Source organism: Shewanella vaxholmensis (assembly GCF_031932135.1).
In the GTDB taxonomy this organism is placed as follows: domain Bacteria; phylum Pseudomonadota; class Gammaproteobacteria; order Enterobacterales; family Shewanellaceae; genus Shewanella; species Shewanella hafniensis.
On the sequence record NZ_JAUOEV010000009.1, the window covers coordinates 115,343 to 168,279 of the forward strand.

At 47.1% G+C, this 52,937-nt stretch carries 35 protein-coding genes and 1 pseudogene (1 of these 36 cut by a window edge); 25 read left to right on the forward strand and 11 right to left on the reverse strand.

Translation table 11 applies throughout. The annotated features are described in order from the left end of the window. The 8 genes from rsxA to gloA all read left to right on the forward strand — a co-directional run. Nucleotides 1–550 carry the 3' portion of an electron transport complex subunit RsxA gene (gene rsxA, locus Q4Q46_RS10190; protein ID WP_006081543.1) on the forward strand. The gene continues 29 nt to the left of window position 1, outside the view, so 550 of the gene's 579 nt are visible here — the last part of the coding sequence; its start codon lies off the left edge, out of view; the stop codon is at nt 548–550. Between the two features lies 1 nt (nt 551). After that, nucleotides 552–1,166, forward strand: coding sequence for an electron transport complex subunit RsxB (gene rsxB / locus Q4Q46_RS10195; RefSeq protein ID WP_311905885.1), 615 nt, complete (start codon nt 552–554; stop codon nt 1,164–1,166). After that, nucleotides 1,160–3,778 carry an electron transport complex subunit RsxC gene (gene rsxC, locus Q4Q46_RS10200; RefSeq protein WP_311905886.1) on the forward strand — a complete coding sequence of 873 codons (2,619 nt, stop codon included), beginning with the start codon at nt 1,160–1,162 and terminating at the stop codon, nt 3,776–3,778. Before rsxB ends, rsxC begins: the two co-directional genes overlap by 7 nt. Nucleotides 3,779–3,804: 26 nt before the next feature. Continuing rightward, nucleotides 3,805–4,854: an electron transport complex subunit RsxD gene (rsxD, locus tag Q4Q46_RS10205; protein WP_311891058.1), complete on the forward strand. Its 1,050-nt coding sequence runs from the start codon at nt 3,805–3,807 to the stop codon at nt 4,852–4,854. A gap of 56 nt (nt 4,855–4,910) precedes the next feature. Continuing rightward, nucleotides 4,911–5,549: an electron transport complex subunit RsxG gene (rsxG, locus tag Q4Q46_RS10210; protein WP_226058516.1), complete on the forward strand. Its 639-nt coding sequence runs from the start codon at nt 4,911–4,913 to the stop codon at nt 5,547–5,549. Further along, complete coding sequence (locus tag Q4Q46_RS10215) at nt 5,542–6,240, forward strand: electron transport complex subunit E (protein WP_006081538.1); 699 nt, start codon at nt 5,542–5,544, stop codon at nt 6,238–6,240. The genes rsxG and Q4Q46_RS10215 overlap by 8 nt, the downstream gene beginning before the upstream one ends. A 237-nt stretch (nt 6,241–6,477) precedes the next feature. Then, on the forward strand, nt 6,478–7,119 hold the full coding sequence (gene nth / locus Q4Q46_RS10220; protein ID WP_311905887.1) for an endonuclease III: 642 nt from the start codon (nt 6,478–6,480) through the stop codon (nt 7,117–7,119). Between the two features lie 494 nt (nt 7,120–7,613). Beyond that, the gene (gene gloA / locus Q4Q46_RS10225) at nt 7,614–8,024 is read left to right on the forward strand and encodes a lactoylglutathione lyase (RefSeq protein WP_006087315.1); all 411 of its coding nucleotides are present in this window, start codon (nt 7,614–7,616) and stop codon (nt 8,022–8,024) included. Nucleotides 8,025–8,205: 181 nt separating this feature from the next. On the opposite strand, the gene msrQ is transcribed toward gloA, so the two are convergent. Continuing rightward, nucleotides 8,206–8,871 carry a protein-methionine-sulfoxide reductase heme-binding subunit MsrQ gene (msrQ, locus tag Q4Q46_RS10230; RefSeq protein WP_311905888.1) on the reverse strand — a complete coding sequence of 222 codons (666 nt, stop codon included), beginning with the start codon at nt 8,869–8,871 and terminating at the stop codon, nt 8,206–8,208. A gap of 43 nt (nt 8,872–8,914) precedes the next feature. Next, complete coding sequence (msrP, locus tag Q4Q46_RS10235) at nt 8,915–9,949, reverse strand: protein-methionine-sulfoxide reductase catalytic subunit MsrP (protein WP_126492015.1); 1,035 nt, start codon at nt 9,947–9,949, stop codon at nt 8,915–8,917. 264 nt (nt 9,950–10,213) lie between these two features. Between msrP and rmuC the strand changes: the two genes are divergently transcribed. The 9 genes from rmuC (at nt 10,214) to recD (ending at nt 29,259) form a co-directional block, all read left to right on the forward strand. Beyond that, entirely contained in the window at nt 10,214–11,770 is a 1,557-nt protein-coding gene (rmuC, locus tag Q4Q46_RS10240; protein WP_220592899.1) for a DNA recombination protein RmuC, read from the forward strand. A 146-nt stretch (nt 11,771–11,916) separates the two neighbouring features. Next, nucleotides 11,917–13,842: a transglycosylase SLT domain-containing protein gene (locus Q4Q46_RS10245; RefSeq protein WP_311905901.1), complete on the forward strand. Its 1,926-nt coding sequence runs from the start codon at nt 11,917–11,919 to the stop codon at nt 13,840–13,842. A 239-nt stretch (nt 13,843–14,081) separates the two neighbouring features. Next, nucleotides 14,082–14,786 carry an EAL domain-containing protein gene (locus Q4Q46_RS10250; protein ID WP_006087311.1) on the forward strand — a complete coding sequence of 235 codons (705 nt, stop codon included), beginning with the start codon at nt 14,082–14,084 and terminating at the stop codon, nt 14,784–14,786. Nucleotides 14,787–14,971: 185 nt separating this feature from the next. Continuing rightward, a complete protein-coding gene (locus Q4Q46_RS10255; RefSeq protein ID WP_006087310.1) occupies nt 14,972–15,883 on the forward strand; it encodes an AAA family ATPase in 912 nt (303 codons plus the stop codon). A 99-nt stretch (nt 15,884–15,982) separates the two neighbouring features. Next, nucleotides 15,983–17,080, forward strand: a complete 1,098-nt coding sequence (locus Q4Q46_RS10260) for a DUF58 domain-containing protein (protein WP_311905889.1) — start codon at nt 15,983–15,985, stop codon at nt 17,078–17,080. Further along, entirely contained in the window at nt 17,077–19,281 is a 2,205-nt protein-coding gene (locus tag Q4Q46_RS10265) for a transglutaminase TgpA family protein (RefSeq protein WP_311905890.1), read from the forward strand. The genes Q4Q46_RS10260 and Q4Q46_RS10265 overlap by 4 nt, the downstream gene beginning before the upstream one ends. Before the next feature lie 155 nt (nt 19,282–19,436). Next, complete coding sequence (gene recC, locus Q4Q46_RS10270) at nt 19,437–23,210, forward strand: exodeoxyribonuclease V subunit gamma (RefSeq protein ID WP_311905891.1); 3,774 nt, start codon at nt 19,437–19,439, stop codon at nt 23,208–23,210. After that, complete coding sequence (gene recB, locus Q4Q46_RS10275) at nt 23,207–27,028, forward strand: exodeoxyribonuclease V subunit beta (protein WP_311905892.1); 3,822 nt, start codon at nt 23,207–23,209, stop codon at nt 27,026–27,028. The genes recC and recB overlap by 4 nt, the downstream gene beginning before the upstream one ends. Further along, the gene (gene recD, locus Q4Q46_RS10280) at nt 27,025–29,259 is read left to right on the forward strand and encodes an exodeoxyribonuclease V subunit alpha (protein WP_311905893.1); all 2,235 of its coding nucleotides are present in this window, start codon (nt 27,025–27,027) and stop codon (nt 29,257–29,259) included. The genes recB and recD overlap by 4 nt, the downstream gene beginning before the upstream one ends. An 11-nt stretch (nt 29,260–29,270) precedes the next feature. Here the strand turns inward: recD and Q4Q46_RS10285 are convergent. After that, nucleotides 29,271–29,730 (reverse strand): annotated as a pseudogene (locus tag Q4Q46_RS10285) (GNAT family N-acetyltransferase). Between the two features lie 377 nt (nt 29,731–30,107). Between Q4Q46_RS10285 and Q4Q46_RS10290 the strand changes: the two are divergent. Next, entirely contained in the window at nt 30,108–31,121 is a 1,014-nt protein-coding gene (locus tag Q4Q46_RS10290) for a D-alanine--D-alanine ligase (protein WP_311905894.1), read from the forward strand. A gap of 222 nt (nt 31,122–31,343) precedes the next feature. Here Q4Q46_RS10290 and Q4Q46_RS10295 read toward each other — a convergent pair whose 3' ends face one another. From Q4Q46_RS10295 to Q4Q46_RS10310, 4 genes are all read right to left on the reverse strand, one after another. Then, complete coding sequence (locus Q4Q46_RS10295; RefSeq protein ID WP_311905895.1) at nt 31,344–33,593, reverse strand: sensor domain-containing phosphodiesterase; 2,250 nt, start codon at nt 33,591–33,593, stop codon at nt 31,344–31,346. A 150-nt stretch (nt 33,594–33,743) separates the two neighbouring features. Beyond that, nucleotides 33,744–34,958 (reverse strand): RsmB/NOP family class I SAM-dependent RNA methyltransferase, encoded by a 1,215-nt coding sequence (locus tag Q4Q46_RS10300; protein WP_311905896.1) that lies wholly within the window; start codon nt 34,956–34,958, stop codon nt 33,744–33,746. Nucleotides 34,959–35,102: 144 nt separating this feature from the next. Then, nucleotides 35,103–36,374, reverse strand: a complete 1,272-nt coding sequence (locus Q4Q46_RS10305) for a sugar MFS transporter (RefSeq protein ID WP_006087299.1) — start codon at nt 36,372–36,374, stop codon at nt 35,103–35,105. A gap of 133 nt (nt 36,375–36,507) precedes the next feature. Beyond that, complete coding sequence (locus Q4Q46_RS10310; protein ID WP_107947407.1) at nt 36,508–38,130, reverse strand: alpha-glucosidase; 1,623 nt, start codon at nt 38,128–38,130, stop codon at nt 36,508–36,510. Between the two features lie 495 nt (nt 38,131–38,625). Here Q4Q46_RS10310 and Q4Q46_RS10315 point away from each other — a divergent pair, with 495 nt between their 5' ends. The 5 genes from Q4Q46_RS10315 to Q4Q46_RS10335 all read left to right on the forward strand — a co-directional run bounded on the left by Q4Q46_RS10315 (nt 38,626) and on the right by Q4Q46_RS10335 (nt 46,980). Further along, on the forward strand, nt 38,626–41,448 hold the full coding sequence (locus Q4Q46_RS10315; protein WP_311905897.1) for a TonB-dependent receptor: 2,823 nt from the start codon (nt 38,626–38,628) through the stop codon (nt 41,446–41,448). Between the two features lie 120 nt (nt 41,449–41,568). Then, nucleotides 41,569–43,863, forward strand: coding sequence for a glycoside hydrolase family 13 protein (locus tag Q4Q46_RS10320; protein ID WP_311905898.1), 2,295 nt, complete (start codon nt 41,569–41,571; stop codon nt 43,861–43,863). Continuing rightward, the gene (locus Q4Q46_RS10325; RefSeq protein WP_311905899.1) at nt 43,860–46,082 is read left to right on the forward strand and encodes an alpha-amylase family protein; all 2,223 of its coding nucleotides are present in this window, start codon (nt 43,860–43,862) and stop codon (nt 46,080–46,082) included. Before Q4Q46_RS10320 ends, Q4Q46_RS10325 begins: the two co-directional genes overlap by 4 nt. A gap of 142 nt (nt 46,083–46,224) precedes the next feature. Then, nucleotides 46,225–46,608, forward strand: a complete 384-nt coding sequence (gene gloA2, locus Q4Q46_RS10330; RefSeq protein ID WP_259522744.1) for an SMU1112c/YaeR family gloxylase I-like metalloprotein — start codon at nt 46,225–46,227, stop codon at nt 46,606–46,608. Between the two features lie 162 nt (nt 46,609–46,770). Next, nucleotides 46,771–46,980: a hypothetical protein gene (locus Q4Q46_RS10335; RefSeq protein WP_220592880.1), complete on the forward strand. Its 210-nt coding sequence runs from the start codon at nt 46,771–46,773 to the stop codon at nt 46,978–46,980. Nucleotides 46,981–47,292: 312 nt separating this feature from the next. On the opposite strand, the gene Q4Q46_RS10340 is transcribed toward Q4Q46_RS10335, so the two are convergent. The 4 genes from Q4Q46_RS10340 to def form a co-directional block, all read right to left on the reverse strand. Next, nucleotides 47,293–48,270 carry a transposase gene (locus Q4Q46_RS10340; protein ID WP_311905902.1) on the reverse strand — a complete coding sequence of 326 codons (978 nt, stop codon included), beginning with the start codon at nt 48,268–48,270 and terminating at the stop codon, nt 47,293–47,295. A gap of 117 nt (nt 48,271–48,387) precedes the next feature. Next, nucleotides 48,388–49,014: a LysE family translocator gene (locus Q4Q46_RS10345; protein ID WP_311905900.1), complete on the reverse strand. Its 627-nt coding sequence runs from the start codon at nt 49,012–49,014 to the stop codon at nt 48,388–48,390. A gap of 229 nt (nt 49,015–49,243) precedes the next feature. Then, the gene (gene rhlP / locus Q4Q46_RS10350; protein WP_259563583.1) at nt 49,244–50,089 is read right to left on the reverse strand and encodes a rhombotarget lipoprotein; all 846 of its coding nucleotides are present in this window, start codon (nt 50,087–50,089) and stop codon (nt 49,244–49,246) included. Between the two features lie 264 nt (nt 50,090–50,353). Then, complete coding sequence (gene def / locus Q4Q46_RS10355) at nt 50,354–50,845, reverse strand: peptide deformylase (protein WP_006081499.1); 492 nt, start codon at nt 50,843–50,845, stop codon at nt 50,354–50,356. A gap of 295 nt (nt 50,846–51,140) precedes the next feature. Between def and Q4Q46_RS10360 the strand changes: the two genes are divergently transcribed. Together Q4Q46_RS10360 and Q4Q46_RS10365 are read left to right on the forward strand one after the other, a co-directional pair. After that, nucleotides 51,141–51,578 carry an MGMT family protein gene (locus Q4Q46_RS10360; protein WP_259484118.1) on the forward strand — a complete coding sequence of 146 codons (438 nt, stop codon included), beginning with the start codon at nt 51,141–51,143 and terminating at the stop codon, nt 51,576–51,578. Nucleotides 51,579–51,794: 216 nt separating this feature from the next. Further along, complete coding sequence (locus Q4Q46_RS10365; RefSeq protein ID WP_086012237.1) at nt 51,795–52,586, forward strand: DUF3108 domain-containing protein; 792 nt, start codon at nt 51,795–51,797, stop codon at nt 52,584–52,586. The last annotated feature ends 351 nt before the right edge of the window (nt 52,587–52,937 follow it).

Consider the following 52,937-nt stretch of genomic DNA (forward strand, 5'->3'; position numbering starts at 1 on the left):
TACAGTGCTGGTCAACAATTTCGTTTTAGTGAAATTCTTAGGCCTGTGCCCTTTTATGGGGGTCTCCAGCAAATTGGAGTCCGCTATTGGCATGTCTATGGCGACCACTTTTGTGCTGACGTTAGCCTCAATTCTCAGTTATCTCGTCAACCAGTATCTGTTATTACCCTTTGATCTGAGTTACCTGCGAACCATGAGCTTTATTTTAGTGATTGCCGTTGTGGTGCAATTTACTGAAATGGTGGTGCAAAAAACCAGTGCCGCTCTGCACCGTGCCTTAGGGATTTACTTGCCGTTAATCACGACTAACTGCGCGGTATTGGGCGTTGCCTTATTAAACGTGAACGAGAAGCACGATTTTATCCAGTCGGCTATCTATGGCTTTGGTGCTGCGTTAGGCTTCTCATTAGTGTTAATTCTCTTCTCGGCGATGCGCGAGCGTTTAGCGGCCGCCGATGTCCCCTTGCCTTTCAAAGGCGGTGCGATTGCGATGATCACCGCAGGTCTTATGTCCCTCGCCTTTATGGGATTCACAGGATTGGTTAAGTAAGATGTCCGGAATTTTAATTGCAGTCGTATTGTTGACCCTATTGGCATTAGTCTTTGGGGTGTTACTCGGTTTTGCCGCCCTTAAATTCAAGGTTGAAGGCAACCCGATTGTCGATGAGCTCGAAGCTATTCTGCCACAAACCCAATGCGGTCAATGCGGTTACCCAGGTTGTCGCCCTTATGCAGAAGCCATTGCCAATGGCGATAAAGTCAATAAATGCCCCCCAGGTGGCACAGCCACCATGGAAAAGCTGGCGACTCTAATGGGCGTTGAGCCAGAGCCGCTGAATGCCGAGGCACAATCTCAGGTCAAGAAAGTCGCCTATATTCGCGAAGATGAATGTATTGGCTGCACTAAATGTATTCAAGCCTGCCCTGTGGATGCGATTATCGGTGCAGGCAAGCTGATGCATACCGTGCTCACAACCGACTGCACTGGTTGCGATCTTTGTGTTGAGCCTTGTCCCGTCGATTGTATCGATATGATCCCTGTTACCCAGAATCTTAAAAATTGGAACTGGCGCTTAAATGCCATCCCAGTGACGCTCATCCAAGAGACTCTCAGCAAAGAGATTCAGAGCAAAGATCCACAGTTAGAAGAGGAAAAGCGGTGTTAACTTTATTAGATCAATTAGATAAAGGAACCCTTTGGCGCTCACCCGGTGGTATACATCCTCCTGAAGTCAAATTTCTCTCCAACGCGACGCCGATTGGCCAATTGCCATTAGCCTCGACGTACTTAGTACCAGTGCCACAAGTCGGTGAAAACTGTACGCTTGCGGTGAAGGTTGGCGATAAGGTGCTAAAAGGCACGCCGTTAACGCAAGGTACTTCCATTTGGCATTTACCTGTACATGCACCAACATCAGGCACAGTTGTTGCTATTGAGCCAAGGGCCAGTAACCACGCCTCTGCACTGCCGGTTAACACTTGCGTTATTGCTGCCGATGGCAAGGACACCTGGTGCGAGTTAGTACCCAATCAACTTGATGACTTAAGCCATCAGCAAATCGTCGATATAATTCGCTCAGCGGGTATTGCGGGTATGGGCGGCGCAGCGTTTCCGGCTCATATTAAGCTAAATCCGGTCAGTGAAATCGACTTAGTCATCATCAACGGCGTCGAGTGCGAGCCTTATATCAGCGCCGATGACAGATTAATGCGCGAATACAGCCAAGATATCCTCGCAGGTATTGGCATAATCCATCGATTATTAGCACCAAAACGCATTGTTATCGCCATTGAAGACAATAAACCTGAAGCGGCCAAAGCCATGCAAGCTGCAGTCAACCAATGCGGACTCCCTGCAGGCAGCATTCGGGTGACGGTTATCCCGACAAAGTACCCTTCGGGCGGTGAAAAGCAGTTAATTCAAATCATTACTGGCCGCGAAGTCCCGTCAGGGTCGATCCCCGCCAAACTCGGTATTGTAGTGCACAACGTCGGCACTGCCTTTGCCATTCATCAAGCCGTGACCCAAGGTAAGCCTTTGGTTGAACGCGTAGTGACTGTGACAGGCAAAAATGTCGGCAAACCGGGAAATTACTGGTTACCGATAGGCACGCCCGTTGATCACATACTGACGGCAACTGAATTCACGCCAGAAGCTGAACAAAAGGTGATTATTGGCGGGCCTATGATGGGCCATGCGTTAGCCAATATCCAAGTGCCAATTTTAAAAGGCACTAACTGTATTCTGGTACCCAGCAGCCAAGAAATTGGTAGCGCGCCAGAAGAAAAAGCCTGTATCCGCTGCGGCGAATGTGCCACTGCCTGCCCTGCACTCTTGTTGCCACAGCAACTTTTTTGGCACGCCAAGGCCGAAGAATATGACAAAGCCGCCAGTTACAATCTAAAGGATTGTATTGAATGCGGTTGTTGTAGTTACGTTTGCCCGAGTGATATTCCTTTAGTCGAGTATTACCGCATTGCCAAATCGGCACTTAAACAAGCCGCCGATGAGAAGCAACAAGCAGAGCGCGCTAAACAACGCTTCGATGCCCGCTTAGCGCGTCTCGAAGAAGAAAAACTGGCCCGTGAAGCTAAAGCGAAAGAAGCTGCAGAGCGCCGACAAGCGACGATGACAGGCACAGATAAAAATGCCGTTGCTGAGGCTATGGCACGCATCGCCGCGAAAAAAGCCGCAGCGGCACAAGCAGCCACAGGTGGAGCAACAATAGAACAACCAGCAACTGCAGAATTAAACGCCACAGCGACTGACACTACAGAAGCACCAAAGGGTAAGGCCGCCGTTGCCGCTGCCATCGCCCGTGCGAAGGCGAAAAAAGCCGCTCAAGCAAATACCGAGAGTACTAAAACACATGGTGTGGACACAGATAGCGCTCAAATAGACAGTTCGGCGAATGTTGATGCGACTGAATCAGCCACTGATGTGATAGCGCAGGAAGCGCCTTTATCCCAGAAAGACAAAGTCGCTGCGGCGATTGCGCGCGCCAAGGCCAAAAAAGCCGCACAGCAAACCGATACCGCGCCGCTTGAACCTGCAGAAACCGCTGACAGCACATCAGAGCTCAGCGCTGCCGATGATAAAAAGGCGAAAGTAGCAGCAGCCGTTGCTCGTGCCAAGGCCAAGAAAGCGGCGCAGCAAGTAGAAACCGCCGCTAGTGATATTGAAGTTAGCAATACTGAAATTATCGTTAGTGACGTTAATGACGCTGAAGCGATTAAAAAGGCCAAAGTGGCCGCCGCAGTTGCTCGCGCTAAAGCGAAAAAAGCCGCCCAACAAGCAGAGGTAAATACTGAGAGCGATTTAATCCAGACCGCGACTCCAGCAGTTGATTCCACAGCTAACGTTCAAGCAGATGTGAATGATGATACAGATACAGCCACTACTGACGTTAACGACGCTGAAGCGATTAAAAAGGCCAAAGTGGCCGCCGCTGTTGCTCGTGCTAAAGCTAAGAAAATAGCAGCTGCATCAGCGGAGTCTAAAACTGAGTCTGAAATAGAGTCCGTTGACGAGATCCAAACTGAAGCTAACGTCGCATCGCCCTCGATAGCAGCAACGCTTGAGGCTGCAACAACTGGAGCCGAAACCGTTTTGCCATCGGTAGAATCTGCTGCAGAGCCCATTGAAACGGCGCCGTTATCCAGTGATGAACTGAAAAAAGCGCGGATTGCTGCGACCATCGCCAAGGCAAAAGCCAAAAAAGCGGCACTCGCCCAAGAAGCCAACGCTTCGAGCGACTCAAGTGTGACTAATGATTAAGAACAGAATGATTAAAAGGGAACACAATGGCGTTTAAAATAGCCTCATCACCCCATGTAACGCGTAACTTGCATACCTCAACGGTCATGCAAAGGGTGATTTTATGTTTACTGCCGGGCCTTGTCGTGCAATGTGCCTTTTTTGGCTGGGGCACACTTGTGCAAGTCCTGCTGGCGATCCTCGTCGCCTTAAGCTGCGAAGCCGCTGTGATGAAACTTCGCAATCGCAATATCAAAGCGAGCCTTAGCGATAACAGCGCCATGCTCACCGCCATCTTAATTGGTGTCGCCATTCCGCCCCTCGCCCCTTGGTGGATGATCGTCATGGGCACCGCCTTTGCGATCGTTATAGTTAAGCACCTCTACGGCGGCTTAGGCCATAACCTATTCAACCCTGCAATGGCGGCATATGTATTGCTGTTAGTCTCGTTCCCTGTGCAAATGACCACCTGGATAGCACCGAGCACAGTTGCACTGCATTCACCCAGCCTTGTTGAAAGCTTGCAACTTATTTTTAATGTTGGCGCGCACGTGAATATGGAGCAATTTCGTTTAGGCATTGATGGCATGACAATGGCAACGCCACTCGATACCCTCAAAACCGATTTATCCATGGGATTAACCACCACAGAAAGTCTCACCAAAGCCATTTTTGATGGCAGCACAGGCGTAGGTTGGTTCTGGGTCAACTTGGCTTATCTTGCTGGCGGGTTAGTGTTGCTTAAACTTAAAGCTATTCGCTGGCACATTAGCACTGGCGTGTTATTAGGCCTCTTTGTGGCATCGAGTATTGGTTTCTTACTGTCACCCGATAACCAAGCCAGTCCGTTGCTGCATTTGTTTTCTGGCGCAACCATGTTAGCGGCGTTTTTTATCGCCACCGATCCCGTTACTGCCGCAACCAGCCCCCGTGGCCGCATTATCTTCGGCGCGTTAATTGGTGTGTTGGTGTATATCATCCGCACGAAAGGTGGTTACCCTGACGCCTTCGCCTTTGCCGTATTATTGGCTAACCTCTGCGCGCCCTTTATTGACTATTACGTGCGTCCACGCACCTATGGCCATTCAACGAACTAAGGTCATGCTAAGCGATAGCATCATTCTGCAGGCTACGAGAGCTTAAGGAAAAAGAGTTGAAAAATCCGATGATTAAAAATGGTTTTTTATTGGCATTGTTTGCCTTGATTTGCACTGGGCTCGTCGCCGCAGTCAATCAACAAACTGTTGATAAAATTAAGCAGCAAGAACAGCAGGAATTAATGCGAGTGTTACATCAATTAATTCCTGATGAGATGCACGATAACGAGCTAACTGCTCAATGTACTTTGCTGCTGGATAAAGACGCATTAGGAACCGACAGCCCAATGCCCGCCTATATAGCCACCAGTGCAGGCAAACCTGTGGCCATCGCCATTGAAGCTATTGCGCCCGATGGCTATAACGGCAACATCAAATTAATTGTAGGTATCAAAACAACAGGTGAAGTCCTCGGTGTTCGCACCTTAGCCCACCAAGAAACACCTGGGCTTGGTGATAAAATCGATCTGCGTAAATCCAATTGGGTCACTCAATTTGTCGGTAAAGTGTTAAGCTCGGCAGATGATAAACAATGGTTGGTTAAAAAAGACGGTGGCGATTTTGATCAATTCACTGGCGCAACTATCACCCCGCGTGCTTATGTCAAAGCAGTCAAGAACGCAGTAGGATATTTCAATAATAACCAAGCGCAAATTTTCAGCCAGCCGCTAAATTGTGAGGCTAACCATGACTAATTATCGCGAAATTGCTTGGCAAGGTCTGTGGAAGAATAATCCTGGCCTAGTGCAACTATTAGGCTTGTGCCCGCTGCTTGCGGTCACAGCGACGATCACGAATGCGCTAGGGCTTGGCCTAGCGACTATGTTGGTGCTGATTGGCTCTAATATTTTAGTGTCACTGGTGCGCGACTATGTGCCCAAAGAAATTCGTATTCCAGTATTTGTGATGATCATCGCCGCGTTAGTGACCACAGTGCAATTGCTCATCAATGCCTATGCCTACGGTCTGTATTTATCCCTTGGGATCTTCCTACCGTTGATTGTGACCAACTGCATCATTATCGGTCGCGCCGAAGCCTTTGCCTCGCGTAATAACGCCTTTAGCGCTGCCTTCGATGGTCTGATGATGGGACTCGGTTTTACCTTAGTGCTGACCGTATTAGGCGCAACGCGGGAAATCTTAGGTCAAGGCACACTGTTTGATGGCGCCGATCAACTGCTCGGCCCATGGGCAAAATCCTTAACCATCCACTTATGGCAAGTCGACACTCCTTTTCTACTCGCTATGCTGCCACCTGGCGCATTTATCGTGATGGGACTATTGATTGCATTGAAAAATGTGATTGATAAAAAAGTGAAAGAACGCCAACCTCAAGTCGCCGCAGAGCCAAGTGTCACCCGCGCGCGCATCACTAAGGTTGGTTAGGCTTTCGACATAAAGGCCTCATTCCTGCATAGTACAGAGTATGGTGTTCAACGCTTAATGTGCGCCTAGCGCACTTAAGCGACTGGAATTAAAACATAATATATCAAAGCATAAGCACTCAGCATAAGAACTCAAAGCATAGGAAATCAGCAGGTCTAGGTTTCAAACTCGTTCAATCATCATTAATACCCTATTGATAATGACGAGTTGAACCTAACAACCGCGCAGGAATCGTACATGAATCAAGAAAAACGCATCCAGATCCTCACCCGTCTTCGCGATAACAATCCGAAACCTGAAACCGAGCTCAATTTTTCCAGTCCCTTCGAACTCTTAGTCGCCGTGACCTTATCCGCCCAAGCGACGGATGTGAGTGTCAACAAGGCAACGGACAAACTCTTTCCTGTGGCCAATACCGCCCACAGCATTTATGCCTTAGGCGTGGATGGATTAAAGGAATATATCAAGACGATTGGCCTGTATAACAACAAAGCCATCAATGTGATCAAAGCCTGTGAGATCTTGATTGAGAAATACAATGGTGAAGTGCCTGAAAACCGCGAAGCACTTGAGTCCCTGCCCGGTGTAGGGCGCAAAACGGCTAACGTAGTGCTCAATACCGCCTTTGGCTGGCCAACCATCGCCGTCGACACCCATATTTTTCGCCTCGCCAATCGCACTAAATTTGCGCCCGGCAAGAGCGTGGTTGAAGTGGAAGAAAAAATGCTAAAAGTGGTTCCCGCAGAATTTAAAGTCGATGTGCATCACTGGTTTATCCTGCATGGCCGCTACACTTGCCTTGCGCGCAAACCCCGCTGCGGCAGCTGTATCATTGAAGACTTGTGCGAATTTAAAGAAAAAATCTATCCTGAAGAATAAGCTTCGAATCAACTTAGTCGAGCAAATTGACGTTTCAGCGTTTTTTTCACATTGATGAGACTGGATCCCAGACAAACAAAAAGCCGCAATAGCGGCTTTTTTGCTTAACTTGGAGCTGGGTTAACTCAAACTAATATTAGTCGTTAAAACATTGAAACAAAGAACGCGCTGAAAAATAAAGCAATTACAACTGTAGTGCCTAAGGCCATTTTAACTTCGGTGTTCATCATTCACTCTCCTAGTTGGTATGGCTGTATTATCGTCAACCTCGCGGTAAAATCCCATGTTTGTCTCTGTGTTTTGTGAGCAACAGCCAATTTATCGGCAATTTTCTTATCACAATCCGCAAATTAGCCCGTCGACAGCCAGCGTTTTCCTATCCTAACCAATCGAATTGATCAAGTGTGATAAAAACACCATGGATGAGATTTGTGGTCATGCGCAGAGACATTTTTGATATACTCCCCACCGGAATCTATTTAGAGAGAGGACCTATGTCGCAACTATTACACACTATGATCCGCGTCGGTAACTTAGAACGCAGTATTGCTTTTTATACTGAAGTGCTCGGCATGAAACTACTTCGCACCTCTGAAAATCCAGAATACAAATATTCTTTAGCTTTCGTAGGTTACGGTGAAGAGTCCACAGGCCAAGCCGTGGTTGAACTGACCTATAACTGGGGCACTGACAAATACGATTTAGGCACTGGCTTTGGCCACTTAGCAATTGGCGATGAAGATATCTACGCCCGTTGCGCTGCTATTGCCGCAGCCGGAGGCAAAGTAACACGTGCACCTGGTCCAGTCGCAGGTGGCACCACAGAGATTGCCTTTGTTGAAGATCCAGACGGTTATAAAATTGAGTTCATTCAAATGAAGTCAGCGACTCAAGGTTTAGGTTAAGTCTTGCCACCTGAGCAAGAAGATTAACTGAGTTAGATTAACTGAGCAGAACAGTTCGCTAAATGATAAATGCCGAATCTGGATTCGGCATTGTTGTTTTATACTTTTAATTTGCGTTAGGCACAAAGAAACATAAAACAAGCCAGCAATTCACCACTCGCGCCATGCGTTTAAGCTGATTTTATCGACTTATCGACGCTTTATCTTGTCCACTGGTCGTCTTTTTCACGGTTTTACTCATCCCTTTACGGCTGAGGATGCGCTTAAGCCAAGGCGTACGCCACAGCAGCAACACACTAAAACCTACAATATACAGACTCGGTTCGATGATTTCCGATTTTACCGACCAGTAAAAATGGATTGGCGCTAATATCGCGACTAAATACACCCCATTATGCAAGGTTTGCCAACGACGCCCCATCTTACGCATCAAGGCTTTAAACGAAGTGATCGCCAAAGCGGTGACAATAAGATAAGCCACTGCGCCGACTAAAATATACGGCCGTTTTACCACCTCGCTAAACAGTAATTCCCAAGCAAATAACAGATCTAAACTAAAAAACGCCAAGATATGCAAGGTGGCATAGGCAAACACATATAAGCCCACTAAACGGCGAGTCTGCATCAACAGCCCTTGCTTAGTCAGCTTGGCAATGGGTGAAATCAGCAAGGTCGCCGCTAAAGCATTTAACGCACCTATGCCTGTGTAGTGAATAATATGCTGCACAGGATCGCCGCCCGCACGGCCTAACACTACAGTGAGCACTAGGTAGACGATGGGCACTAAACCCAGCAAATGAAATAACGCTTTTAGCCAAAACAAGTGCTTAGCGGTTAATCTCAACATAGGTCATCCCCGCTAAATGGCATATTTTCAAACAAACCAAACATCAATAGTTTTTCCTCAGATCCATGCCGTCATACAGTGAAGCCACAAACTCGCCGTAACCGTTGAACGGCTGGGTATCGATGCGGGTTGCTGAGAATAATCCCCCTTCGCCGATACGACGTTCACTGGCCTGTGACCAGCGTGGATGATCCACCGCCGGATTCACGTTGGCATAGAATCCATATTCATGCGGAGCAAGTTGATTCCAACTTGTTGGCGGCTGTTTATCCATCACGCGAATTCGCACTATCGATTTAATGCTCTTAAAGCCATATTTCCACGGCACCACCAAGCGAATGGGCGCGCCGTTCTGCGGCGGCAGGGTTTTGCCATACAAGCCAACCGACATTAAGGTTAAATCGTTCATGGCTTCGGCTATCGTCAAGCCTTCAACATAGGGATAATGAATACCACCGCCCATTAATCGGCTCTTCTGCCCCGGCATTTGCTCAGGATCAAAAGCGGTTTCGAAGGCGACATACTTGCCCTTGTTGGTCACACCGACTTTTTTCAATAATGCCGCCAGCGGAAATCCCACCCAAGGGATCACCATGGACCAAGCTTCAACGCACCGCAGACGATAATTACGCTCCTCAAGCGGGAACATTTTGGTGAGATCATTAAAATCTAACGTCATGGGGCGTTCGACTTCACCTTCAATACGCAGTTGCCAAGGATCAACTTTAAAGCCTTGGGCATTATTGAAGGGATCTTGCTTATCCGTGCCAAACTCGTAAAAGTTATTGTGTTGCGTCACCTTATCAAGCGGGGTTAACACATCGGCATCACCGTATTGCTTATTGGTTTGAAACGTCAGTGGTGTCGTGATAAATGAGGACTTAGGCTGATCGCCAAATAGATCGAACAGTCCGGCCTGCACGTAACCGGGCACACTGGCACCAATAGCACCAAGCCCCATGGCTTTCACAATCTGCCGGCGCGAGCGAAACACCGCTTCGGGCGTCACTTGGTTATCTTGCATGTGCCACTGCGCTTTTTTAAGAATACCTGGGGTAAAACGGGAATGTTTAGCCAATTGACACCTCTACCATCTAATGATTAACGCCACCGAGTCGCGATAAAAGCTTATCTGGCGCTCGTCTGTATCGCTCACTTCTATGCTCACTTTAATATAGACAGGTAAAAGCCAGAAAAACTTTCCACCCGTGAATAAATTCACCTTAAACGTATAAGACTTGCTCATTCAAGCATTAAGCGCAGATATAGTTGATTAAAGGGCTTGAAGCCTATTGGGCGGCATGCGAACCTAAGCGCCAAAGCTAAAGGAGTGCTATTGATCATGCCATTTTCTCAATCTTTTTCCGTCGCCGAAATCATCGGCCTTCTCGCCATTGCATTCTTAGGCCTGTTGATCGGTGCCCTGCTCAATCAAAGACTCACGCGCCAACGTTGGCAACAACATAAAGATCAACTTGAGCAAGAGATGCGTCAAGTGAATGAAGATGCTGAATTATCCTTAGCACAACAGCAAATTTTGGTTGATGACAAAGAGGCGCAACTGCGCCAATACCAGCAGCGCCTTGAGCTCAAAATTGAACAATTAGGTAAAGCCGAGGCCTTAGCCGAACGTGTACCCACCTTAGAGCAACAATTGAATGACAGCCAGCGCCGTCAGTTAGAAATTCAATTGGCGCTGTCGAAATCCAATGCCATGCAGCAAACCATTCAAGCCAAGGCCGATGCCCAGCAAGAATCACTGCAGGATAAAATCGCTAGCTTAGAATCGGCCGAAGTGCGCTTACAAACCCAATTTGAAAACCTCGCCAATCGAATCTTTGAAGAACGTAGCGAAAACTTTAAGCATCAAAATGCCAGCCAACTCGAAGGCGTGCTTGGGCCATTGAAACAACAGCTTGAAGGATTCAGACAGCAAATTCGTGAATCCTACACCCACGAACAGTCCGAGCGCAGCGCCCTTAAACATCAACTTGAGCACCTGCGAGATCTCAATCTGAAGATGAGCCAAGATGCAATCAACCTGACTAAAGCGCTTAAAGGTGATAACAAGCAGCAAGGTAACTGGGGTGAAGTGATCCTCGATCGCGTCCTGCAGGAAAGCGGTCTACGTGAAGGCCATGAATACCATACCCAGCAAGATCTCAAGGACGACAACGGTAAGCGCTTTAAGCCGGATGTGATTGTGCATCTGCCAGAAAATAAAGACGTGGTCATCGATGCTAAAATGTCCTTAGTCAGTTATGAGCGTTACTTCAACAGTGAAGATCCTGCCCTACGCCAACAGGCGATTAATGAGCATGTGATCTCGATTCGCAGTCACATTAAGGGCTTGAGTCAAAAGGATTATCAAAATCTGCACGGGCTTAAGAGCCTCGATTATGTGTTGATGTTTATTCCTATTGAACCGGCATTTTTACTGGCGTTAGAGCATGATCCTAGCCTAGTCAATTTTGCTCTTGAGCAGAATATCATGTTGGTAAGCCCGACGAATTTACTGGTAGCCCTGCGCACCATTAACAATATTTGGCGCTACGAATATCAAAACCAACACGCGCAAACCATAGCAAAACAAGCGGGTCGTATTTACGACAAGTTATGTGGTTATATTGAAGACATGGAAAAACTCGGTCGTGCCTTAGATAACGCCGAAAAAACCTATCACAGCGCCATGAACAAGCTGTCATCGGGCAAAGGCAATCTAGTGCGTCAAGCCCACTTAATGCAGCAACTCGGGGTCGATACCAGCAAACAACTGGATAAAATGCTATTAGAAAAAGCGCTTAATGAAGCCCAAGACGACAACGATACACAGGATGACGCGGAGCAGACGCTGCCGCCAACGCGCGATCCTAAGGACACAGAACTCGAACCCGCGTAAATCCAGAATGAGATAGAGAGTTGAGAGACTGAGTTGATTACAAAGTTGAAAAACCTAATTGATTAATAGAGTTAAACACTCACCAATAACCTTGAATCGATACGGACATGTCGATTGATACCTTGATGCCCGGAGGCAAACGCTCCATGTGCAAAGCCGTGATGAATGTGGTTATATCCAGCGCAATATTGCTCGCAGGCGCCTTGAATGCCCCTTCTGCATTCGCGTTAACGCCAACGCAGAAAACCTTCCTTGAGGCCGAAAAAGCCTTAAAGAAACAGGACTATGAAGTCTATAAACCCCTACGGGCAAAATTAGGCGATTATCCGCTGGCGATTTACTTAGACCATGATATCGACATAGGCGATCTCAATGGTTTGCATGGCGCTGCGGCAAAAAATCTGATTGATAAGTATCAAACCACGCCTATGTACAACAGGTTAAGGTCTAAATACTTAAACAATGCGGGAACCCAAAAACGCTGGAGTGATTATCTTGCGATAAGCCCCGATGCTCCTACCGACATCCGCCTGCAATGTTATTACTACGAAGCAAAACTTGCCAAGGGCGAGATAAAAACCGTCTATGCGGCGGCGCAATCACTCTGGGTCTTTGGTAGTTCACGGCCAAAGGAATGTGATCCCCTGTTTAATGCTTGGACCAAAGCAGGTAAACGCACTCAAGATGTGATCTGGGCGCGGATGATGCTGAGTTTTGAAACTGGCGAAACCAGTCTGCTGAGCTTTTTATCCCAGAAAATCACCACCCATAATAACGAAGCGAAGCGCTTAGTCGCCGTCTATAAAGATCCAAACAGCCTGCGCCATACCGAAAAGTTTAAGGATAAAAATCCGATTGTGGGTGACATAGTCGCGGCGGGATTAAAACGTCTTGCCCGCAAGGATCTCGACCAAGCGATTAATTTGTATGAACGGTATCAAAAGGCTAATCGTTTCACGCCAGCACAAGCCCAACAACTGGATAAATACTTAGTTCGCCGTATCTTAATCGAACAAGATGATAGCCATAAAAGCTATGTCGACAATGTGCTGGCCGAGCTAAAAAGTGACGACTTATTTGAACGCCGGTTAAGATGGGCCATTCGCGATCACGACATGCGCAGCATTGCCCGTTATTTAAATTTACTGCAACCTGAAACCTTGGCTAAGGAGCGCTGGCAATATTGGCTCTATCGCACTAATGCTAAAGATGCGCCAGAAAGTGCCACCAAAGCGCTGGCGACAATCAGCAATGAACGTAATTTTTACGGTTTTGCCGCCGCACAGTTTTTAAATAAACCCGTCTCGCTGAATCAAAGCCCTGAGCCTGTCGTCGACGCCAGCAGCCAAAAATTAACCGATGATCTGGGTTTTGTGCGCGTGCAAGAGCTAATGGCGCTGGATCGTTATTTCGATGCACGTTACGAATGGATGTCGCTGCTCAGACGCAGTGACAATACTATGCGAGCCCGTTACGGCCGTTATGCCCATGAGCAAGGCTGGTATGATTTTGGCGTCGAAGCCAGTATCCAAGGTAAGTTGTGGGATGACATTCCCCTACGCTTCCCGATGGCGCACCAAGAAGGTTTTGAACACGCCAGTAAAAAGCACAAAGTGAACATAGATGAAATCCGAGCGATCAGTCGCCGCGAGAGCGCATTTTATCTTTATGCGACCTCAGGCGTCGGTGCCCGCGGCTTAATGCAAATTATGCCTGCGACCGCTAAAGCAACCGCCAAGAAACATGGGGCTAAATATAGCGATCCTAAGGATCTTTATAGCGCGGAGCTTAACCTCAATCTTGGCAGTGCTTACTATGCCCAGTTGTTGAAAGAGTTTAACCAGAACCGTATCCTCGCCACAGCCGCCTATAACGCCGGTCCGTCACGGGTGCGTCGCTGGTTAGCAAATTCAGATGGCAAACTCGATGCCATGGGCTTTATCGAAGCCATTCCCTTCACTGAGACCCGTGAATATGTGCAAGCCGTCTTCAGCTATCGATTGATTTATGAGGCGCAGGAGCAAAAAGCGCAGCCATTATTCAGCGAAGCCGAACTGAAGTTTGCTTACTAACTCGCGACATAAAAAGGAACTCGATACTCAGCAGTATCGAGTTCCTACTTTTCAGCATACCCTAAGGTAATGCTCATGCTTTAACCGCCAAAAATTCTGAATGATATTCTCTAAATTCAAATAATTAGCAAAGCGAATAATTATTCAGCAATCACGCCGTTTTATCGTAAACTTGTTTGCACTGCGAGGCATTAAATGCGAATAATTAGTATTAATGCATTAAGACTCCCATTAGGCCCATGATTAACCTTAGTTCGTTAACGCTCAGCTGCGAATACCAACCCTTTGTCGATCCCCATACGTTAGCCATCGACGGCTATGAAGCCTTAGCGCGTTTTTATCTACCTGATGGCGATGCGGTTGCACCTAATATCGTGTTCGAGCAATTGCATGAATCCACAGAATTACTCGCCGCCGTTGAATATCAAGCCAAAGCATTTCAACTCGCTCACGCGCCCAGCCAGCAGCGCATTTTTATCAATGTCGATCCCCATGCTGTCGATGGGCCACATACTGCCAAGCTTATAAAGCTATTATCGCAGTACCAGCAAGTCACGGTCGAAATCATTGAAAATACCTGCATTAACGATGCCCAGCTTGCCAATCAGCTATTCAGCCAATTTAAACAAGCAAATATCAAGGTAGCGCTGGACGATATTGGCGCGCCCCACTCCATGCTTTGTGTCGATTTGATGATGAATGTGGATTATCTCAAGTTAGATCGTCATTGGTTAACCCACATCACGCATCCCGAGGGAGTCCAATTACTCATAGCGCTGATTAACTTTGCCAAGCAAACCAACAAACAGTGCATTCTAGAAGGCATAGAAACCGAAGCCCACTTGGCGTTTGCGCGAGACATAGGCGTCGACTTAGTCCAAGGCTTTCTGTTTAAATCTTGGTTTATTCGCCCCACCCGCAGTCAAGCGCTGTGTCTTGCATAGATCCACGCGTCGCCCTTTGACTTTGCGCCACCAGCACACGCAAGCCTAAACGTCATTCAGTCGAGTAATTGATTTCGCACTAGAAATGCCACTGGATAAGCAGGCGATGATCCGCCATAGTGGTAAAGCTTGTCTGCTTTCGCATGCACTTTCAGTTACGCTTTTAAATGTATTAGGAGTCGCCCGTGGCACAATCTGGGATCAGCGAATTACTACATCAACTCGAACAAGTGTTGCTGGGCAAACCAAGGCAAATTCGGCTTGCTTTGGCCTGCATTCTCGCCCGCGGCCACCTGCTGATTGAAGATTTACCCGGCATGGGTAAAACCAGTATTTCCCATGGCATAGCCCAAAGCTTGGGCTTGAGTTACCAAAGAATTCAATTTACCAGCGACATGCTGCCCGCTGATATTCTCGGTGTGTCTATTTTTGATAAACATCAGGCGCAATTTATCTTCCATCCAGGGCCGATTTTTAAGCAGATGATCTTGGCCGATGAAATTAACCGCGCCAGCCCTAAGACCCAAAGCGCCTTGCTTGAAGCGATGGCCGAACAACAAATCTCCGTCGATGGCATCACCCACAGATTGCCCAATCCTTTCTTTGTGATCGCGACTCAAAACCCCACCGATCAATCCGGCACTTTTCCACTGCCAGAATCGCAGCTCGACCGGTTTATGATGCGTCTGTCAATTGGTTATCCAAGCCACGACGCCGAACTTGCGATGCTGAAGAGCAATCATAACCACTTAACCTTAGCTCAACTGCCCCAATGCTTGACACCACTGGCCTTGATGCAACTGCAAGAACAGTGCGACAAGGTCAGCGCTTCCGATGCCTTACTCAATTACATTCTGGCCTTAGTGAGTTTTTCTCGCAGCCAAAGTGATAGCGTGGGTTTATCGCCCCGCGCCACCAAAGCCCTATTGCAAGCCGCTAAGGCATGGGCTTTTTTAGAGGGTCGACATTATTTAGTCCCTGAAGATGTACAAGCGGTATTTTGCTGCGTGGCGGAGCATAGACTCAGAACCAGTAGCCAATTACAGGGCGAAGCCCTATCCGAGCGAATTCTGGCGAGCGTTAATCCCATCATGTAGCGAGCCGCTGACATGAACAATATTGTGAAGGCATTCATTAACTTAGCAATAAAATCGAGCTGTTAAAGCAAGCCATTCAATCAAGGAAGTGATGCAAAAGTGAAACGACTGATACGCCCAACTTTCGTGCCGACTTTAGAACCGATTTGGCAGCGTTGGTTAGCGAGGCGTTTGCCACCGAGTCCTGAAATCACCTTAAGCCATCGCAGTATTTTTATTCTGCCGAGTGGTTTCGGTTTAGTTTGGCTCGGGTTGGTTTTACTCTTATATCTATTTGGTACTAACTATCAAAATAATTTAGTCATTGGCCTTAGTATCTTACTCCTAAGCCTGTTTAATACCTGTATTCTCTACAGTTACAAAAATCTGGCGGGTCTACATTTACGCGCCATGACGCCGCCCGAAGTCTATGCCGGCGAAACCTTAACTTTTCCTGTCCTCATCAGCACTCACCACAGTGGTCATAATATTCAGCTTAACTATCCGCATAATCGCACTTATACGGTGCAGAACGTCAGTACAGATGAACAGCAAGCGCTCGTGCCCTTCGAATATCATCAGCGGGGCCAAGTGTCACCGGGGCGGCTCAAAATTGAATCCTTTTATCCCTTAGGGCTGTGCCGCGCTTGGTCCCATGTGGATTTGGGCATCAGCCACTTAGTCTTTGCCCAGCCGATTGAAGCGCCGCTGCAACTTGAGGCTGATCATACTCAGTCTGAGCAAGATCCTCTGCTACTGGCGGGTAAACATGTGTCGGGTATCGATGAGTTTAAAGGCCTTAAACCCCATGTGCTCGGCGAGTCCCTCAAGCAAGTGGCGTGGAAACAGTGGGCGCAGGGGCGCGGTATGTTGAGTAAAGAATTCCAGCAGCCCCAAGGCGATCCCGTTTGGTTAAGACTCAGACCCGATGCTAAACGGCTCGAAACCCAGTTGAGTCAATTAAGCTGGCAAATCAATAAACTCACGCAACTCGAGCAATATTTTGGCCTACATCTGCAAACACCCATGGGCGAGGATATCCTGATCGCGCCCTCTATCGGTCATAACCATAGAATAGCCTGCCATAAGGCCCTTGCCTTGTATCCAAAGCTTGCGCCGTCAGCCGTTAATTCGTCGTCAGCGGCAAAGCACTCAAATAAAATGGCTAAAACCACCAGCAAGCAGCGTCATATCCCGACCTCGAGGGAACAGGTATGACATTAACGGCCAGCAGCACGACACCGCAAATTGGCGATAACATCAGCCGTCAGACACTCTTTTGGTTATTAATCACCAATATCGCCGTACTGAGCCCGCTATTTGATAAAACCACGCCTTGGACCTTAGGCATTTGCGCAATTTGTTTGCTGTGGCGTGTGGGGATTTATGTCGGCAAAGTGGCAAAGCCGCCGCGTTTTCTGGTCACCAGTCTTGCGATCGGCGCCGCAACCACACTGGCACTCGTTTCAAAGGAAATAGGCTTACTCAATGCGCTAGTGAATCTGCTGCTGTTAGGTTATGCCTTAAAATACATTGAAATGCGTAATCAAAGGGATGTGCGCGTTGTCGTCCTCGCGGGCTATTTTATTATCGCGCTGACCTTTATCGACCATCAATCCCTGCTTAATACCGCGCATTTACTCGTGGTAACGCTGATCAATACCTGCGTACTCGTTACTTTGTATCAAGATAAACACTCCCTAAAACACACGGCATGGCTCGGTAGTAAATTTTTACTCCAGAGTGTGCCCCTCGCACTGCTGTTGTTTTTAGTGTTACCGCGTTTTGCGCCGCTCTGGTTAGTGCCCAACATGAAAGAAGCGCAAACGGGCTTGTCTGATAGTCTGGCCATTGGTGATATCGGCAAGCTCACCCGTTCGACCGAACTGGCCTTTAGGGCGAGTTTTAACAATGCGGCGCCCATTAATGCTGAGTTATATTGGCGCGCGCTGGTGATGGAAAACTATGACGGTATAACTTGGCGTCAGGAGGAAGGCATTCAAAAGCTGCAAAAAGATGCGTTGCTGTTCCCGCCCTCGCGGCCCAGTCCTGCATTGATGCTTAATAGTCCAGCTTTGATGGTCACCAGTTCTGACGCTATGACCAATGATCCTGATTTAACAAAGAACCCCGCTTCGATAAGTAGCGAAGATCAAGATGCTGCAAAACAAGACAAGCAAAACAACAAGCCGAGTATTCGTTACCAAGTGATTGCTGAGCCGAGCCACCAGCCGTGGTTATTTGGCCTTGATGTCGCCTACAGCCAAGATGATAGTGTGGTCAATATGCCCGACTATCGGCTGTTAGCGCTGCGCAATGTCGATCAGCGAATGAGTTATCAAGTAGAGTCTTGGCCCAAGGCGAAGATGGATCTCAGGCTCTCGGCGCGGCAAAGGCAGATTAACATCGAACTTCCGAGTAACAGTAATCCACGAACTTGGGCGCTGGCCGAGCAATTCAAGACTCAATATCCCGAGCCTAAGCCACGACTCTGGGCCATGATGCGCCACTTTAATACCGAGCCTTTTTTCTACACACTCACGCCACCTCCCCTTGGACCGCAACAAGTGGATGATTTTCTATTTGAAAACAAAGCCGGATTTTGTGTGCACTATGCCGCAGCCTTCATTGTTATGGCGCGGGCCACAGGCTTACCCGCACGTATGGTTACGGGTTATCAGGGCGGTGAGTTGAATCCGCAAGCGGGTTACTACAGCGTGTATCAATATATGGCCCACGCATGGGCTGAGGTTTGGCTCGAAGGTGAAGGTTGGGTGCGTTTCGACCCGACTGCTATGGTGGCGCCCGATCGAATCGAACAAGGATTCGACGCCCAGTTTGATCCCGCGCTGAGTTACCTGCAGGAAAGCCCTTTTAGTAGCTTACGCTTTAAATCCATGCCTTGGCTCAATGAGTTAAGGCAACGTTTTGCCAGCATAGATTATTACTGGAGCGTGTGGGTTCTGGGTTTCAATCAAGATAGACAAAATCAAGTGCTCAGCGGCATCTTAGGTGATGTAACTAACACTAAAATCGCGGTCTTTATGGGGCTGTGTATCAGCCTTATCGTGCTCTATATCGCCTACAGTGCGGGGCTATTACATTTTAGCACTCAAGGCGATCCTATCAGCGCCCGCTATCAACAGATCTGCAATCGCCTCGCCCGCCATGGTATTAAGCGTAATGACAGTGATGGGCCAAACCAATTTGCGCAGCAGATTATCGAGCAATACCAACACAGTGCACCACAGCTTTGTGCGCTAATGCACACCTTTACCCAAAGTTATGTGGCGCTGAAGTATCAAGATTTACCGGCTGATGCCTATCAAGCGCATTTAACAAAATTTAAAGCGGCGGCGAAGCAACTGAATTGGTTATTACTCAGGGCTAAGGTGAAAAAGAAGTTCACGCTAGCCTAGCATTGGTAAGCTGAGCATTAGCCGGCCAAGTTTCACCAGTTTAAGGCTCAGTAAACGCCTAAAATTGCGGGTTAATTCCACAGAAGCAGCAATAGTGTTGAATCTTATAAATCAAACACATAGAATTGTTTTACTGTCACCATGCCGAGTTGCACATGCTAAAGTTAATCCAGTCCAATCAGATGGAAGTGCTCTGCGCCCATTTAGCCGCTTACCTGACCCAACCCCTTACTTTTGCACGTCTACTGAGTAACGAGCATATTCTGGTGCAGAGTCCCGGCATGTCCACTTGGCTGCGCCTCGAAATCGCCAAACAAAATGGGATTGCCGCCGCATTGGAATTCCCACTGCCGTCGAGCTTTACCTGGCAGTTGTGCCATGACTTATTGCCCGATGTGCCCAAGGACAACGCCTTCACTAAGGCGGCGATGACGTGGAAGCTGATGCAACTCTTGCCGCGCATGTTACAAGATGACGCCTTTGGGCCATTGAGACACTATCTAGGTAATACCCTAGAAAATACGCCCACCATAAATACCGCCGACACGAGTGAACATCTCAACACCAGTGATATGACGGCTGACGATATTAAGCTGTACCAACTCTGTGGCCGTATTGCCGATATCTTCGACCAATACTTAGTGTATCGCCCCGATTGGATTTTAGCGTGGGAGCAAAACGAGCATCCCGAGTCACTCACCAAATCGCTGAATGAAGACCAACGCTGGCAACCCATTTTATGGCGCGCGCTCATTGCCTTTAACCGCGATGAGCTTCATCAAAGCCATTACCACAGGGCCAACCTGCACAGCGACTTAATTGCCGCGCTGAATCATCCCGACACGTCACTCGCCAAATTACCGCAACGCTTATTTGTGTTTGGCATTTCCTCGATGGCGCCGCAAACCCTCGAAGTGCTTTACCATCTGGCAGGTCGTATCGATGTGATCGTGCTGGGTTTAAGCCCATGTCAGCACTATTGGGGTGACATTGTTGATCCCCGTAATCGTGCCCGCATGGCGGTGCAATATGCAGGTAAACGCCAATTAGCCGAACTGTGGGAAGATAAACTCGAAGTGGGTAATCCGCTGCTTGCCAATAACGGCAAGATGGGCCGTGAATTACTTGATATGCTGCTTGAACTTCCCGCCGAACACTGCGACTTTGGCGACGATGTGTATTGTGAGCCCTGCGACGATCCCAACTCGCCACACAGTCATGCCAGCATGCTCCACGGGGTGCAATACGATATTTTAGAGATGCAAACCTTAGACAGAGTACTAGGGCCAGATGCAGAGCTGTATCAGAATGTTGAGAACAGACGCCTGCTTAAGCGCGACGATGAATCCATTCGAGTCAAGAGTTGTCACAGTCCACTGCGGGAAGTCGAAACCCTGCACGATCACTTGCTTGAGTTACTCAGCAACCATGCCGACCTGACACCTAAAGACATAGTGGTGATGATGCCCGATGTCGCCGCCTACGCCCCCTATATCGATGCCGTCTTCTCGGCGAAGCAAGGTCTGCATTACATTCCCTACGCCATTGCCGACCGAGGCGCAGCGCAGGAATCACCGCTCATCAATAGCTTTTTGAATTTACTCGGGATTAATCAGAGCCGTTTTGGTCTGACCGACATTTTGAGCATACTCGAAGTGCCCGCCATTTTGCGCCGTTTCCAGCTCGATGACGATGAATTGCAACTGATCCGCCGCTGGTTAGATGAAGCGGGCGTGCGCTGGGGCCGCGATGAACAAAGCCGCCTTAAGCAAGGTGTGCCAGCGTTTGAGCAAAACTCCTGGGCCTTTGGTATTAAAAGGCTGATTTTAGGCTACGCCTTGAGTGACGATGCGCCGCTGTACCAAGACCATCTAATCGTGACTGGCATCGAAGGCCAATCGGCGCAGGCGCTGGGTAAGTTACTCAATTTTATTGAAGTACTCGATAAAACGGCGCAAATACTCGCCCTGCCGCAAGTGGGCGCCCTGCGTTTGGCTGAATTAACTGAGCTGCTGGATGCCTTCTACGACACAGATGAAGACGAGCGCGAACAATTGCAGGAAATCCGCGATGCCATTGCCGCCCTAGAGCAAGAGTTACTATCGGCGGGCAAGCCCTTAGATTCAAACTCGTTAGATACAAGTATGTTCGAGACGCTAGCCCAACAGAGTATAAACGGACTTAGCCTCAGTATCGAAGTGCTGCAACAATGGTTTAATCAACGCTTAACCGAATCTCGGGTCGGCCAGCGTTATCTTGCGGGGAGCGTGAATTTTTGTACCTTGATGCCGATGCGCTCTATCCCCTTTAAGGTCGTGTGTTTACTCGGCATGAATGATGGGGTGTATCCTAGGGTTCAGCATCCCGTCGGCTTTGATTTAATGGCGCATTTCGGTGCCCGTAAAGGCGATCGTTCCCGCCGTCTCGATGACAGATATTTGTTTTTAGAAGCCTTATTGTCGGCGCGCGAGCAACTGTACATCAGCTATATTGGCCGCAGCGAACGGGATAACTCGGAGCGTATCGCCTCTATGCTCGTCTCTGAACTGATTGAATATTGTCAGCTGTGCTATTTGCCTGAAACGCTAGTGGCTCAATCGCAAAACGCTTCAAGCCCGATAGACCCAGAAGATGCTGAAAAAGCCCTCTATAACGCGATCGTCAGCCACCAGCCGCTGCAACCCTTCGATCCTAAGTTGTATCAGTCCACAGTAAAAAATAGCGACGAAGATGGCTCAAGCATAGGCCAAAGTTACAGCCAGCAATGGTGTCCACCCAATGCGGGCGCTGCGGGCACACATGCGGGCCGCTTTATCGGCGCGCAAACTCGCATCATGCTCGAAGCAGATGAGCAAGGCTCAATGCCAGATACAGAGGCACAGCCCGCTTCTGTGCACGCAACGCAAAGCAAGCAAGTGGATGTGTCTGCCCTGATCCGTTTCTTTCGAAATCCGGCGCAGTACTTCTTCAACCGAACACTTAAAGTCGATCTTAGCCTTAATATTCAGGCCGATGATAATGACGAGCCCTTTAGCCTAAATGCCCTAGAGCGCTATATGTTGCAGGCCCAGTTACTCGACGATGCCATAGGCCAAGGTCTGACTGAGCCCGATATCGAGCTGATTAAACGCCTCAAAGCCAGCGGCAGTTTGCCCATGCAGCCCTTCGATGATTTACTGCTACGCCAATATCAGCACGATATTAAGCCTTTGATTGGCAGAACCTTGTTCCTTAAGGGAGAACAAGCCAGCAGTCATGCGGATATTAAACTCCTGTTTGACTTACCCATCACGGCGGGTAAATCCCAGCAAGTGTTACTGCAAGGCCGTATCGATGACTTAAGCCCTAAGGGATTAGTCAATTACCGTCCCGGTAGCGCCCACGGCCGCGATGTGCTGAGGTTATACCTTCGCCACCTGTGTTTAATGGCAATGGGGCACACACATGCAAGCTATCTACTCGATATGGGGCATTTTCACGCCTTAGCGCCAATTACTGCTGAGCGCGCCCATGCGTTACTGGCCGATTTGCTGGTACTGTTTTATCAAGGCCAGCAACACCCACTGTGTTTTATGCCGCGCACCTCACTGGCCTACGTTAGCTGTGAAGGTGAACATGATGAGCGTTTACAGCAAGCGTTGCCTGAGTGGCTGGATGAGCAGAGTCAATTAGGAGAAGGGAACGAACCCCATTATCAGCGCTTATTCAGCTTCCCGAGGGATTTCGCTGAGGATAACTTTGGCGCATTAGCAGAGCGCATCTATCGCCCTATGGTGAGTTTATATCTCAAAGACACACTGGCTCAGCTTGAGGAATTTGCGCTGAACGATGGCATGACCCAAGGCCAAACACCCAATGTACAAGCGACTGACACACGAGCGACTGCAGCACATTTGAACCGCGATAGCGCACAGGGAGAGCAAGCATGAGTGAACCGATGCAGTTAAACGCAGCAGCGTTAAATTCAGCACCACAGGCGCTTGATCCTCTCACTCTGCCCTTTGGTGGTAGTCGTCTGATTGAAGCCAGCGCTGGCACAGGTAAAACCTACACCATTTCAGGTCTTTACTTACGCTTATTGCTTGGCGATGGCATAGCAGCGCCGCTGACCTGCGAGCAGATTCTCGTAGTAACTTTCACCAATGCGGCCACCGAAGAGCTAAGGGATCGTATTCGTCGCCGTATTCAAGTCGCCTTTAAGTGCTTCTTAGGGCTAACGATTGCCGATCCCTTTGTGCAGGCGTTGTATGACAACACCCCAGAGAGTGAACGCGCCATTGCCCTGAGGCGATTCGATCTCGCCCTTAAATCCCTCGATGAAGCGGCGATTTTTACCATCCACGGTTTCTGTCAGCGAATTTTATCGGATCTCGCCTTTGAGTCTTCCTTGCTGTTCGAATCGGACTTTACCTTGGAAGACAGCGAATTTTTGCACCATGCCGTGCGGGATTTTTGGCGTGAGGCCTGTTATCCGCTGCCCGATTACTTAGCGCAAATCATTGCCAAGGAATTTGGCGAGCCCGATGGGTTAGTCAAACAGTTGCGACCGCTCCTTGGCGCCAGTCAAGCAAAGCCTCTGAAACCCGCGCTTAAGTTTGATGCCTTGGCCCTGTCACTGCGCCAAAGTTTAGAGCGCTTTAAATTAGCTTGGCCACGGGGGCGCGATGGCTTATTGGCATTGCTTCACAGTTTGCCGCTGAACGGCACTCGCTTTGGCAAGGCAACGGATAAGTACCCCAAACTCGCCGCCATGTTCGATGCGCTGGATAACTGGCTCGCTTTCGGTCATGGGTTGCCGCCGCTGAAAGAGTTAGAAGCCTTGTCCTTGTCTGAGTTAAAACTCAACAAGGGCGGCGTGATCCCAAGTGTGAGCGAAGCACCGCTGATGGATCATATGGAGCAGCTCGCCACATTGATTGCCGCTATTAAACCGGCGTTTTTGTATAGTGCGAAACTTGGTATAAGCGAGCGATTTACCCAGCAAAAGCAGCAAAAAAACGTGCTGACCCCAGATGATTTACTCACGACATTAGCAAGCGCGCTACATGCCAATAATGAAACCTTGCCCAAAGCTGTAGCAACACGTTTCCCCGTCGCGCTTATCGATGAATTCCAAGATACCGATCCGCTGCAATTTGCGATCTTCTCTGGCATCTACCAAGGCCGCTACTCGTTTGAGCAGCAAGGTGTAGATACTACAGAGAACAAGCTCAGCCTGTTGATGATTGGCGATCCTAAACAGGCCATTTATGCCTTTCGCGGCGCCGATATTCATACCTATATTGAGGCCCGTCATCATACGCAGGCCCACTATCATCTAGATACCAACTACCGATCAAGTGCAAACATGGTCGCTGGGGTTAACCATCTCTTTAGCCAGCATCACGATCCTTTTATCAGTCAGTCGATCCCCTTTGATAGCGTGAAAACGCCCAGTAGTGCCAAGGGGAAAACCCTCACTGAAAAAACCGTCAATCCAGCCGCCTTAAGATTAAGACTCTTAAGCGAAAGCGCAGAAAACGGCCTCAACAAAACCACCGCCAGACACTTGCTCGCCGAAGATGTAGCGGCGGAGATCACCCGTTTACTGACAGATGCGGCCAATGGCGAATGCCACAGCCCGAAAGGGCCTTTAATCGCGAAAGACATCGCTATCTTAGTGCGGGATCGCAACGAAGCGGCTGTGATGAAAACCGCACTGAGTAAACGTCACATAGGCGCAGTGTTTTTAAGTCGCGACAGTGTGTTCGATACCCTTGAAGCGCGAGAAATGGCGTTAATTTTGCGATCTCTGGCGAATCCTAAGGATGAGCGGGCACTGCGCAGCGCCCTAGCCACGGCATTATTAGGCTACAGCGCCGAGCAAATTCATGCCTTCAACCAAGATGAAGAACACAGACAGCTGTTATTAGAGCAGTTTTTTAACTTGCACCAAGTGTGGCAGAAACGCGGCATCATGCCCGCGCTACTCAGCCTTGCCAATAGCACTAAACTGATTGACCGTTTACTGCACACCGCCAGTGCTGAGGTAGATACTCAAGAGCAAGATGCCACCAACGGCGAGCGTCGCCTGACGGATTTTCGCCACCTTGCCGAGCTATTACAGCAAAAGGCGACCGAGCTTGATGGTATTAGCGCCCTGCTCAATTGGTATGAACAGCAACTGATTGATAACACAGGCACCGATGAACAGCAGCTGCGCCTCGAAAGCGAGCAGAATCTGGTGCAGATCGTTACTATCCATAAGAGTAAGGGCCTTGAGTATCCCGTTTGTTTTGTGCCCTTTGTTAGCCTAGCCCGCGACAATCGCCGCCGCCCGACGCCTATGCTGTACCACAGAACCAACGATGCAGGTGAGCAAGAACTCGTATGGGATATCGAAGGCACGGATGAGGGTTGGGAGCGCGCCAAGCAAGAAACCTTGGCCGAAGACTTACGCCTGTTATATGTGGCGCTCACTCGCCCTGTGTATTTGTGTTATTTGTATATCGCTAATCACAGTCGTCAGCTTAAAAATGGCCTTAAAAGTCAGCTGCATGAAACCGCCATCGGCTATCTATTGGGCATAAGCGACTCAGAATGTAACTTTGCCCGTATCTGCAATGCTGCGCAGCAGCTCGCACAAGATGTGGAAGCCATAAGAATTGATAAGGTGACCGATGACATAGACGAGCGGCCATTGCCCTCAAGCCAAGACATAGCAAACATACTGAGCGCGAAAACCTTAACCCGCCAATACTGCACGCCGTGGCGAGTCGGCAGTTATTCAGGTCTAGTTAAAAATACCAGCCATGGCAAAGCCGCGCCTGGCGCAGATGACGAAGCATTAGGCTCACTTGAATATATGGCTGCGCAAACACTCTCAATTAATAATGAGCCAAGCCATGAGCCACAGGATGACATGCTCAATCGCTTTAACTTTGAGCGTGGCGCTAACGCAGGTAGTTTTATGCACTTAGTGCTAGAAGAGATTGATTTTACGCAGGCAGACAGAGACTTACCGCAGCAATTGCCTAAAGCTATGCTGAAATACGGTATCGCGCCCGAGTGGCAAACGGTATTGCACACTTGGTATCTGGATGTGCTGCATGCGCCGCTTGGGCTCATGCCATCAACAGTGTCATCAACAACAGTGCCAACTACAATGCCTTCAACATCGGCCTTAGAGAATAATTCCAAAACGCCCAAACCTGAACATCCAGATCTGTGCTTAGCCAAGTTATCGCCGCAGGATACCTTAGTCGAAATGGAGTTTTATTTACCTTTAAGCGAGCTTAAGGATACTGAGCTCAATGCGCTACTGCAGCAGTTTGGCTATGAGTCGACACTGAAGTTTGATGATCTCAAGGGCATGCTCAAAGGCTTTATCGACTTAACCTTTGAATACCAAGGTCAATATTACATCGCCGACTATAAGTCGAATCATTTAGGCGACAACATCAATGCCTATCATCAGAGCGCGCTGCAAAGTGCCATAACCGATCATAGGTACGATTTGCAGTACATCCTCTACTCATTGGCGCTACACAGGTATTTGAGTTTACGCCTGCCAAGTTATGACTACGACAGCCATATCGGCGGTTGTTATTACTTGTTCTTACGGGGAATGTCGGCTCAGTATCCCGGCTACGGTGTTTATTACGACAAGCCGCCGAAGGCACTTATCCTCGCGCTGGATTCACTATTTAATGACAATTTATTTCACAGCAGATTAGCTGGTGTAATCGATACAGGAGTCACGGCATGATGCGCTCAACCCAAGGGCTAAAGGCACATTCACTCACAGCCGCGAAATGGATAGATCATGGCGCAATCCAGCTTAGCGCGCCGCTGCCAGAGCTGTTAAAACAGTGGGAGCAAGAACGACTGCTCACACCGCTCGACCGACATTTCGCGCTCGAGATGAGCCACTTACATCCAAATGACAGCCAACACCCCTTGTTTATGTTGCTGTGTGCGCTGTTAAGCCAGCAATTATCTTCACAGCACAGTTGCCTAGTACTCGCTCATATCGTGCCGCTTAATCCCATGGCCGAGCAAAATAGCCATTGTAAAATCAGCTTAAGTCTCGAAGCACTCACAGAGACTTTGCAAACCTTTGATGCCGTTGGCCAAGCGGGCAGTAACAAACCACTTATTTTTGATAATGGCAGACTCTATTTGCAGCGTTATCATCAATTTGAAACCTCAGTGGCCGCTTCTTTAATCCGCCTATCAGGCAGCGTATCTCAACATTCTGAAGACGTAAGTCACAAAGAGCAAACTCAAACCGCTAAATTGAGGTCACTGCTAGATCAACTGTTCCCTGCCACTGTGCTCGCGCCCCATGCTCTCACTCGCAATGCACTCACTACCAATGTAATCACTAAAAGTGAAAGCACACAAAGCACAGCACCCATTGATTGGCAAAAGGTCGCCACGGCCACTGCGCTGGGTAAAAAACTGTCGGTGATCACTGGCGGCCCAGGTACGGGCAAAACCACCACTGTGACTAAGCTTTTGTTATTGTTACAAATGGAGTCCATGCAGGAAATCCGTTTAGTCGCACCGACGGGAAAAGCGGCGGCTCGCTTAAGCGAATCGATCAAAGCCTCAAAAGCGCGTCTAGCGAAGGAACTCAGCGCCCATGCTGATGTTATTGATGAAGCTCGTAATAGAAACAACCAAGACTTTTTAACGGCATTGGGGCGTATTCCAGAGGAGGCATCAACCTTACACAGACTGCTCGGGGTGATCCCCAATTCGCCGCACTTTCGCCATCATCAAGGTAATCCGCTGCGGCTCGACTTATTGATCGTCGACGAAGCCTCTATGGTCGATTTGCCCATGATGTATAAATTGCTCAGCGCACTTCCGGAACATGCCAGTTTGATTTTACTCGGCGATCAGGATCAACTCGCCTCGGTTGAGGCTGGCGCTGTGCTCGCCGATATTTGTGCAGGTCTTAAAATACCAGTAGATCCCAATAACCTTGCACAAAACAACATAGCATCTAACAATCCTGCTCTGTGGCAAATGCGCTATTCCAAGGAGCAAGCCGAGCGCCTGAGTGCATTAACGGGTTTTGAGTTAACGCCCTTTATCAACGATGCCCCTAAACTTGGCGATAGCTTGTGTATGCTGATGCACAGCCATAGATTTAAAGGCGATGCAGGGATTGGGCTGCTTGCTAGCGCCGTCAATCGCGCGGATCTTCAAGGCATATTGCAGGTATGGCAACAAGGCCCTGCTGAATTGAGCTGGTTAGAACACAGTATGGTCGTAAGCCAAACCCAAGCCCAAGTGAGCGAGCCTGCTAATAATATGGGACTCAATTTACTGCTGGAGCAAGCCTGCCAGCAATATGGTATTTATCTCAGCGCCTTGAATAGCGATGTAAACATTAGCGATGGAAGTCATAGTGATTTAAGTAAGCGTCCAAGCACAGCTGAGATCATAGAAAGCTTTAACCAGTACCGCATTTTATGCGCCATGCGCTCAGGCGATTATGGGGTTGAAGGCATTAATCAGTATGTAACTCAAGCATTGGCCAATGCCAAGCTGATTAAACCGCTACAGGAGTTTTATCTGGGTCGGCCGATTATCATCCAAAGCAATGACTATAACTTAGGCCTGTTTAACGGTGATATCGGATTGATTTTGCAGGATGAAGATAAACCCGAACGTTTAATGGCGCACTTCATCATGGCCGATGGCAGCCTGCTAAAAGTCTTGCCAGCCCGTTTGCCCAGCCATGAAACCTGTTACGCCATGACAGTACACAAAAGCCAAGGCAGCGAATTTAGCCGCGTGGCCTTAGTGCTGCCACCGAGCCCCAGCTTAGCCCAGTGGCAACTGCTGACCAAAGAGTTAGTCTACACTGCCATCACCCGCGCTAAAGTCCACTTTACCTGCTTAGGCACCCAGCACGTATTCGAGCGGGCCAGCAGCCAAGCGACTCAACGCGCATCGGGTCTTGCCGACAGGCTTTGGGGTTAAGTTAGGTTCGTTTAGCTCAAGACTAAGCTATAACGGAAGGAGGTTTTGGTAAACCCTATGCTTTCATAGTATTGCTGAGTGGTGATGCGCTGGGTCGATGTAGTGAGTTTCGAGTAACTGACAGGCTTCTTGTCTTCCCCGTGCTTTAGCAAAATCAATCAGTTGAGTGCCGATGCCCTGACCTCTCATATCGGCATCCACTACTATCGCCGTAATGCGACAGATACGACTCAAAACGGGGAAATAATCAAAGAACATCAAGACCATCACAGCAACAACTTGCGGCTCACCCTGCGCATTGAGTTGCTCGTATACCAGTAACTCATCAGTGCGAGAATGGGGATTATCTTGGCACTCGGTTAACGTCTTGGCTAACGCGGCCACAGGTAAAACATAACCTAGCTGCTCAAGTAGCAGTTGAATACTCTCTGCATCGTGTAACTGAGCTAACCGAATGTTTTTATTTATCATACTGATTTCCCCTCATCATTCACCAAAACGCTTTACGATGACGTCTGACCATAGTCGTTCAATGCAACAATGCCATGTTGAAGCGCATCCCGAATGCTAATTTTTTCGCGGCTATTCATCGCAGCGAATAGTGACTCCACAGTTGCAAAACATTGGCAGCTAACCCCACAAAAATCAAAATAAATTCGCCAAATGCACAAGCCCTTATTTGCAATGCGATTAAATGCGTTAAAATTCACCACTTAATAGCCGTCAGTCAGCAAAACCTTGCACTCATAGGGACAAGAAAACTAAGATGACAGCGGTTGTACTATAGGATGATGTTCGTATTGCCACAGGCCGATATCATCCGATTTTGCTCACTTTGAGGAATCACAATGTCTAAGATCAATCTGCTTTTGCTGTGCGGCGGCGGAAGTGCCGAACACGATATTTCATTAATGTCGGCCAACTATTTTGAAACCTCACTGGCAAAATCTGAGCAGTTTTCCGTGTTGCGAGTCGAACTGGATAAATTCGGCCAGTACCGCACTGCCGCTGGTGACGACTGTGAGCTGACCAATAGCCGCGAGATTCGCTTCCGTGATGAAAGCAAAACGCCATGGCCAGTCGATTACGTCATTCCTTGCATTCATGGCTATCCCGGTGAGACCGGCGACATTCAATCCTATTTTAATTTGATCCAACTGCCCTATTTTGGCTGTGAATCCGAAGCGAGCAGCAACTGCTTCAATAAGATTACCGCTAAAATGTGGTTCTCGGCCTTAGGTATTCCGAATACGCCGTATATTTTCCTGAATCAGTTCGATGATGCGGCGATTGAGCAAACCCAAGCAGCATTGGCACAATGGGGATCGATCTTCGTCAAAGCAGCCTCACAGGGTTCCTCTGTCGGTTGTTACAAAGTGGACGACAGCAATAAAGTTGCAGGCGTGCTCAAGGATGCGTTTGGCTATGCGCCCTATGTGATCGTTGAAAAAACCATAAAAGCCCGCGAGTTAGAAGTCGCAGTCTACGAGTACAATGGTGAAGTGGTGGCGACAGTGCCAGGTGAAATCATCTGTGATAGCAACACCTTTTACACCTTCGATGAGAAATACGCCAAAAACAGTAAAGCGCGCACCGATGTTGTCGCGCAGCATGTTTCAGCAGAGATCAGTGAACAAATCCGCGCCTATGCAATCAAGGCATTTAAAGGAATGAAGCTGCGTCACTTATCGCGCATCGACTTTTTCTTAACCGCGAACAATGAAATTCTATTGAATGAAATCAATACGTTCCCAGGTTCTACGCCGATTTCTATGTTCCCTAAAATGCTGCAAAATCACGGTCACGATTTTACGCAATACTTGAGTCTAGTGATTAATGGTCAGCTAGCCGCTAAATCTTAACATTCATCAAGCTGACTCAGTGTGTACGCCTATACTCAGTGCAACACCCGTTTTCAGTCATAAAAGAGCGCCGAGGCGCTCTTTTTATTTGTTATCTTTCAATACTATATTCCTCAATATTGGATTATTAACTTACATCTAAACCCAATATATCAATCAGGCTGTCGCAGGTTAAGCCGCCCTCATATTTAGGTCAAACATCAAAGCTCCAATACCAAGAACCTAATGCAGCTCAGCTTGCTTTGCCAACAGCGCAAAGAAAGCGGCTTTAGGCATAGGCTTATAGAAAAGGTAACCTTGAATTTCTTGAATATGATTCGACATCACAAACTTAAGTTGTGACTCAGTTTCCACCCCTTCAGCCGTCACGGTTAAATCTAACGCATGGCTTAACCGCACTATGGCCTCCACCAACGCTTCGTGACGCTTGCCTTCGTCTAATCGGTCGATAAAGCTCTTGTCGATCTTAATTTGATCGATAGGGAAATTAGCTAAATAAGATAGAGATGAGTAACCCGTACCAAAGTCGTCCAATGAAATGTTAATCCCCTTAAGCCGCAAACCATTCAGTACATCAATAAGATGTGTATGTTGCTTCATCAGCAAAGACTCAGTGATCTCAAGGGTTAATCTGTCGAAGGGGAAATCTGTTACTTCGAGTTGCTCGGTAATCTCAGCGAAGGAATCCACAAAGGCATCTTGCAGTTCATGGGACCAAAACTCAAAGGTCGACACGTTTACCGATAAGTTAATCGGCCAATTATGAGCCTGCATCTCTAAGATGGTTTGCATAGCGCCAAGGCGCACATCTCGACCAATATCAACAATTAAGCCGCTGTTCTCCGCGATAGGAATAAACTCATCGGGGGGAATGAATTGCCCTTCAAGCTGCCAACGAAGTAAAACCTCGGCGCGAACAATCAAACCTGTGGTCGCATTTACTATGGGCTGGTAATAAAGCTCGAAGGTCTGTTGATCGAGTGCCTGCTTAAGTTGATTATGAAGGCTGGCAATGCGCTCGGCATTGAGCTGCATTTGCTCAGTAAAAAAATGATATCGATTACGACCGTTAGCCTTTGAAATATACATGGCCTGATCGGCGCAATTTAACAGCTGCTCAAGATCGAGGGCATCTTCTGGAAAACGCGCAATTCCAATGCTTACCGAACTATAAACGCCTTTACCATCGGCTAGCACATAACGTTTAGCCACATGCTTATTAATTTTTTCAGCAAGTTGCGCCAACTCTTTCTGGTTGACTATCCCAGGTAACAGCAAGGCAAACTCATCACCGCCGAGGCGCGCAAACACCATAGTGTCATTGAGGCACTCGCAAATCTGCCGCACCACTTGCACTAATAACGCATCACCTTTGTCGTGACCATGGGTGTCGTTAACTTGTTTAAAGTTATCTAAATCCATCAGCATGAAACTAAAGCCGGGCGTCAGACTGTCGGAGGTAATGAAGGATTGGATCAGTTTAAACAAGGCATTGCGGTTAGCAAGCCCAGTCAACGAGTCATTATTGGCCTGATACTTAATCAGCTGCGCCGCTTTTTTACGTTCGCTAATATCAGAAAATAACCACGCAAAACAAGGTTGTAATCCGTTGGGCTCTCGAAACGTGCTGACGATAAGATCTAGATAAAACTCCTCTCCATTGCCCCTTAAGCCAACCAATTCCCCCTGCCACATTTTATCCTGCGCTAAATGCTCAAATAGGCCGACTAACTCATTCGATTGAGACGCAGATAAAAACATCTTTGGGTTAAAGTTTGCGATATCAATATCTTGTGGAAGAACGATGTGTTTAAAAGCGGGGTTAGCATAGAGAACGGAATCATCGGAATTGGAGATAACCAGTGCCAAAGGTAAGCGGTCAAAAATTTTCACTGCTAAACGCTGAAACTCCATTGCCCGACTGCGTTCAATGGCTAAACTGGCTAATCTCGCCGCCTCTGAAATCAGCTCTAAATCGAGCTCTGTTGGTGACTTTATCGTATCGTAGTACATGGCAAATGTACCGAGCACTTTGCCTTGAGTATCTTTGATAGGTTCAGACCAACAAGATTTAAGACCGGCGCGTAATGGCAGTTCTTTATAATTTTCCCAGTAAGGATGCGTAGCTATGTCTTCAACAATGATGCGCTTTGCAAAATAAGCCGCGGTGCCGCAGGAGCCGACATTTGGGCCAATCTCGACCCCATTAATCGCTTGGTTGTAACTGTCGGGTAAATGGGGCGCAGCGCCTAACAACAAACGTTTGCCGTCACCGCTGAGCAGTAATACAGATCCACGAGTACCTATCTTTTGCGCTTCGATTTTTAGCACTAAGGCGTGCAAGATTTCATGTAGCGGTGCGCCATTAAGCAGCATAGAGAGAATACTGCTATAGCAAGCTATGCTGACATTATGGGCGAGTTTAACATCAGTATGGTCGAGCAGATCTGGAAGATTAACGCCGTACGCCATAATTCCCTTACAAACAAAGTTGCAATATAAATACTGATTAACAATGTTAAGAATATTTATAACTTATTGGAAATTTTAGGCACTAATATTAACTAAGTAAACCCTGAATGAATGGCATAAAGGGCTTACTTTAGTCTTAACCGCAAGGCTTTACTCTTGAATACGTTCAAGTTTTGCAAGGTAAAAGCCATCAAATCCGCTATCTGCAGGGCTAATACTTTCATCCTCAATTAGGCGGAAATTAGGATTCTCAGCTAAAAACGCATCGACTTGACCGCGGTTTTCACAGGGGAAGATAGAACAGGTCGCATAAACCACTATGCCACCAACCTTCACCATGCGGCTATAACTGCTCAAAATGTGCTTTTGCAGATCCATTAACACGGGTAAACGCTCGACGGTATCACGCCATTTTGCATCTGGATTACGCTTTAATACGCCCAAACCTGAGCATGGCACATCGAGTAATACCCGATCGGCACTGAGCTTTAAGCGTTTAATGGTTTTACTGCTGGCGATAACGCGGGTTTCGACATTGTGTGCCCCATTGCGACGGGCACGCTCTTTGAGTTTGTCGAGTTTCCATTGCTCCACATCCATGGCCAACAAGCGCCCTTTGCCCTGCATTTGCGCGGCTATGTGTAAGGTTTTGCCACCCGCGCCTGCGCAAGCATCAATAACTTTCATGCCTGGCTTGGCATCAAGCGCCGCCGCCACGCGCTGAGAGCCCGCATCTTGCTGCTCGAATAAGCCATCTTTAAAGCTTTGGGTACGGAACAAGGCAGAATCGGAGGTCACTTCAAGGGCAGAATCGACCCCATCAACGCTCAGCGTGCTCACAAACTCAGCGGCAAGCTTAGCGGCCAATTCCTCACGCGTCACTTTAAGGCCATTTGCGCGTAAAAAACGCTTCGGCGCGGTACTTAACGCGGCGCGCTCCTTTTCCCAAGACTCGCCTAATTGCTCACGGCCCATCGCATCGAGCCACTCAGGGCAACCGTCCCACAGTACTGGCTTAGTTTTCGCTTGCTCGGTGCGCTCGGCTAAACGCGCCTCATCGACTTGCAGCGAATATTGCATTTTAGGCAATTCAAGCCCGTGGAATAAATGCCACGCATTAAGCAATTTAGAGCCAAAACGCTCCATCTCATCTGGACTGATTTCCGCCAGATAACAATATAAATTTAAGCGACGTAGGATATCACCCGTCGTTAATGCGATACGCGCCTGTTCGGCGGGTACCAATTGCAACCCAGAAAAATGCTGAGAATAGGCCCGATCTAAGGGTTTTCCTTGGCTCAGCACCATAGTTAAGATACTGATCACTAATTCGTTCGAGCTGGCAGAAAGCGGAGAATTCAACATTTAAAAGGTCACCATGAATGATAAAACCGGAGGATCATAGGAGGTCAGGCCCTAATACGCAAGCACGCTGGCGCTGAGTTAAGGTTAAAGCCATAAAAAAAGCGATCCAAAGGGATCGCTTTTTAGTGTAAGCCAGTTAACCCGTTACATTTTTGAGCCTTTAGAGCCGTAGAACAGGATAAAGCCATAACAAATCACGGGCAGAATAAAGGCGAGTTGCACGCCAAGGTTATCCGCTAGCATGCCTTGGAATAAAGGTAGAATCGCCCCACCCACAATCGCCAGACACAAAATGCCACTGCCCTGTGAAGTGTGTGGACCTAAATCACGCAGCGCTAAGCTGAAGATCGTTGGGAACATAATCGAGTTAAATAACCCCACCCCAAGAATTGCCCACATAGCAATGCTGCCACTGGTTGTCATCGCCACAACCACAAGTAGCGCCGCCATAAAGGCATTAAAAGCAAGCACTGAGCCAGCCGGCACTTTTTGCATCACCACAGAGCCAATGAAACGTCCCACCATAGCGCCGCCCCAGTAATAGGCGATGTAATGGGCGGCTTCGGCTTCTGGCATACCCGCTATATGGCTTTCACCTAAGAAGCTGACCAAGAAGCTACCGATAGACACTTCTGCACCGACATACACGAAAATACCCACAGCGCCGAGCACTAAGTGCTTGCTTTGCAAGGCACTGGTTTTACCTAGATGGGTTTGGACTTCACCTTGAACACTTTCATCATGCTCGCGGATCACAGGTAAATCTAACTTCGCAAAAATCAGCGCTAAGATAGCCAAGGCGCCAGAAAGTAACAGGTATGGCAGTTTTACCACTTCCGCTTCGGCGCTTGCGTGGGCTAAATCGCTTGATACAGAACTGGCGACAGAAAGAATTAACATAGCACCAAAGAATGGTGCGACTGTTGTACCTAGCGCATTGAAAGCTTGCGTTAAATTTAAACGGCTCGAGGCAGTTTCGCTACTGCCTAAGGCGTTAACATAGGGGTTGGCTGCCACTTGTAGGATAGTGATGCCCGATGCTAGAACGAATAACGCGCCAAGAAACAGATTATAGGTCGCGAGCGTGGCCGCTGGATAAAACAGCGCACAGCCAATACTCGCAATCACAAGACCAGTAACAATCCCCTTTTGATAACCCAGTTTTTTCACTAAATTACCGGCAGGGATCGACACTAAGAAGTAAGCACCGAAGAAACAAAACTGGATCAACATGGCTTGAGTGTAATTCAGTGAAAACACTGCTTTAAGATGCGGGATCAGAATATCGTTCAAGCAAGTGATAAAACCCCACATAAAAAACAGTGAAGTCAATGAGATCAAGGCAAAACGATAACTGCCCGACCCATTTTCGCCAGTGCTGCTCGTGTAGCTACCGGTATTAATTGATGACGCCATAGTTATTCTCTCTGTATGTTTTTATTATCAGGAACTCAGTAAGGTTACATTCCCCAGTGTGCCCGTGGGCGGCTTTACGTCGAATAGTGGGCTTGGGTATATAACACCTCAGCCGAATAAAAATGAATCATTTTCAGTTTAAAACTGCATAAAAGCTGGCAAATGCCGAAAACTTCAGCTGATTGTTTTCTATTTGTGCGGTTTTCAGGCCGTGTCCCGTTAATATTTCACCCAATTCCAACTGTGATAAATCCAACTCAACATTGGTATCGCCTAAGTTGAATCCGACGAATATTTTGAGCTCTCCTAAGGTGCGGATAAAGGCCAAGATGGGCTCGTTGGTATCCACAAATTGGATATCGCCTTCAACCAGCACTGGGTGTAATTTACGCCAAGCAAGAAAACGTCGATAACCGTTAAGCATGGAATCTGCATCTGATTCTTGTACATCCACCGCTAACACTTGATGCGCAGGGGCGATCGGCAACCAGGGTGAAACCTCACTAAAACCGCTAAAATCGGCGCCTTGTTGCCATGGCATTGGCGTACGGCAACCATCACGGCCTTTAAACATAGGCCAGAAGGTTTTGCCAAAGGGATCTTGCAACTCATGGTATTCAATCGGCGCTTCGGTTAAACCGAGTTCTTCACCTTGATAACTACACACACTACCGCGCAGTGAACTTAGCATGGCATTGAGCATTTTGACCATGTCTGAATTCTGTTTGCCCTGCCCCCAACGGCTCGCCACGCGCTGCACATCATGATTACCGATAGCCCAACAAGGCCAGCCATCACCTATGCTCGCTTCTAATGCCTCTACGGTTTGACGAATATAAGCGGCGCTGTAATCGTCTGTCAGTAGCTCAAAACTGTAGGCCATGTGCAGGCGATCTTCACCCTTAGTGTAAGCCGCCATCACAGCTAAAGAGTCTTCGGCAGACACTTCACCTAAAGTCACCGCACCAGGATAACGATTGATAAGCTTTCGTAAATCTTCAATAAACGCGATAGTTTGCGGACGGTCATTATTGTAGTAATGATATTGATAGGCGTAAGGGTTATCTTCACTGAAACCTCGGCCCTGACGTTTATCCTTAGGTTTTGCCGGATTGTCCCTGAGCTGTTCATCGTGATAACAGAAGGTAATCGCATCTAAGCGGAATCCATCAACGCCCTTTTTAAGCCAGAACTCGACATTATCCAGCACAGCTTGACGCACGTCAGGATTATGGAAGTTGATATCGGGCTGGCTACGCAGGAAGTTATGTAAATAGTATTGTTGTCTACGCGGTTCCCATTCCCAAGCACAACCGCCAAAAATCGCGAGCCAGTTGTTAGGCGCTGTGCCGTCTTCCTTAGGATCGGCCCACACGTACCAATCCGCTTTGGGATTCGTACGGCTCTCGCGGCTTTCAACAAACCACGCATGCTGATCAGAGGTATGACTTAATACTTGATCGATAATGACCTTAATGCCTAAGCCGTGGGCTTTTTCAATCAATTCATCGAAATCATGCATAGTGCCAAAAAGAGGGTCAACTTCGCGGTAATCACTGATGTCGTAGCCAAAATCTGCCATAGGCGATTTAAAGAAAGGTGAAATCCAGATGGCATCGACATTGAGGCTCGCAATGTAGTTAAGCTTAGTGATAATGCCACGTAAATCACCAACGCCATCACCATTCGTATCTAAAAGGCTACGCGGATAAATTTGGTAAATCACCGCACCACGCCACCAAGTTAACTCACTCATTGTTGCCCCTTTATCGTTATTCTACAGCGATCATTCCCTAACACACTCACGCAAACAGTTATCGTTTTGTTACTGCAGAGTAAAGGTATCGCGGCTTATTTTGTGTCACCGAGCATACGTGAAGAGGGAAATAAGGTTCAATACACCTGCATACGTATGCAGAAGACTGCGCCAGAAACCACATTGAGCATTAACTCACTTTATCACTCATTAACAGCTACTTAACTGCAAAGTAAAATCATTTTATTCCATGAGATTTCCCTCAATTAACGGCTATTCTTAACTCAACGAGGCATTGAATACGTATGCACTCTGTTGTTCCGCTAAGAAGCTCGGGAGTAATATCTTCACCGTTGCATAACAATTTGGTCATAAACGCAGCACTTATGCAGTCAATTAAGCGCCTAGATACCAAAAAAAGGCCGCAAACATAACGCGGTGATAACGATAAAACGCTCTACAAAGCGATAAAGCGACTCCAAGGGGAAGAGAGATATGATGCGATTTAAACCCAGTTTGCTAACCTTAGCGCTCATTGCCGCAGGTGCGAGTATGCACTCCTATGCGGCAGATGAAGTGACCACAGATAAAGAAGCGAAAGCGAAAGAAGCTGCAATTGAAGTTATTGAAGTAAAAGGTTTTAGAACCAGTGTCATCAAGTCATTAAATGATAAACGTTTTGGAGATACCGTCTCTGAATCGATTTCAGCCGATGATCTTGGCGCCCTTCCCGACCAGTCAATTGCTGATGCGTTAACTCGTTTACCCGGCGTGACTGCAGTCCGTACTGGTGGGCAAGCAAGCGGCCTCAACATTCGTGGTCTTGATGGTGATTTTGTCTTTGCAACACTTAACGGACATGAACAAGTTACTACGGGCGGTAAACGCGCGATTGAGTTTGACCAATACCCATCAGAATTGATTAGCCAAGCTGCAGTATATAAAACGCCCAAGGCCTCGCTCATTGAAGGTGGCGTTGCTGGTACTGTAGAGTTAAAAACCGCAGACCCACTAAAAAGCGACAAAGACCAATCATTTAATATCAATGCTCGTGGCAGTTTTAATGACAGAGCCGATGAAATCTCTGATGCCGAGCAGTATGGCAATCGCCTCAGCTTAGCCTATCAAGGCAAATTCCTAGAAGACACGCTCGGAGTGGCGCTAGGCTATGCACACCTTTATCAACCTTATGTTGCAAGTCAGTTCATTGGCTTACGTTTCAACGATGATAAAAAAGATGTCAATGGCGACGGTGTTGCCGAATCAATCAGTGAAGGTTTTGAGTTACAGCAAAAAGGCGGTGATGATACACGTGATGGTTATATGGTGGCTATCCATTGGCAACCGACAGACAGCCTCAGTGTAAAAGGTGATTTATTCCATTCAAAATTCACTTCCGAAAACTTTGCCCGTGGCTTTCGCGTTAAGTCATTAAAAAACGGCACGATCAGTGATGCTGTTGTCGAAAATGGCTCTATGACTGGCGGAACCGTATCAACCGATGGCAATGATAACTTTGCTGTTTTTGTTATCAATGATAACGACTCAAAGTATTCAGAACTAACGTCTGGCTCAGTCAATGTTGAGTGGAATAATGGCGGCGCCTTAACGGTTGCGGCTGACGTTAGCTATTCAAAAGCCGATGGCGAATTCGTCAACGGTGGTACGCGTGCCGTGTTATATGATGATTTAGGTAATGAAGTACGTTCAGCCGAATCAATTAATTATCAACTACATAGCTTAAACCCTGCCGATGTTAATTTCTCAAACGACTATACCAATACGGCAACCTTGGGTTTGAAAGAAGTGGGTATGTGGCCATACGATCAGCAAAATGATCTTGTCGCCTATAAGTTAGATTTTAACTACGTGTTAGATTCTAGTTTCTTATCTTCTGTCGATTTTGGTCTGCGCTACTCACAGCGTGAGTTTAATGCTCAACGTTCACAAGCGGGATATGGTTTTGAATTTGGTAAAAACCCAACTAATCAACCTGTGCTTCAAATGAACACTGACATGACAAATGTCGTTAACTTTGGCGGAGAATTGTCTGGCTACCCGAACTTCCTTTCCGTTGATTTCAACAAAGCCATTGAACTGGTTAACGCACAGTTAGCCGCGACAGGGCAATCTCCTTTTACCCCAACGGCCAATTGGTCTAATAACTGGACCATGATCCAAAGTGGTTCGGTTAATGAAGACGTACTAGCCGGTTATGTTCAGGGTAATCTTGATTTTGACTTGGGTGATATTAAAGTCACAGGTAACGTGGGTGTGCGTGTTGTGCACACAGACCAAAGCAGTAAGGGTCTACAACAAGTTGGCTATGGTCTAGGTGAAGCGATTACCGATGAACTTGGCGTGATCAGTAACGACTATATTCGTAACGAGATAGGTAAAACCTATACCGATTACTTGCCGTCGATTAACTTGAGCTTCCACCTCACTGAAAATGATCAACTGCGTTTTGCTGCAGCTTCTGTGATGTCACGTCCTCCAATCGACAAGCTGAAATCAGGCATGGGATCTTGGTATGACGATTCAGCCACACCGGGATACAAAAAATACAATGCTTGGGGTAATACCAGTCCGCTACTTGATCCATTTTATGCCGATCAATACGACTTATCTTACGAGCACTATTTTGAAGATTCACAGGGTGCAGTTGTCGTAGCCTTGTTCTACAAAGATATTAAATCCTTCATCAACAACTTCACAATCCAACCTTATGACTTTGAAGGTAATGGATTTATTGTTCCCGATACTATTGTCGATAATGGTGTTGAGTTCCCTGTGGTGAAAGATGAAGGTCAATATCAAACTGCGATCAACAACGACAATGGCGGCTATATTCGTGGTGTTGAGTTAGGTTATACCCAAGTTTTTGATTTCCTACCATCACCACTCAGTGGTCTTGGCTTCACTGGTAGCTACTCGTATTCAGACAGTGAAGTGGAGTTTACAACAGATTTAAGTGGTTCAAACTTAACGATTCCATTACCAGGTTTATCAGAAAGCGTACTGAACACAACCCTGTTCTATTCACTAGATGGTTTCGATACTCGTGTCAGCATGAGATATCGTAGCAGCTACGTTTCAGAACAAGTTGCAGTTGAATCACAACTCGCCTTCTTCGATGCCGAAACGATTGTGGATTATCAAGCTTCATACGCTCTGGAAAATGGACTTAAGTTCTTATTCCAAATTAATAACTTAACTGATGAACCGAACAAAACCTATTTTGGTGAAGAACATCAGACAGGAACAATCCAATACTTCGGTAGACAGTACTTCCTAGGGTTAAGTTACTCTTTATAAGTTACCCAGAATAAAGCCTGCTTCAATTAAGAAGCAGGCTTTTGCTTATGTAGATTTCAGCGATGTTAAACTTCATCATGCCAGCGCATTTTACTTCTCTATCTTTAAAAGGCTTACATTATGATCCGTCAAAACTGGCTAATAGCGCTTTATTTATCCGTAGTGTGCTGTTCATTTAATCCTGTCCATGCGAACACTCTAGAGCCGAATATATCGACGGACGTTAAGCTTGAACCCGCTTTTTGGTGGGCGGGGATGCACAATCCTGAGTTACAGTTGATGCTGTATAGCCGCGAGCTGCCTAGCTTACCGCAGCAGCTTAAGGTTGATATCCAAGGACAAGGCATCACGCTAAAAAGCCTTGAACACACTGATAACCCTCACTATCTGTTTATCAATTTAGATCTGAGCCAAGCTGCGCCGCAAACCTTTGAGCTGGTGATTTCAAGCACTGACTTGGCTTCAAAAACCAGCGCTTCAAAAACCAACACGCCTCTTTATCGCCTGCCCTATACGTTGCAAGGGCGCGCTAAAGGTAGCCGTGAGCGCCAAGGGTTTAGCAATAAGGATGTGATTTACCTTATCACCCCGGATAGATTCGCCAATGGCGACACGAGCAATGACAATCAGGCCGATATGATAGAGCAAGTCGCGGCTAACTTTAATAGCAATCCTAGCAGCCCCTATTATCACGATGCTCGCCATGGCGGTGATATCGCAGGGATCAGCCAGCACTTAGCGTATCTGGCAAAACTCGGGGTGACTCAGTTATGGATCAATCCACTACTTGAGAATAATCAAGCCCAGTATTCATACCACGGTTACTCAATTACCAATTTATACCGCGTCGATCCCCGCTTTGGCAGCAACGAAGATTATAAAGCCTTAGTCGCTAAGGCTAACAAGCTTGGCCTTGGAGTGATTAAAGATGTTGTCGTGAATCATATCGGCTCTAATCATTGGTGGCTCAACGATTTACCTAGCCAAGACTGGCTCAATGACGCCACAAAAACACAGCTACATAATCGCGAATCCAAACCTGACTTGATTCAGTCTGACGATACTAAATCCAGCACTATTAAATCCAGCGTTACCAGCCCCCGTTTCACCAGCCATAGGCGCACTACAGTGCAAGATCCCTACGCGGCAGCGCAAGATCATATTGATTTTGTCGATGGCTGGTTTACCGACACTATGCCGGATCTGAATCAAAGCAATCCCAAACTGGCAACCTATCTTATCCAAAACAGTATTTGGTGGGTCGAGTACGCAGGACTTTCAGGGATCCGCGAAGATACTTATTCCTACGCCGACAAAGGGTTTCTCGCTAAATGGTCTAAGGCCGTAATGGCTGAGTACCCTAATTTTAATATTGTGGGCGAAGAATGGACCGCAAACCCCATCACAGTGTCCTATTGGCAAAAGGGCAAAATCAATGCCGATGGCTATACCTCAGATTTACCCAGTTTGATGGACTTCCCGCTATATGAAAAATTAATTTCCAGCCTTAATGAGCCAGAAACTTGGGACACAGGTTTTATCAAGCTTTACGAGATGTTAGCCAACGATGTTGTGTATGCCGATCCCAGTCAACTAGTGCTATTTGAAGGCAATCACGACACCAATCGTATCTTCAGTTTAGTGAAAGAAAATATCGACTTATACAAGATGGCACTCACCTATGTACTGACCGCCAAACGCATTCCGCAGCTGTTCTACGGTACAGAAGTGTTAATGACCAGCCCGACAGAAGGCCGTCACGATGGCGTTGTGCGCAGTGATTTCCCCGGCGGTTTTGCCAACAGTGCCACTAACGCCTTTACCGGCCAAGGGCTGAGTGAGTCCCAGCGACAAGCACAGCAATTTGTCAGAACCCTACTGAATTACCGTAAACAATCTCCTGCGCTACAATCGGGCGATTTACTGCACTTTGTACCGCAAGATGGTGTCTATGTGCAATTTCGTTGCGCATTAAATGCGCCATTATCAGCGGAACAAAAAGCCGAGGCGCTTAAGTCACTGATACAAAAGAATTCTCTAACCCAACACAATGCCTGCACTCAGCCCTCGGCCGATAAAGTCATGGTGATTTACAATAAGAATGACAAGGTAATCACGCTAGATATAAACCGCTTTGCCGGTGTACTTGGCGATAGCGGCGCCGCTACTGACATCATCAGTGGCAAAACAGTTTCACTCAATCAAGCGATAACATTGCCCCACGCAGGGGTCACTATCCTCGAGCTTAAGCCTAATTCTAAGACTAAGACTAAGTCGCCGCTGAATGCTGGCTTGCCGAGCCGCCAAGATTCAATGCGCTCTAGGAATCAAGCTGACGTTTTAACGCGCGCTCATACTAACAACAGTGCTATCAACCTAGCCAAAAACTCAACTCAAAAAGGAACTCAGCCTTGAGCTTTTTATCGCCTATCGATTCCAGAGTGACTCAGAGCCAACAAGCGGCTAAATTTCCCATAATGGCTTTACTGTCCAAAGCAGCAAAAGCACCGCAGCGCCGACAGTCGCGGCATTCATCACTCAATTTATGTCTACAGTCTTTGTTTAATGCCTCTTTATCTAGTGCAGCTTTATTAACTGCCTCGCTTTTTTGCTTATCGGCCAATGTAAATGCATCGGCGCAGGCGCTTGATAATGAGTTACAGCCAAAGTCAGAGAGTGAGGTTATGACGCTAAAACCTGTGGTGTATCAGATTTTTACTCGCCTTTATGGCAATAAAAACCCAACGAATAAACCTTGGGGCACAATTGCCGACAACGGCGTCGGCAAATTTAATGATATCGACGATGTTGCACTCAATAGCATCAAGGACCTAGGCGTCACCCATGTGTGGTACACAGGCGTTCCGCACCATGCCTTGATTGGTGATTACAGCGAGATTGGCGTAAGTGCAGATGATCCCGATGTGGTCAAAGGCCGCGCAGGATCACCCTATGCAGTCAAAGATTACTACAACGTCAACCCCGATCTGGCGGTCAATCCTGCCAACCGTTTAGCCGAGTTCGAGGCGCTCATTGCCCGTACCCATCAACATGGCTTAAAGGTGATTATTGATATTGTGCCAAACCATGTGGCGCGCCATTATCAATCGGTCAGTAAACCCCAAGGCGTGCGCGATTTTGGCGAAGATGATGATACCAGTCTGGAGTACACCAAAAACAACAACTTCTATTACGTCGTTGATAACAGTGTGAAGGGAACGAAAGGACAAGCGCATGCCTTTGAGGTGCCAAGCTTACCCGCAGAGCTTAAACCGCTGGGCGGAGAAACTCACCCCTTAAGTGACGGTAAATTCGACGAATTTCCCGCAAAGTGGACTGGAAATGGCTCACGCTTAGCCAAGCCCGATGCTAATGATTGGTACGAGACAGTTAAAATCAATTACGGCGTACGCCCCGATAGCACCTATGACTTCCCTCGCCTGCCAGCCAAATTCGCCACTTTTACTGAGGTGCAGCATTACGCTTTCTGGCAACAACACTTAGCCGAGATCCCAAGCTCTTGGATTAAATTCAATCAGATTGCCCAATATTGGCTTGCAAAAGGTGTCGATGGGTTTCGATACGATATGGCCGAAATGGTGCCAGTGGAGTTTTGGAGTTACCTCAACAGCCAGATAAAACACACTAATCCCGATGCCTTTATCTTGGCCGAGGTCTATAACCCTAAGTTGTACCGAGATTATCTCCAGCTTGGAAAAATGGATTATCTGTACGATAAGGTCGATCTTTACGACACCCTAAAAGCCGTGATGGCGGGTAAAACCAGCACAGCTAATATCGCGGCGGATCAGGCAAAAGTGCACGATATTGAATCCCACATGCTGCACTTTTTAGAGAACCACGACGAGCAACGTATTGGTAATGCATCATTTTTAGCATCGCTACAAACAAATAAACCAACGAATAGCGCCCTAGAGACCCAAGCCGTAAATCCACACTACGCCCTACCAGCCATGGTAGTGTCGGCAACGATAGGCACTTCACCAACGTTAGTGTATTTTGGCCAAGAAGTGGGAGAAGCCGCCATCGACAATCCAGGCTTTGGTCACGCATCACGCACCAGTATTTTTGACTATGTTGGTGTCCCTGCCCATCAGCGCTGGATGAACAATGGTAAGTTTGATGGTGGACAATCGACACAGCAAGAAACATCACTGCGAGCTTACTATCAAAAGCTATTAACGTTAAGCACTGGCAGAACCACGCCCGCACTCTTAGGACAATACTATTCACTCGATGCCTCAAATCGCAGCAAGGGTGATGCGACTGATAGTAACAGCACTCAAAATATGAATACTCAAAAGAGTGCCGTGCACGAAACTGGCTATGACGACAGCACCTTCGCTTTTACCCGCTTCGAGGTGATATCTGAGACCTCAAAGCAGACTCAAAAGCTGATTATTGTCAGTAACTTCAGTCAGACCAAATCAAAAGCCTTACAGCTCAAGCTACCCAAAGAGCTTATCCGTCAGTGGCAATTAAAGGACGGCGTATTTCCGCTTATGGATTTACTCGAAGATCATGCGGCGAAGTTAGTCATTAAGGAAGCTGAAGGTCTAGTTCAGATGCAACTTGCACCGTTGTCTTCAGCCATATTCGAGCTGGAAAATTAAACGAGCAACAAGCCAAGGTGAGCTAAAAATTGAAATCGACCGATAGCGTCACGCTAAACTGTGACGCTATATTTTTTAACCGTTATACTCTCAAACCTTTCTATCTTATTTGATTACCCTTTAAAAATCACAAAGGAAAGCGATGTTACTCGGCATTCACCATGCAGCGATTATTTGCAGCGACTATCAAAAGTCCAAACATTTTTATGTGACTATTCTTGGTCTTAGCGTACTCGCAGAGCATTACCGTGAGGCACGTCGCTCCTATAAACTCGATTTACAGCTCGGGGATAAGAGTCAAATCGAGTTGTTTTCATTCGACACTCCCCCCAAACGCCCCAGCTATCCCGAAGCCTGTGGACTGAGGCATCTTGCCTTTCGCGTCGCATCGATTGAAACCGCCATCGAACATCTTCATTCCCATCACATCATCGTCGAACCCGTCCGCATTGACGAATACACAGGCAGAAAATTCACCTTCTTTAGCGATCCCGACGGCCTCCCCTTAGAATTATATGAACTATAGCGCGAATCAAGCTGAGCCTCAGAGCAGAGAATGAGATGAACAAAGCTTAATTACCACGGGAATGATTTAGGATTAGACTGAACCAAGCGACACTGCCGTTTAACCAATTTGACGCTAGGATAAGGTCAAAGTCTAGCTAGGTTAGCCACTGAGGAACTCAAGGTGTTTGATAATCCCGTATTATTACTATGGAGTTTGGTCTTTAGCCTCATTGGTCTTGGCTTTTTCACCTACGGCAAACGCCAAGCCGCCCCCATCCCTTTAGTCGTAGGTCTCACCCTGATGATTTACCCTTATTTTGTCACCAATCTCGCATTACTTATCGCCATAGGCATCGCCCTCATCGCACTCCCCTATTTTATGAGGATATGATTTTTAGTCCTTGTTTAACCATTAAAGTCTTTTTCCAAGAGGTCTTTTTTACAAGCTCATTTTTACAAGCAGCTCTTTTTTACAAGCCACCCATAATATAAAAATAACCAACAACATCGAAGCTACGTTTACCAAACGGTTTGTGGCTTAGATTGAAAAGTCAGGTTTTCGGGGGGTATCGCTGGTTATTTGTTGATTTTCCAATAGTCAGCAGGAATTGGGGCGATTTAGTTCGAGTCAGGCTCTCCACTGCTATGGATGAGTGAAGTTTGGCGCTGAACTATCTCTGAATGTGGACTATCTCTAAATGGCTCAGCTTGCCATTAAATGCTGGCAGCTATGTCGATAGTGCCTTCGTCGCTTTTCAAGGTGTTCGCAGTAACAAGTAAGTTCTTGCACAGTACCCACGGGACCTTTAAATAGCTGCCCGAAATGGTGAGTGAGCTTAAGCCAATGCTCAGGCGGAATATTAAGGCGACTCAGTAAGCTAGCACTGCTCGAACTGATACTTCCGCATTTATCATCGCGAATAATTCTGCCGGTATCATCGACCAGTTGCAGATAATCTTGTACATCAAAGGACAGCCCTTTAGGCATATTGTCTCGCTCATTAGCGATAAAAGGCAGTAAGGTTTCGGGTTGTTTGCCTGCCAATACCGCACGGATACGCAGTTGAATACTGGTGAAGTTCGAAGTTTCTGGTGATGTGGCTAGTTGAGCACGAATAGGGTTGAGGTCGACATAGGTCATACATGCAAGTACTGCCGCCTCATCGAGTAGGGCTTGGGATTTAAAACGCCCCTCCCAGAAACGTCCTGTGCAGTTATCCTCTTGATTTGCCTTGCGAGCGATGGGTTCATTTAAGGCGCGCATAAACCAAGATATATCACTTAAGCGACTGCGATAGAGGGCGATATGGTGCTTAAGGTTAGCCACGTCATGGGCTTCAACAACTTGTCCTTGGACAAACTGTTGTGTTAATTCAGTCCCTTTAAATACCTGATGCCAATGCTCAAGCACTTCCCTATCACTCCATTGATTAGCTTGGTAAATGTCCACGCAGAGTACCAAGTGCAGATGATTGCTCATTACCGCATAAGCAGCGACATCAATAGCAAAAACCTGAGCCAGCTTAAGTAATTGCTGCTCTACCCACTCGCGTCTATGGTCGTAGTTTTTATCAGAGAAATGGTCTTCACCACACAAATAGGCACGCCTAACGACTCGACTACAACAGTGATAAAAAGGCGTATCTTCCAAACTGATTTGAGTTCTCCTTGGCTGTGGCATCATCACACTCCTTGTGTGGGGAAACAGACACTAAGCCTAGTTGAGAAAAGGGTGACTCACCAAGGAGTCATCGCTAAATTAGAATGGGTGGCTTATGAAAAACTGCTTAAGAAAAAACTATCTATCACTGGTCATGACTTTACTGGCCAAGCCAATAAGCAACACCCCTGATATCCCCTCTAAGGCTCTGGAATAACGCTGGGAATTGGGCCGACTAAATACCCAGCTTCCTGCCAACGCATAGAGGACGTTACACAGGGTCGCTAACAAACTGAAAATAAGACCAAGGGTTAACAGCTGAATTGACGTTGAACCTGCTAACGGGTCAATAAACTGCGGCAAAAAAGAGAGGAAAAATAAAGCGACTTTAGGATTAAGTACACTAACGACAATGCCTTGGAAAAATACGTTGCCGTTTGGTTTGCTATTGTCATCGACCACCATTTTATTGTTGCCACGCCACATTGATATTAACGCTTGAATGCCTAAATACACTAGATACGCGGCGCCCAACCACTTCACAATACTAAAAGCCAACGCTGAGCTGAGAATGATGGCAGATAATCCCAAGCTAGCAGCAAGCGTGTGAACAAAATAACCCACACCTAAACCCATCGCAGCTTTAAGCCCACTGATCATTTTCCCTTTCATTGTGTTAGATACAATGTAGATAACATCGGGTCCAGGGATAAGATTGATAGCAAGGCAAGCAACTGCAAACAGTAATAGTGAATTTAAATCCATTTAATTTTTCTCCTTGTTAAACGCCTAATGTATCGCGCACGCGTAAGTGGTGTCCGACGCAATACCGCAGCCTTTGCAAACCACTTTAAAAATAAAATCAGAACGTTAACTACAAGTAAGTTGATAACCAGAGCCTGTGCTCAACTTTATATACTTTTTGCTCACGTCTTGATTCAAAGCAAACCTCAATTTGCTCATCCTTAACGATCTTAATTGGCGCTTAATTTTTTTATTCACGGCAAATCGTTAAACGGCGCAGCGCAAAAATCCCCAGGAGTGAAAGTATCAATAGCGATAAGCTGCCACCGCCGCTGTAACCTTGTTTATGTTCTATGGTGGCAACGTGCTCTTCTTTAACCCGTGTTTTAAAGCGGGCGAGCTCATCGTCTAAATTGACTATCATATCGTTCACCGCAAGATCAAAACCCTCATAGGATTTCTCCCTTAAAGTTGTTGTCACGCCAACAGCGGTTGAACTTTCAGTTAACTGATTAATGCCCGGCGCCCTAAATAACATCTTTTGGCTGCGCATATCGAACACCGCAGTATCGACAAAGGTTTGGATTGCATTCTCGTTGCCAGGAATTAAATACATGCCCACGATAGTCCAATAAAGAATGGCGGATTTGTTCTCGTGGCTTTGCATCAATTGATCGTAAGATACCAGCGCCATCACATCGACGTCATGCAGGCGGGCAACTTGCTGTAAGGTATTAAAGCCTTTGCCATTTTTAAGATAGGTGCTCGGAATGATTTCAATACGATCGATATAATCGTATTTAATAAAGGATTGTTTCACCTTGTTGAGCAAAGCGACTTGGGCGCGACTGTCTATGGCATCAGCTTGCCAATGGGATGAAGGTAAAAAAGCAATGCCGACGGTAATTGGCAAACGCAGTACAGGTAAGGATGGCTGCTGGGCTTGGCGGCTCTTCTCATCTGGGTATAAGTATTCGACTAAGCTACTCGATACCGCCTTTTTATCTGTGGTATTACCGTTAAAAAACGCGCTGCAGCCACTGAGTGAAAGCATTGCGAGTGAGATTATGCCGCTGGTTATGATCTTGAGTTTCATCTGTTTCCCTACCGTATCCATACACTGCCGCTAATGATGCTACTGAATTTATTGCTAGCGGATATTGCTGGCTACCTTATCCACTCATTACAGTTAAAACAAGTCGTTATGTTCACATATCAAGTCAAAGACATCCAAACTCAGGTTTTACATACCAATTTTAGATACAAAAAAGCCGCATCATAAAATGCGGCTAGTCAGGAGGTGCAACAGGCAAATCAGCGCGCTCATACACTTTTTTGTGCACGCTTTTATGCAATAGGCTTAAGCGTATTTACGCACTTTTTTAAGCGCAATCTGTTGTTTTAACATGGATAAATGTTCGATAAACACTTTGCCATGTAAATGGTCGATTTCATGCTGTAATACTATGGCTAAAAACTCATCGGTTTCGATTTCGATAGCCTTGCCCGTTCTGTCTAAGGCGGTCACTTTGACCTTCTCAAAACGTGACACTTTAGCGCGATAACCGGGGATCGACAGACACCCTTCTTCACCCACAAACTCGCCAGACTTTTCGACGATTTCAGGATTGATCAGCACTTGAGGTTGGTCGCGACCGTCAGATAAATCGATCACGATAATCGCATCCGTACTGCCGACTTGCGTTGCCGCTAAACCGATACCATCATCCGTGTGATACATGGTTTCGATTAAATCATCGATAAATCCCTGAACAGCTTCAATATCTTTTACAGGTTGCGCTTTACGTTTAAGGCGCTCATCGGGAATTGTTAGAATATCGAGTACAGCCATGCCAGTTATCTTCTCTCATCGAGTCAAAAAAATTGGCGCTATTATGGACTATTTGACCATTTACACAATATTTAAGCTAAAAACAGTTTAAATATTTTGTTAGCAATCGAGATAGTCGATAAAAAATGTCGAGTAATGCATAATCCATTGAACGCTTAATGCCCTCACTTCTTCCGCTAAACCAGACTTTGCCGTTACACTAGCGCAACCTCGTCGCGGGCGACTTTTACTGTGTGACCTTTTAAGCCTGATTTTCTAAGCATGAACACGCATTTAGCTGAGGGCCAACTATTCAATGGCATCGTTTCCAAAAGACAAATCGCCGCTGTATCGCTATCTTGAAAAAGATAAACAAGATGAAAAGGATTTAGCGAGTCACCAGCCGCAAGCGGTTGACTTGTCTCCCATGGCAAAAATCTGGCATATCGTTGCGATGATCCCGCAGGGAAAAATCAGCAGTTATGGCAAAATTGCCGATTATGCGGGATTACCGGGGCGAGCACGTTATGTGTCCAAGGCACTCAAATCTGCGCCCGAGCATTTGTCTCTGCCTTGGCACAGAGTCCTCAATAGTCAGGGTAAAATCTCCTTCGAGAAAAATTCAGTCTCCTTTCAGGAACAGATGGAATTATTAAGAATCGAAGGGATAACAGTGAACTGCGGCAAAGTTAGTTTGTCTGAGTACCAGTGGCGTCCCGATCTGGTCACTTTAGTCATGGCAATGCCATTTTAGTTTAATATACTGATCCATAAACTGTTTACATCGCTATTTACAGAAGTGTCGGCCTCGGCTATAACCTGCTAACAGTCGATTCCGATTTTTGATTTACGCTGAACTGATTTACCCTGAACTGTGTAAGTAAGCATGCTACTCGACACTTTTTTATCAACCACTACTGAGCGTTTTGTAGTGATACAAGGTGAAAACCTGCGACCCAAGGAGCATTCTTTGCGTACCATTCCCACATTATTAGTGAGCTTAACTGCCCTCACCCAAAGTATGTTTGCCATAGCCGCGCCGACGCCGCTCACGCCGCAGACAGCCGAATACCAAGTCAACTATGGGGATATCGAACTCGGTAAAGCCAAATACACGCTGCCCAATCCAGAAGATGGGGTGTATAAGTATCGTTTTGACAGCGATCTTAGCCTGTTATTGCTAACCGATGTGCGCCACATTTTGAGTGAGTTTACTCAAGAAAATAGTCAACTCAGCCCTTTGCGTTACTTACAGCAGCGCCAAGGTGTCGGCCCGAATTACACAGAGCAAACCGCATTCGCCAAAGCGCAGGGCTTTATTCACACCCGTTATAAAGACGAGAAAGGCAAATTCCCCTATGAAGGCGAGATTTTCGATCCGCTAATGGTGCAATTGCAATTCAGGCTCGATATGGCCGCGGGCAAAGAAGCGCTTGACTACAAGATGGTCAAAGACAACGAACTGGATGAATACAAGTTCCATGTGATTGGCAGAGAACGGATGAACATCGACAGTGGCAGTTACGACACAGTCAAAATTGAAGTGGTGCGTGACAATAAAAAACGCCAAACCTTCTTCTGGATGGCGCCAGACTTAGCCTACCTGCCCGTGCGGTTAACACATTTTGAAAAAGGCAGTAAGCAGCTGGATATTAAGTTACTTAAATATCACTTCGATGAAGTTGTGAGCCAAGAAAGCAAGCCGGCAGATATTGCTGAGCAACCGCAAGTACCAAAACTGCTAGGTACGACAGAAGGTTAACTGGCAAAGCATTGAGTTAAGTTAAGGGAATCAACTTAACTCAATGATACAAAGCCTTAGCTGAACTCACACCAATAAAACCAAACCGAAGTTATACCGAACCGAATGAATAGCTAACCGAGCTTAGGGCCAGCCTCTAAGTTCGGTTAACGCCCATAGCTAATGGTTCATTGCCAAAGTTCAGAACCAATAGTCCAAAGCTACTGGTTCATGGCTACTAGGGTCTGTTGATCTTTCGAGAGTAATTTTTAGACAGCATGGCAAGACGTTATAATTTGCTTCGCCAAAAGTAACCATAACCTCAAGCCATGCCAAGACTTATGCTAACCGATGCACGCTGGGAAAAGCTAT

Bases quoted from the DNA above. Each gene is read 5' to 3' on its own strand.
- rmuC (WP_220592899.1), top strand. From the start codon at position 10,214: ATGCCATTTTCTCAATCTTTTTCCGTCGCCGAAATCATCGGCCTTCTC.
- Q4Q46_RS10340 (WP_311905902.1), bottom strand. From the start codon at position 48,270: ATGCCACAGCCAAGGAGAACTCAAATCAGTTTGGAAGATACGCCTTTT.
- Q4Q46_RS10345 (WP_311905900.1), bottom strand. From the start codon at position 49,014: ATGGATTTAAATTCACTATTACTGTTTGCAGTTGCTTGCCTTGCTATC.
- Q4Q46_RS10310 (WP_107947407.1), bottom strand. From the start codon at position 38,130: ATGAGTGAGTTAACTTGGTGGCGTGGTGCGGTGATTTACCAAATTTAT.
- nth (WP_311905887.1), top strand. From the start codon at position 6,478: ATGAATCAAGAAAAACGCATCCAGATCCTCACCCGTCTTCGCGATAAC.
- gloA2 (WP_259522744.1), top strand. From the start codon at position 46,225: ATGTTACTCGGCATTCACCATGCAGCGATTATTTGCAGCGACTATCAA.
- gloA (WP_006087315.1), top strand. From the start codon at position 7,614: ATGTCGCAACTATTACACACTATGATCCGCGTCGGTAACTTAGAACGC.
- rsxB (WP_311905885.1), top strand. From the start codon at position 552: ATGTCCGGAATTTTAATTGCAGTCGTATTGTTGACCCTATTGGCATTA.
- recB (WP_311905892.1), top strand. From the start codon at position 23,207: ATGAGTGAACCGATGCAGTTAAACGCAGCAGCGTTAAATTCAGCACCA.
- Q4Q46_RS10320 (WP_311905898.1), top strand. From the start codon at position 41,569: ATGATCCGTCAAAACTGGCTAATAGCGCTTTATTTATCCGTAGTGTGC.
- recC (WP_311905891.1), top strand. From the start codon at position 19,437: ATGCTAAAGTTAATCCAGTCCAATCAGATGGAAGTGCTCTGCGCCCAT.
- Q4Q46_RS10290 (WP_311905894.1), top strand. From the start codon at position 30,108: ATGTCTAAGATCAATCTGCTTTTGCTGTGCGGCGGCGGAAGTGCCGAA.
- def (WP_006081499.1), bottom strand. From the start codon at position 50,845: ATGGCTGTACTCGATATTCTAACAATTCCCGATGAGCGCCTTAAACGT.
- Q4Q46_RS10245 (WP_311905901.1), top strand. From the start codon at position 11,917: ATGTGCAAAGCCGTGATGAATGTGGTTATATCCAGCGCAATATTGCTC.
- Q4Q46_RS10265 (WP_311905890.1), top strand. From the start codon at position 17,077: ATGACATTAACGGCCAGCAGCACGACACCGCAAATTGGCGATAACATC.
- Q4Q46_RS10295 (WP_311905895.1), bottom strand. From the start codon at position 33,593: ATGGCGTACGGCGTTAATCTTCCAGATCTGCTCGACCATACTGATGTT.
- rhlP (WP_259563583.1), bottom strand. From the start codon at position 50,089: ATGAAACTCAAGATCATAACCAGCGGCATAATCTCACTCGCAATGCTT.
- recD (WP_311905893.1), top strand. From the start codon at position 27,025: ATGATGCGCTCAACCCAAGGGCTAAAGGCACATTCACTCACAGCCGCG.
- Q4Q46_RS10300 (WP_311905896.1), bottom strand. From the start codon at position 34,958: ATGTTGAATTCTCCGCTTTCTGCCAGCTCGAACGAATTAGTGATCAGT.
- msrQ (WP_311905888.1), bottom strand. From the start codon at position 8,871: ATGTTGAGATTAACCGCTAAGCACTTGTTTTGGCTAAAAGCGTTATTT.
- Q4Q46_RS10305 (WP_006087299.1), bottom strand. From the start codon at position 36,374: ATGGCGTCATCAATTAATACCGGTAGCTACACGAGCAGCACTGGCGAA.
- Q4Q46_RS10315 (WP_311905897.1), top strand. From the start codon at position 38,626: ATGATGCGATTTAAACCCAGTTTGCTAACCTTAGCGCTCATTGCCGCA.
- Q4Q46_RS10250 (WP_006087311.1), top strand. From the start codon at position 14,082: ATGATTAACCTTAGTTCGTTAACGCTCAGCTGCGAATACCAACCCTTT.
- Q4Q46_RS10360 (WP_259484118.1), top strand. From the start codon at position 51,141: ATGGCATCGTTTCCAAAAGACAAATCGCCGCTGTATCGCTATCTTGAA.
- Q4Q46_RS10215 (WP_006081538.1), top strand. From the start codon at position 5,542: ATGACTAATTATCGCGAAATTGCTTGGCAAGGTCTGTGGAAGAATAAT.
- rsxD (WP_311891058.1), top strand. From the start codon at position 3,805: ATGGCGTTTAAAATAGCCTCATCACCCCATGTAACGCGTAACTTGCAT.